Origin of the sequence: Acinetobacter sp. AND/436, from assembly GCF_049546925.1 — a bacterium.
GTDB classification, from domain to species: Bacteria; Pseudomonadota; Gammaproteobacteria; order Pseudomonadales; family Moraxellaceae; genus Acinetobacter; species Acinetobacter indicus.
The window spans coordinates 57672-115342 of sequence record NZ_JBMXBO010000004.1 but is presented as its reverse complement, the minus strand read 5'-3'; the positions used below and the strand labels follow the sequence as shown (position 1 = coordinate 115342).

The window sequence follows — 57671 nt, the reverse complement described above, 5'->3', positions numbered from 1 at the left end:
CCAATTATCATGAAAGACATTGGTAACCCGCAACTGGCCTTAGGTATGTCTGAAGCGAACAAACTGCTGACCAAGCAGGTTGAACGCAAGAAGATGAAACCGGCGCAAATGGGTGAAACCCTGGCACGTATCCGCCCGACTTTAAGCTATGACGAGTTTAAAGAAGTGGACATCGTGATTGAAGCCGTGACTGAAAATCCAAAAGTCAAAGGCATCGTACTGAAAGAAACTGAAGCCAAAGTTCGTGAAAACACGATCATTGCTTCTAATACGTCTACAATTTCAATCACGCGTCTGGCTGAAAACCTGGAACGTCCAGAAAACTTCGTGGGGATGCACTTCTTTAACCCGGTACATATGATGCCACTGGTAGAAGTGATCCGTGGTGAGAAAACTTCTGCTGAAGCCATTGCGACGACGGTTGTTCTTGCGCAGAAAATGGGTAAAACCCCAATCGTGGTCAATGACTGCCCGGGCTTCCTGGTGAACCGCGTCTTGTTCCCTTACTTCGGTGCATTTGATCTGTTACTGAAAGATGGTGCAGACTTCCAGCAAATCGACAAAGTCATGGAAAAATTCGGCTGGCCAATGGGTCCTGCTTACCTGATGGACGTGGTTGGTATCGACACTGGCGTTCACGGCGCAGAAGTGATGGCAGAAGGCTTCCCGGACCGTATGAAACCAGACTACAAAGGCTCAATCCAGGTAATGTATGAAAACCAGCGTCTGGGTCAAAAGAACGATGTCGGTTTCTATAAATACGAACTGGACAAAAAAGGCAAAAAAGCCAAGACCGTTGATTCAACTGCTTATGAGTTAATTGCAGGCGTGGTGACTGGTGAAAAACGCGAGTTTGATCCACAAGAAATCATTGACCGTATGATGCTGGCTTTCTGTAACGAAACGGTTCGTTGCCTGGAAGACAACATTGTCGCAACACCATCTGAAGCCGATATGGCGATGATCATGGGTGTAGGCTTCCCTCCATTCCGTGGTGGTCCATGCCGTTACATCGACCAGACAGGTGTGGCTGAGTATGTTGCGCTTTGCGATAAATATGCGCACTTAGGTAAAGCATATGAAGCGCCGCAAATGCTGCGTGACATGGCTGAAAACAACAAGAAATTCTACGGTTAAGGAGCGACGTGAATGGCTACTTTAAATCCACGTGACGTTGTGATTGTTGATGGCGTACGTACTGCCATGGGCAAAAGCAAAAACGGTATGTTCCGCAATGTACGTGCTGACAGCATGTCTGCGGAGCTGGTTCGCGCTTTAGTTGCTCGTAACCAATTTGATGTCAACGAAGTTGAAGATGTAATCTGGGGCTGTGTCAACCAGACTCTGGAACAGGGCATGAACATTGGCCGTAACATTGCCTTACTGGCTGAACTGCCAAAAACTGTGGCAGGTCAAACTGTGAACCGTTTATGTGGTTCATCCATGCAGGCGATTCATACTGCAGCGGCGCAAATTGCTACTAACCAGGGTGATATTTTCATTATTGGTGGTGTTGAGCATATGGGCCATGTAGGCATGATGCACGGCATCGACCTGAATCCTGAAGCCTCTAAATACTATGCCAAAGCATCTAACATGATGGGCTTAACAGCAGAAATGCTGGGTCGTATGAACGGCATTAGCCGTGAAGAACAGGATGCGTTTGGTGTGGAATCTCACCGCCGCGCCTGGGCTGCTACCCAAGAAGGCCGTTTCAAGAATGAAATCGTCGGTATTGAAGGTCATGATGCTGAAGGCAAATTGCAGCTATGCGATGTGGATGAAGTGATTCGTCCAGATGCTAACCTGGAAGCATTCAAGGCATTACGCCCAGTGTTCGATCCGAAAGGCGGTTCTGTCACAGCAGCCACTTCATCTGCCCTCTCTGATGGTGCATCTGCCATGCTGTTGATGTCTTATGAGCGTGCGCAGGCTTTGGGTCTGAAACCACGTGCCGTGATTCGTTCAATGGCGGTTGCCGGCTGTGATGCGGCAATTATGGGTTATGGTCCAGTACCAGCAACGCAAAAAGCCCTGAAGCGCGCTGGTCTGTCGATTGCTGATATTCAAACTTTTGAATTGAACGAAGCATTTGCGGCACAAGGTCTGTCTGTACTGAAAGGCTTGGGTATTTATGACCAGCAAGACCGCGTTAACCTGAACGGTGGTGCAATTGCATTGGGTCACCCATTGGGTTGTTCGGGTGCACGTATCACCACGACACTGCTTAACGTGATGGAACAGCAAGATACACAAATCGGTTTAGCGACCATGTGTATTGGTTTGGGCCAAGGCATCGCGACCATTATCGAGCGTGTTTAATCTTTAAATACCAAGATAAAAAACCCCGCTTAATACGGGGTTTTTTATATTCGCAGAAATCACTTAATAAAAACGCCCCATGTGCTACATCGGGCGTTTTTAAATTGCATCTCAATCACGACTGAAACAAGCTTCAGCTCATCGCCTTAATGTTCCGGCTTGGCCACTGTGGTTAACACTGGCTCAACCACTGTCTTTTTACCAAAATGAAGATGGTTAAACAGAATATTCAGGAAAATCGCCATCACACAGGCCGAGCTAATGCCCGAATGGAACAGGGTTTTAAACCAGGTCGGAAACTGGGCATAGAAAGAATGATCAATAATTGGAATCATCCCGGCAGCCAGAGATGTTGCGACAATAATCAGATTCTTCTGGTCGCTATAGTCCAGTTTAGATAAAGTACGAATCCCGCTGGCCGCCACTGTACCAAATAGGACCAGACCAGCGCCGCCTAATACCGGCGTAGGAATGGAAGCAATAATACGGCCCATAATCGGCAGCAAGCCCAAGATCACCAGAATCAAGCCACCGGCAGCTACCACAAAACGGCTTTTCACACCGGTAATCGCCACCAACCCCACATTCTGAGCAAAGGCACTTTGCATAAAGGTGCCAAAGAAGGGCGCTACTGCTGAGGAAATCATATCGGCGCGCAAGCCATTGGCAATACGCTTGTCATCGACTTTGGCACCGACAATATCTCCCACTGCAATAATATCGGCCGTGGTTTCAGTTAACACCACCACCATCACAATGGTCATGGCCAGAATTGCAGACAGATGAAAAGTCGGTGCGCCAAAAGCCAAAAAGTCAGGAAAGGCAAACCAGGCACCCTCACCCACTTTGGAAAAATCGCCAAAACCCAAGACATAGGCCAGAATCGAACCGATCAGAATCGCCAGTAAAATTCCGGTACGGCGAATGGTTTCAGAACCAAAACGGCTTAAAAGCAGCAAAATCCCCAGGGTCATGGCGGCCAGACCAATATTCTGCATAGAACCCCAGTCAGGTGCATTGCTATTACCACCCATAATCCAGCGCACGGCCACCGGCAATAAAGACAGGCCGATGATGGTAATCACACAGCCAGTCACCACCGGTGGAAAGAAACGGATAATCTTGGCAAAAAACGGCGTCAGCAATAACCCGATTAAGGAGGAGGCAATCACCGCGCCCAGAATGGCATTAAAACCGCCACCCGTGGTGGCAATACCGACCATGGTGGCCACGCCGGCAAAGGACACGCCTTGCACCAGTGGCAAGCGTGCCCCGAAATATTTCACCCCCAAGGTCTGTAACAAAGTCGCCAGTCCACCCATAAATAATGAAGCAGTAATCAAGATCCCGATTTGCGCAGCAGTTAAACCGGCCGCTGTGCCAACAATCAATGGCGGCGCCACAATACCGCCATACATGGTTAATACATGCTGTAAGCCATAAGTCAGGCTTTTTCCTGTCCCTAAAAATTCATCTTCGGGCGAAATATTCTGTTTGCTCGTTGTCATGTGTAGCCCCACGCCGCAGCTCAGTGATGCTTTTCTCTGAAGCCATCTTTTAAAAATATACTGGCCCTTGCCTGCATGTTGCAGACAAGCGCGCTTCCTGCGGGATTGGAGCAATTACTATGCCATTTTAAAAAATCTGTCGGATTTTGCTGGTAAATCGGCACCAACATGAGGAGGAGATGAACTAGTTAAAAACAAGAAAGAATAGAAAGATAATTTCTTAAATTTTAGAATTTTATCAATTACTTATACCAATATTTTTTCATTCATAATTTTATTCTTTTCCTCTTTTTAAATGGATCACGCACGATGCTGTCCATGTATATAACTCGTAGCCATCCACACCCTTAAAAAGCGCTAGAGGCTGTACACTCACAGTGCATTTTCACAGCCATCGCGGCCAGCAGCAGCACTAAAATATGTCCTGAGCCTGTGGCCAGGTGATCATTAAGAATGCACCTTGCATCTGCCGATACTGCCCCATGACGGTGTTGGGGCAGTATTAAGCTTTGGCTTAAAACAGGTGCAAGAAGTTGAGCTGTTACTTACAGTTTTTCAGCCAATGCCTGCTGATGCGCCTGGGTAATCTCCTGCATTTGCTGATTCAGCTTGAGCATGTCCTGATAGGCCTGATTAAACTGTTTCAGGCCTGCATCTTCATAGAACATAAACAGGTTGTTTTTCATTTCCCAGCGATTATTTTTTAGAATCCCAAGCAGCACATAGGCCTGACTCAGGCTCTGTTTTTCCAGCTCAAACAGCATCGTGCCTTCATCATTCTGGCGGCTTTCCAGCAGAGATTCACTTAACTGACGGCGCAGGTGCGATTTAATCGGTAATTCTTCAATTTGGGCCAGCGCCTGTGCTTCATGTTCAGTCAGATGCTCCTGATATAGCTCCATCATAGCCTTGACCTGTGACAGCATCGCTTCAGTTTCAGCATAGTCCTGTTTTTTATCTTCATTCAGGCGTTTAATATCCAGAAACTGATCCCATTGCAACGCTTTCAGTTCGCGTAAATAGCTATTACGCGCTTCGGCACTTTGCACCAGATGACTAATCACAAATTCAGCCATCAGGGCATAATCACCGCTTAAACGCGGATCGGACGGATCAACCTGAATCGGGGTCGACCAATCCTGCGCCTGTACATAAATCTGCTCGGCCTTGTCATACAGTACGTTCTGATATTCGTGTAATTGGGTCAGTTCTTTTTGTTGTGCCTGATATTGATAAAACATCAATCCAAACACGGCACAGGTCACGAGGACGATGATCCACACTATACGTCGCATATCCTGTCCTCTTGTTGTATTTCTCGTTATCATAACGCTTTGTTGTTGTATCGCCTGTTTTTTAGACAAAATTATTCAACAAAGCACACAAAAGATCAAACAATAAAAATGACTTAAGTGATTTATTTTATTCAGCTAATTTTTTATTGTTTAGCTCATTTTCAAAAAATATAAAGTGATGAGGATGAAAAATACGGTTTGCTGGCGGCAAAGTACCCATCTCGGCTTTAATTCAGGCAAATCATCCCCATCAATAGTTGAAAACAATGCAAAGAGAATATTCATGCGTGTAGATATCTGGTCCGATGTGGTCTGCCCTTTCTGTTATATCGGCAAAAAACGTCTTGAAGCCGCGGCAGCACAGGTCGGCGTAGAACTTGAGGTGCACTGGCACAGCTTCCAGCTTGACCCGGAGGCACCGGAACGTCAGGAAATTTCCAACTCTGAACGTCTGGCACAAAAATATGGCCGTACCTTGGCAGAAGTAGAAGACATGCAGCGCAATATTGCCAGCATGGCTGCTGAAGAAGGCATCCAGTTTAACTGGGAACAGGCCAATTCCGGCAATACCTTGAATGCCCACCGTCTGATTCATCTGGCACAAAGCAAAGGCTTGGGCAATGAAGCCAAAGAGGCTTTTTTCTACAGCTATATGACCCAAGGTCTGGCCATTGGCGAACGCGAAACGCTGGAAGATGTCGCTGCACGTATCGGTTTAAACCCGGTGGAAGTCGATGATGTGCTCGATTCCGATGCCTATGCCGATTTTGTGAAATTTGATCAGGATGTAGCACGTGATCAGCTTAAAGTGACGGGCGTACCCTTTTTTGTATTTGACCAGCGCGTTGCTTTAGCCGGTGCCCAGCCACGGGAAGTGTTTGAACAGGTGCTGAAAAAAGCTTTGGAAACACCTACAGACAACGGCGCGCAATGTCAGGATGACCAGTGCGATGTACCGGAACAATAAGCAGTTACATCCTTAAGCATCGCTGCCATAAAAAATCCCCTTACGGGGATTTTTTTCTATGTACTTTATTCCACCAGGAAACTGATTTTTAAATTAACCCGATACTCGGTAATCTTATTGTCCTTAATCACCACTTTCTGTTCATTAATCCAGGCACCCTGCAGGTTTTTGACTGTTTCACCGACTTTGGCAATGCCGCTTTGAATGGCATCTTCAAAACTTTTATTACTGCTGGCATTCACTTCTACTACTTTTGCAATCGCCATGATTGATCCCTCAGTGTTGGTATAAACGTTCATCTTAGAATAAAAAATAGACAATAAAAGAGCGCTTAACCATACCGCGTCAAAAACTTACATCTCTATACAGATCAAGGGATTTGTACAGAGATGACGCATGGATGGGGCAAAAAATCTGGAGATTTTTTCATCTTAAAACAGGATGATCTCGTTCTTGTAAAAATCATCATTAATTTAAATCTTGTAGCTAAATGATTAGAGCAATTATTCTAATTTATTGTTTTTAAATGTTATTTTTTAACAAAAAGTCTTAAACTTGCCGATATAATCATTTTCTCTCAATCACAACGCGCTATCATAGCTGTTGTTTGAATACACTCTCCCACGATGACTTTTCTCCCAAGTCATCCTTTTTTTGTGAAGGTAAGATTGATGAACGTTTTAAAAGCGCTTGGCCTGTTTATGGTCACCCTGTATGCAGCCAATGTATCAGCAGAAATGGTTTATGTACCAAGCTTCCCGACTGAAAAAGCCCACACTGAAACCGTGAGCAATGATCAGCCTGCAAGCGCTGAACAGAACAAAGAAGCTTAAGCACTTCTTTAAATACAAGCAGACCTCAGGTCTGCTTTTTTTATTGCAGTTTGGGACCATTCTGTGCCTTGCACCTGATCCGACCGGGCAGTTCCAGACTGACATTTTTTGTCAATTCGGCAGCATGATCTGTTTATTCTCTGATTTAACTGAAATTTATCTAAAAAATTTTTTAATATTTCTTATATTGAAATCCCAATTTCTGTCATAAATGCCTAAAAATCCACAAAAGCTGACATTTTTTTTCATGTAATTTTTAGTGAAATACCTATAATCAAAGTGATCCAAAACAATTATTTAAGTACAGGTTGATGAGAGAGCAATGCACGAACTTCAAGCCCTGATTCAGAGAAAAATTTCTCCACAAGAGATTAATGTAGAAAATCTGGTGGCGCTGGCGGAACATTATTCACAGCCGCATTCTGCCGAATACAAATTGGTTGAACTGGCCCTGAATATTGTCCTGGCCAGTTATCTGGAAAAAGCACAACAACTGGTTTAAGTTTCCACCATGAATACTTTAGAAAAATCCCGGCTGATTAAAGAACTGCATGACCTGACGGGCGCACTGGAGCGTCGTTCCTTGAGTCTGTATGAAACCGCCAAGGCCAAAAGCCGGATTAAAAGTATTTTTGTTGAATGCGACCAGCCGCTGTTTAAAAAACAGATTCTGGCCTATAAGGCACAGGTGCAGCCGGAACGTTCTGCCGAAGAATTTGCGCGCGACACCATTTATGCATGTTCTTTTCGGGGGGTGTTTCAGCAGGTTGAGGCGCTAGAACAAGCTTTATATACCCAGCCCGATTCAGGTTGGGCTATCTTGTATCAGCCTGCCTCCGGCTGGCAAATCTGGCTGATTCCGGCACCCGCACGTACTGCCCTGCTCAGTGACTGGGGCAATCTGGAACAGGTCTATCGCTGGATGTTGCAACAGCAGCATCAGTATCGCAGTCTGCACACCGATCTGGAATTACTTAACCAGCAAAACTATGCCGCAACGCAGGCCTTTCAGCATACCGTCGCAGTACGTACAGCTGTAGCGATAGAACCTGAAGCAGCAGCTCAGCAACTCAAGCCTACCAAAGCCGCACCTGTTCAGCCTGAACAGCAAGCAGAGTCTAGCGCCCGTCATCTGCTGCTCAATCAGCTCAGCTGCCCGATTTCCGAATTACCCCTGGACCATCTGCCGGCGGAAAAACTGTGCCGGGTATTTTTACCAGCCCGGCCTGAAGTGATGCAGTATGCCGATGTGCTGGTTCATGATGCAGAGCAAGCGGCTCTGCTCAAACGCCCCGGTTATGTGGCCGAGCAGATCAATGCCCAAGGTCGTTTTATTAAATATCTGGTCTTGTTTGGCGCCTTGGATGCTATGCAGGCCACCCGTTTTGCCCATGCCTTTAGCCAGCAGCATGAACATGAAATTGCCGCAATCCGTGAAATAGACAGCGCTGTACTGGAAAGCCAGCTGTTTGCGCTGGACAGCCTGTTTCAGTGCTATCAACATGCCAAGCAGATGATCTGGCACAAAGAAGATTATTATCCGTTTATTCCGCTACAACTGATTCATACCCAGAAATTTATCCAGTTTGAGGAAACAGCAGCCACGCTGGCCACCCCGCTGATTTTATTAAAAGAGCGACAAAAAATTCGCCTGATTCATGGCCAGCAGCGTTTACAACTGGCGCGTACCGAACAGGCCTACCCCTATATTCTGCTCGATCGTCAGCAGGGCGTGAGCTGGCAAATTATTCAAAAAGTATTGAATCACCTGCCTGCGCCAGTCGACCCTTTACGTCTGGTTCAGGCCATTCAACAGCTCACCGCCAATTAATGTTTATGTTTTTGTAGCTGCATCTTGCTTTTCGCCTGAAGATTTTCAACACTAGCAAAAAGAGCTTAAAGATCAGTAAATAATGCCAAGAAAAGTACATTTTATAGCGCCCTCATTATTATTATTTTGCCTGTTAGGCAGTGGATATACGGTTGCAGACAACAATACCAACCTGGAGACAGAACCGCAGACCGCACCACCAGGTTATGAGGTGCCGCTGGTGCCCGAAACTGAGGCGGGTAATGGTTTTTTCTATACCCTGCCGCGCCTGATTGATGCCACCCCGACCATTTTGCCGGAACAGTCGAATGAACCGACTGTGCCGCCCACGCATGAAACCGAAGAACAAAGCTGGGTAGACCGGCGCCAGAAACAGATTCGCCACTGGGCAGACAATACCGCACATAAAATTGATAACTGGTTTGGAGAAACTAGCCCGGAGGAACCGGCCTCTGCGACCTTGCGTATTCTGGTCGACAGTCGCTGGAACAAATATGATGACTACGATATTAAACCGCGGGTACGTGGCCGGATTAAACTGCCGACGCTGGAACGCAAATTAAGTCTGGTCTTTGGTGATGACTCACTGGATAACGAACTGCAAAACAGTGTTGCCATTACCAATGAAAACCCCAGCAACAGCCCGGACAAAACCCTGGATGGTCGACGGGCGCGTGAAGACAACAGCTCCCTGGCCTTACGCTGGTCTGACTTCACTGAACGCTTACCCTTTGAAACTGATGCCGACCTCGGGGTGCGTTCCGGTGATGATATTTATGCCCGTTTAAAAATTGCCAAGGACTGGGAACTGGTCAATGACTTTTCCTTTCATGCCGAGCAGATTTACCGTTACGGCCTCGACAGTGAAAACTATTTAAGAACCAACCTGGAACTCATTCATGCCCGGCCCGATCATCCGTTTTTAAGCAACCAGTTTAGCCTGACCTATGCCGATGAACAGGATGATGACCTCAGATGGGACAACTACAGCTTTAGACAGCACCAGTTCTTCCACGGCAACCGTTTTAACTACGGGCTCTACACCGGCGGTTATTATCATAATGATGATTTACGCCTGAACAGCTGGGGACCGTTTGTGTCCTGGCGTCAGCCGTTCTTGCGTGAATGGTTTTTTGTGCAGGGCGACCTGAATTACTATAATGATGACCGTGAAGACCGCAGCCATTACCCGAGTGTCTTGCTGCGTTTAGAAGCCCTGTTCTAAAACCGTCAACAATATAATCGTGCATTAAAAAAACCTCCCGCAGGAGGTTTTTTTAATGGGCTTATTTCAATAATAAGCTGTTGATGCGTTTCAGGTACTCTGCCGGATTTTCTGGCAGTCCCCCTTCTGCAATCAGCGCCTGATCAAAAATCACATTGGCCAGATCATCAAACTGAGCCGAACCTTGCAGTTTTTGCACCAGTGGATGCTGCGGGTTAATTTCCAGAATCGGCTTCATTTCTGGCACCGGCTGACCAGCATCTTTCAGCATCCGGATCAGCTGTGGCGACAATTCCCCGTCAGCCGTAACCAGACAGGCTGGAGAATCAACCAGTCGTGTGGTCACGCGCACTTCTTTGGTTTTGTCTTTCAACGATTCAGACAGCTGCTCCACCACTGGCTTAAACTGCTCTGCCGCCTGTTCCAGTGCCTTCTTCTCTTCAGCATCTTGCAGATCGCCCAAATCGACCGCACCTTTAGACACGTTTTGCAGCGGTGTACCATCAAACTCATGTACGAAGTTCATGGCCCATTCATCAACACGTTCAGTCATCAGCAGGACTTCAATGCCTTTTTTCTTGAACAGCTCCAGCTGCGGCGAGTTCTTGGCCGCGGTCAGGCTATCTGCGGTTACATAGTAAATGGCTTTCTGGCCGTCCTGCATCCGCGCTTTGTAATCTGCCAGTGAGGTGCTGACCTCATCCTGGGTGGAGGTCGCATAGCGTAATAATTTCAGGATACGCTCACGGTTACCAAAGTCTTCGCCCAGGCCTTCTTTTAAGACCGAACCAAATTCACGATAGAAAGTCTTGAAGTTGTTCTGGTCTTTTTCATCTTCAGATTTGGCCAGACCATCCAGCATGGTCAGCACACGGCGTGCGTTACCTTCACGTATGGTTTTCACATCGCGGCTTTCCTGTAGCAGTTCACGGCTGACGTTCAGCGGTAAATCGGCGCTATCCACCACACCCTGTACAAAGCGCAAATAGTTTGGAATCAGGTTGTCAGCATCATCCATAATAAACACGCGTTTGACATACAGCTTGATGCCAGCTTTGGCTTCGCGGGTAAAAATATCATGTGGTGCTTTTGGTGGAATATACAGCAACTGGGTATATTCGGTGCTGCCTTCGACACGGTTATGCGACCAGGCCAGCGGCGCTTCAAAATCATGGCTCAGGTTTTTATAAAACTCGATATACTGTTCTTCGCTAATCTCGTTTTTACTGCGGGTCCATAAAGCACTGGCCGAGTTAATCGCTTCCCATTCATCAGTTTTCACATACTGGCCGCCTTTTGGCTGTTCACCTTCCGCTACTTCCTCTTCCTGCCAGACTTCTTTTTGCATTTGAATGGGCAGGCTGATGTGATCAGAATATTTATTGATAATCTGCTTCACTTTATAGCTTTGCAGATAGTCCAACGCATCTTCACGTAAATGCAGGATGATGTCGGTGCCACGACCTTCCTTGTTGATTTGCTCGACTTCAAATTCACCGGTGCCACCGCTGATCCAGCGTACACCTTCCGATGCGTCCAGACCGGCACGGCGTGATTCTACGGTAATTTTATCGGCCACAATAAAGCCAGAGTAGAAACCCACCCCAAACTGGCCAATCAGCTGGGCATCGGCTTTTTGATCACCGGTCAGCTTGGACATAAAGTCTTTGGTGCCGGATTTGGCAATGGTCCCCAGATTATCAATCGCTTCCTGCTGGCTTAAACCAATACCGTTATCGGAAATGGTCAGGGTATTGTTCTCTGCATCCAGACGCACACGCACGCGCAGGTCCGGATCATTTTCATAATATTCAGGATGGTTGATGCCTTCAAAACGCAATTTATCGCAGGCATCAGAGGCGTTAGAAATCAGTTCACGCAGAAAAATTTCAGGGTTGGAATAAAGAGAATGCGTCACCAAATGTAAAAGCTGAGCCACTTCAGCCTGGAAACTGTGTTTTTGTGCGCTTTGTTCGCTCATTCATCACTCCTTAAATTGACAGCATTGTTGTATTGGAATGCCTTATGAATTGGAGTGAGGCGACGATTTTTCAATAGTAAAACAAAAAAATATTAAAATGGGCCCTGCTGATAGACCCGCTGCATATACTGCTCCAGCTTTTGCTGACGCATCTGGTAAACCTGGGTCAGACATTCAACCGACTGGCCACAGCGGTCACGCAGGGCCAGCCAGCGCACCTGTTCATCCCGTATAGCCGAACGTGTCCCCATCGGTACCAGACGGTTAATAATTTTATAGGTGGTGGCCATCTTCACATCGGCATCATTAACATTACGATGTTCACAAATGGCATGTTCGGTTGGGGTTTGAGCACGTTCACAATTAAAGCTGGCTGCAGCGGCAGGCAGGCTGATCAAACTGGCGAAGACCAAGGCAAAGGTTGTATTTCTATTCATATTTGATCTTCTCACTTTTTCATTTCTTTCATTTCATTCACTACAAATTAAATGAAAACGAATACTTAACTCAATATTCTGATTTTGTTCTATTGTTATCATTTTGCAATAAAAAGGCCCCATCACCAGGATGGGGCTACGCTGAATTTTATTATTGGTACTTTTTTATAATTAGAATTTGTAGCTATAACCGATGGTGTACACCATTGGATCGATATCTAAATCGAATTGGGCTGCCACATCACCACTTAAAGTAACTTCAGGGCTAAGTTGCGCATAACGTGCATCAAAGAATACGCCCCAGTTTTTGGCATCTGCAGGCTGGAAGTTAAAACCAATCTGGCCGGCAAAACCAAAATCTTCTTTTACTTTAATATCCGCATCAGCTAAGGCATTTTTACCACGCTCATCCCAAGCCACAAATGCGGTACCACCGACACCAATGTACGGTGTAAAACCGGTATTGTTTTTAAAATGGTATTTTGCCGTCAGCGTTGGTGGTAAATGTTTAATACGTACCACATCTGTACCCGCTAACTGAACATCATGGTTAATTGGTGCAGCTAAAAGCAGTTCTGTCGAAATATTGTCATTAAAGAAATATTCAACTGACGGGGTAAATGCATATTCATGATCAGCTTCAACAACACCTAACGCAGTCTGAGTATCCTGAGTAGGTGCTACAACCGAACCGCCCAGCTTGACTTGCCATTGGCCTGCCATCGCAGAAGCAGAAAGACCCATTAATGCAACGAGTGTAATTTGCTTTAACATTTTAATACCCCACTGGAAGATTATTTATTCAAAAATTAAACATTAATTAATAATAAACACGTTAGAAATTAATATGCAATACTTATCCGATATAATAATTTTATATTATTTTCAAACTATTGATTATTAAATTAATTTATTTTAACCAACCACACAACTTGGTTTTAAATACCAACCTTCTTTATCAAGATTAAATAATAATATTCAGATTAAAATACTCAGGTTTATTTTAAACGCTCTATAATATATATTTTAAATACATCTATTATTAGATTATCAGAATGATTATAAGATTTATTATAAATACATCTATGATTCAAAAAAATCCCGGGATTTTATTCCCGGGATATTTCAGGTTAAAGCACCATGGCGGCAATCCAGCCAAAAATCATCAGCGGGATATTAAAGTGAATAAAGGTCGGCACTACACTGTCTTTCATATGGTCATGCTGACCATCCATATTCAGGCCTGAGGTTGGCCCCAAGGTCGAATCCGAAGCAGGTGAACCGGCATCGCCCAGTGCAGCCGCAGTCCCAATGATCGCAATAGTTGCTGCAGGACTAAAACCAAATTGAATACAGAGCGGTACATAAATAATCGCCAGAATCGGAATGGTAGAGAATGATGAACCAATGCCCAGAGTAATCAGCAAACCAATCAACAACATTAAAAAGGCTGCAAGTGCCTGGCTATTACCAATCCAGTCAACCGAGGCTTCAACCAGCGCAGGAACCTGTCCTGTTGCCTCAATCACGGCAGCAAAACCTTGCGCAGCAATCATAATAAAGCCAACCAGTGCCATCATCCGCATACCGGTAATAATAACATCGTCCGCTTCTTTCCACTTAAAGATCCCGGCACAGCTCAGAATCGCTACACCAACCAGACCGGCCAGAATCATCGAATCTGAATACAGCTGCACGCCAAGGGTTACCAGAATCGCAATGACTGCCATCCAGATGGTGAACGTCGCCACTTCAGGTTGACCTGATTTTTGTGCCACACCCATTTCAGCCGAAATGCTTTGCTGCTCTTCAATATGCACGTCTTTATATTCACGTGGCTTACGGTATGAGAAAAACACCGCGATCAGCAAACCGACAAACATCCCGAATACCGGAATGGCCATCGCTGTTGGAATCTGGTCATAGCTGATCTCAAATCCATACGGCTTGCCAAAGGTATTAATATTATGGCCCAGAATATCATTCAGGAAGATGGCGCCAAATCCGACCGGCACCAGCATATAGGTGGCCACCAGACCAAAGGTCAATAAACAGGCCACCAGACGACGGTCCAGCTTCAGGTGGTTAAATACCATCAACAATGGCGGAATCAATACCGGAATAAAGGCAATATGTACCGGAATCACGTTCTGGGAGAATACCGCGGCAATGGCCACCACCAGGAAAATAAAGTATTTGACCCGGTTTTGCGCTTTCAGATCGGCCTCACCCTTTAAGGTGTGAATCATTTTATAGGCCAATAAATCAGGTAAACCTGAACGCGCCAGAGCCAGTGCAAAAGCACCTAAAATACCGTAGGCCAAAGCAATTTTAGCACCACCGCCCAGGCCATTATTAAACGCCTCTAAAGTACCTTGCAGGCCCAAACCAGCCAGCAAACCACCCGTAACGGCACCAATGACCAGTGCAAAAACAACAGGAACACGTGCCAACGACAGCCCGAACATGACTGCGATGGCGGCAAGAATTGCAAACATAAGAAAAGACGGATCGAGAAAAAACGCTATTTTATCAGAGATTGATCGCTATTTAGCTGCTGTTGTTGCGCTGTCCGATATTTGTCTTGACCTTGCCAGTAACAGTCAAATTAACTGCCTGATTTTGAAAATGCAAAATCCCGAAGATGTTGAGCAATCCGCTCCGGCTGGCTTAAAATTGCCCAGTGATTGGCCGCAATCTCCACTCGCTGGAAGTCTGCTGCCCAGTTCGGCACTTCATCAATCAGCTCCGGACTGACAAAGCGGTCTTCGGTCAGTACCACGGCCTGTACCGGACAAATCGCCACACGCTGACGTGGTTTGAGCAAACGTGGGATAAAATTGGCCCGATACAGGTTGACGCCATATTGACCATCTTGCTGGATATTCGGGTTTAAGGCCAGACCCGGGCTTTGCTCCAGCTGCTGTAGCATTTTGCCCCAGCGCTCTGCACTCATGTATTGCCACACCGTCGGTGCCAGTAAGGGCAATTGAAACACAGCGATATACCAGGACTTGCCCAGCTGTTTTAAGAATTTAGTCTTACCCTGCTGTAACTGGGCACGCATCCAGAATGCAGCATGGTCCAGACAAGGCCCGGAAATGCTGCTGTAAGAAAGAATCCGCTGGCGAAACCGGGCATCGGTCACCGACTCCCAGGACTGAATTGAACCCCAATCATGCGCAGCCAGATGAAATGGCCGGTTGGGCAGCACTGCATCCACCACAGTCAGTAAATCTTCAGACAGGCGTGCCAGCCGATAATCACGAATATGCTTCGGAATGGAAGACTGACCGGCCCCACGCACATCATAGGTCACAATATAAAAATCCTGAATCAGCTGGGCAATAACAGCTTCCCAGACTTCCTGATTGTCGGGATAACCATGAACCAGTACCAGCGCCGGATTGTCCGGCTTGCCCCAGCTTTTGACATACAGGCGCTGCTGGTCTGAGGTATGAATCCACTGCGTATGAGCGTGCATGATGACATCCTGTTCTGTTTATGGGTGATTTCTTGTATTGGCTGTTTATTGGCAAGCGCAGTCAATCAAATCAATGCCACCTGCCGGTTTCTGTTCTAGTATGCAGATCAGTGCAATAAAAATAATTGACCCTTATGAGCCTTTTAAAAAAACTACAGACAATTCCGACCCTGTCCAAATTCCTGATCAATCGCTATGCCCCCTATCGCGGCGCCGGTATTGCGGTCGAGAAAATGGATCTGGCCAATTACCACATTCGTGTCAAAATGCCACTGACGCGTAAAAACCAGAATATTGTTGGGGTGCATTTTGGCGGTAGCCTGTATGCCATGGTCGATCCGTTTTATATGCTGCTGTTGATGCATCATCTTGGCTCAAAATATATTGTCTGGGATAAGGCCGCGACCATCCGCTTTCTAGCGCCCGGTCGCAGTATGGTCTATGCCGATATCCGCCTCAATGCCATGGAGGTCGCTACCATTCGGGAACTGGCCGAGAATTACGCACCAGTGTATCGCAACTATCACCTGAATATTTTTGATGAAGCCGGCGTACGTATTGCCGAAGTGGAAAAGACGGTCTACATCCGCCGCAAAAAGCCGCATGCGGCCAGCTAAATAAAAAAGCGCTTATCTTTAAGCGCTTTTTTATGTGAGATCGTCTGCACCCGACTTAGCGGTTCTGCTCAATCGCGGCACCTGCACCGCCACCAATCGCACCACCAATCGCTGCACCAGTACTACCACCGAAGATGCTTTTACCTACCGCAGAACCAATTGCACCGCCGACGCCACTATAGGTCGCGTTACGGTTTGAACCATCCTGGGTTTTACTACCCACTGCTGCACCGGCACCACCACCAATGGCTGCACCCGCAGTACCGCCGACATTACCACCGACACCACCACCAATTGCACCACCTAAAGCAGCTGCACCAATACGCTGTTCATTTGGAGACATACTTTCACAGCCGGCCAGCATAAAGGTAGATAAGGTGGCGGCTGCCATAACACCGATAACTTTTTTCATGATCGCTCTTCCCCTGTTTTGGTCATAGCTTTAGCTTATTCGATATTGATGGGTCGAATCTGAGCAATATGTTACCAACTTGGTAACCAATAGAGGATTTATGTAAAAACACCCGCTTTGCAGCAGCAACCCGGCCCATCTAACGCCAAAGTACAGCGCGATACCCTTTTTCAGGCATAAAAAAAGACGCCCGAAGGCGTCTCTTGGTTGTCATTTCACCAGCTTAGAATTCCTGGTTAAATGCCTGACTTAATGCTTGGTCTACATCAGAGAAGTCATTTTGCAGTTCAAATTCTGCAGCTTCTGCTTCCTGACGACGACGCTCTAAGTGGTAAGCCAAACCTGTACCCGCTGGGATCAGACGACCAACAACGACGTTTTCTTTCAGACCACGTAGATCATCTTCTTTACCGGTTACAGCCGCTTCAGTTAACACACGTGTGGTTTCCTGGAACGATGCAGCAGAGATGAACGAATCCGTCGACAGCGATGCTTTGGTAATACCCATCAACTGGCGATCAAACTTCGCTGGGAACTTGTTCTGTGCAAGTACAGCCTGGTTTTCTTGAACCACGCGGATGTAATCCACCTGTTCGCCTTTGATGAAGCTGGTATCACCACCGTCAGTGATTTCAACTTTACGCAGCATTTGACGTACGATCACTTCAATATGCTTGTCGTTGATTTTTACACCTTGCAGACGGTATACGTCCTGAACTTCGTTCACGATGTAGTTGGTTAACGCCACTTCCCCTTTCAGACGCAAGATGTCATGCGGATTTTGTGGACCATCAGAAATGGTTTCACCACGGTTCACATGCTCGCCTTCGAACACGTTAATGGTACGCCATTTCGGAATCAGCTCTTCGTAGATCTCTGAACCATCATCCGGGGTAATCACCAGACGGTTCTTACCTTTGGTCTCTTTACCGAAGCTCACGATACCTGACACTTCTGCCAAAATCGCATGCTCTTTTGGTTTACGTGCTTCGAACAAGTCAGCAACACGTGGCAGACCACCGGTAATATCACGGGTACGTGAAGATTCTTGTGGTACACGACCAATAACGTCACCGACACCAATGGTTTCGCCATCGCGAACCGAAAGAATGGTGTTTTGTGGCAGGAAGTAGAACTGTTCACCACCATCCACGGTGTCTAATACAACAGCAGGACGCAAATCTTTACCTGATGCAGGACGTGAAGTCACTGGCAGGATTTCGATCGTTGACATACCTGTTGCATCATCAGTTTTCGACGTTACAGTCACGCCATCAGCGATCTGGCTGAAACGTACTTTACCTGCAACTTCAGTTACCAGTGGATGGGTATGCGGATCCCAAGTCGCCACGATACCACCTGCTTCTACCGCTTCGCCATCTTTCAGCAAGATTGACGCACCGTAAGGCAGTTTATAGCGCTCGCGCTCACGACCTAAGTCATCTGCAATACCAATTTCACCTGAACGAGAGGTCGATACCAGGTGACCTTTGGCATGTTGTACAGTTTTCACGTTGTGGAAACGTACGGTACCTTTGTTTCGTACTTGAACACTGTTGGCAGCCGAAGTTCGGCTTGCCGCACCACCCACGTGGAAGGTACGCATGGTTAACTGTGTACCTGGCTCACCAATTGATTGTGCCGCCATAACACCCACAGATTCACCTGGGTTCACCAAGTGACCGCGTGCAAGGTCACGACCATAACATTTCGCACACACACCGAAGGTCGATTCACATGATACTACTGAACGTACTTTCACTTCGTCGACACCTTGCTCTTCCAGGAAGTTGGCAAGTTTTTCGTCAATTAAGGTGTTACGTGGCAGGATCACTTCATCTGAACCGGCTTTCTTCACGTCTTCAGCAACCACACGACCCAGTACTCGCGTACCCAGGTTCTCGATCACGTCACCGCCCTGAATGAATGGTGTCATCACCAGACCAGCCATGGTGCCACAATCTGGCTCAGTGATCACCAAGTCTTGCGCAACGTCAACCAGACGACGCGTCAGGTAACCCGAGTTCGCAGTTTTCAGTGCAGTATCGGCCAAACCTTTACGCGCACCGTGCGTTGAAATGAAGTACTGAAGTACCGTCAAACCTTCACGGAAGTTCGCCTTAATTGGTGTTTCAATGATCGAGCCATCCGGCTTCGCCATCAGACCACGCATACCTGCAAGCTGACGAATCTGAGCTGCCGAACCACGGGCACCAGAATCCGACATCATGTAGATCGAGTTGAATGATTTCTGCTTCTCGTCTTCACCCTGTTTGTTTTTCACAGTGGTGAAAGACAAGTTGTCCATCATCGCTTTCGCTACCTGGTCATTGGTACGTGCCCAGATATCGACGACTTTGTTATAACGTTCACCGGCCGTTACGAAACCTTGTTCGAACTGTTGTTCGATTTCACGAACTTCAGCTTCTGCCTTGTCAATGATCGCCTGTTTGCTTGGTGGAATAACCATATCTTCCATACCAACCGATACACCTGAACGCGTCGCTTGACGGAAGCCCAAGTACATTAATTGGTCAGCAAAGATGACCGTGTCTTTCAGACCCAGTTTACGGTAGCAAGAGTTGATTAACTTAGAGATGTTTTTCTTGGTCATCTCAACGTTAATTTGCTCGAAGCTCAAACCTTCTGGCACAACTTCCCACAGCAGGCAGCGACCTGGTGTGGTGTCTACAACAATAGTTTGTTGCTCACGCTCACCGTTGTCATTGATGACAGTTTGGTATACACGCGCTTTTACGCGAGCGTGCAGATCAACCTGACCGGTTGCAAGGGCACGGTTAACTTCATGCGTATCTGCGAACACCATGCCTTCACCTTTGGCATTTACCGCATCACGGGTGATGTAGTAAAGACCCAAGACCACGTCCTGAGACGGTACGATGATTGGCTCACCGTTGGCTGGAGACAGAATGTTGTTGGTCGACATCATTAACGCACGCGCTTCTAATTGCGCTTCAAGTGTTAATGGTACGTGTACCGCCATCTGGTCACCGTCGAAGTCGGCGTTGAACGCAGCACAAACGAGCGGGTGCAGACGGATCGCTTTACCTTCAATCAGGATCGGTTCAAACGCTTGCAGACCCAAACGGTGAAGGGTTGGCGCACGGTTCAACATCACTGGATGCTGACGAATCACAGATGCAAGAACGTCCCAAACTTCTGGCGTCTCGCGCTCAACCATTTTCTTCGCAGCTTTAATGGTAGTGGCTTGACCAGACGCTTGCAGTTTCGCAAAGATGAACGGCTTGAACAGTTCCAGCGCCATTTTCTTCGGAAGACCACATTGGTGCAAACGTAAAGTAGGACCTACGGTAATCACCGAACGGCCTGAATAGTCAACACGTTTACCCAACAAGTTCTGACGGAAACGACCTTGCTTACCTTTGATCATATCGGCCAAAGATTTCAGCGGACGTTTGTTCGAACCGGTAATCGCACGACCACGACGACCGTTATCAAGCAATGCATCTACAGACTCTTGTAACATACGTTTTTCGTTACGTACGATGATGTCTGGCGCTGCAAGGTCAAGAAGACGCTTCAAACGGTTGTTACGGTTAATCACACGACGGTAAAGGTCGTTCAGGTCAGACGTTGCGAAACGGCCACCTTCAAGCGGAACCAGCGGACGAAGGTCTGGCGGAAGTACTGGCAGTACATTCATCACCATCCATTCTGGCTTGTTGTTCGACTCTTTGAACGCTTCCATCAATTTCAAACGCTTAGACGCTTTTTTCAGTTTCGTCTCAGAGGTTGTTTGTGGAATTTCTTCACGCAGGCGTGAGATTTCGTTTTCAAGATCGATGTCTTTTAACAGGTCCTGAACTGCTTCTGCACCCATTTTCGCTGTGAATTCATCACCGTGCTCTTCCAACGCATTGAAGTATTCTTCATCGTTCAGAAGCTGGTATTTCTCAAATGGAGTCATACCTGGGTCAGTCACTACATAAGATTCGAAATACAGAACACGTTCGATATCACGTAAGGTCATGTCTAATAACAGACCGATACGGCTCGGCAGTGATTTTAAGAACCAGATGTGTGCTACTGGAGAAGCAAGCTCAATGTGACCCATACGTTCACGACGAACTTTTGCAGTTGTTACTTCAACGCCACATTTTTCACAGATGACGCCTTTGTATTTCATACGCTTGTATTTACCACACAAGCATTCGTAATCTTTGACTGGACCAAAGATTTTGGCACAGAACAAACCGTCACGTTCTGGTTTGAAGGTACGGTAGTTAATGGTTTCAGGCTTTTTAACTTCACCATGAGACCACGACTTAATCATTTCTGGTGACGCAAGACCAATACGGATGCGGTCAAACTCTACAGGAGCATGACCGTCTGAGTCCGTCTTTTTGCGCATGATATCGAGCAAGTCTTTCAATTTTTTTCTCCGTGTGCCGGTAAGATTTTCACTTTCCGACTGGGTCACAAATATTGTTTTTTAACTGAATTTTAATCTCCCTCAGTCCCCCTTTGTTAAGGGGGAAGCCCCTCTTTTATAAAGAGGGGTTTGGGGAGATTTAATGGAGATTCTTAGTCACCATTTTTCAGTTCAATGTTGATACCTAAAGAACGGATCTCTTTGGTCAATACGTTGAACGATTCAGGCATGCCCGGATCCATATAATGGTTGCCATCTACAATATTCTTATAGATGCGGGTACGGCCTTCAACGTCATCCGACTTCACAGTGAGCATTTCTTGAAGCGTATAAGCTGCACCGTATGCTTCCAGTGCCCAGACTTCCATCTCACCGAAACGCTGACCACCGAATTGTGCCTTACCACCCAGCGGCTGCTGTGTTACTAATGAGTAAGAACCAGTTGAACGCGCATGCATCTTGTCATCAACCAAGTGGTTCAGTTTCAGCATGTACATGTAACCAACAGTGACAGGACGGTCGAAACGCTCACCCGTACGGCCATCATACAATACGGTTTGACCGGTACGTGACAGACCCGCAAGTTCAAGCAAGTCTTTGATCTGACCTTCTTCAGCACCGTCAAATACAGGTGTTGCCAATGGAACACCAGCACGCAGGTTGCCAGAAAGCGCCAAGATTTCATCATCCGTCAGGCTGTCAAGATCTTCTTGCTCGCCGCCCACCTTGTTGTAAATCTTGTCCAAGAATTCACGCAGTTCAAGAATGGTGCGCTGTTCTTTCAGCATCTTGTCGATCTGATCACCCAGACCTTTGGCTGCCATACCTAAGTGCGTTTCTAGAATCTGACCCACGTTCATACGCGATGGTACACCAAGCGGGTTCAGTACCACGTCTACCGGCACACCGTTGGCATCGTGTGGCATGTCTTCAACCGGCAGAATGTTGGATACAACACCCTTGTTACCGTGACGACCCGCCATCTTATCACCTGGCTGGATACGACGTTTCACCGCAAGGTAAACCTTAACCACTTTCAGTACGCCAGTGGTCAGTTCATCACCTGTAGACAGTTTGCGTTTCTTCTCGGCGAATTTCTCGTCAATTTCAAAGCTCTTCTCTTTCAGGAAGGTTTGAATTTGCGTTAAACGTTCCGCAATCGCTTCGTCACTTGGCTGGATTTCAAGCAGATCAACCAGTTCAAGACCAGGCAGCATATCTTCAGACAGTTTGTCGCCACGTTTGGTGCCGCCACCGCCATTTGATTCCTGACCTTTTAACAGACGGACAATACGTTCACGTGCTGCTTCTTCGAAGATTTTGTATTCTTCTTTCAAGTCTTTACGGTATGCATCAAGCTGCGCTTTCTCAATCGCCAGTGCACGTTCGTCTTTTTCCAGACCATCACGGGTAAAGACTTGAACGTCGATGACTGTACCTTTTGTGCCCGATGGAACACGTAAAGAGGAGTCTTTCACATCCGCTGCTTTTTCACCGAAGATGGCACGAAGCAGTTTTTCTTCAGGCGTCAACTGAGTTTCACCTTTTGGTGTTACTTTACCCACCAGGATGTCACCGGCAGTCACTTCTGCACCGATGTAAACGATACCTGATTCGTCCAGTTTAGACAGCGCAGCTTCACCGACGTTTGGAATATCAGCCGTGATTTCTTCAGCACCCAGTTTGGTATCACGTGCAACACATGACAGTTCCTGAATGTGAATCGACGTTAAACGGTCTTCTTGAAGCACACGCTCAGAAAGCAAGATCGAGTCTTCGTAGTTGTAACCATTCCAGGTCATGAACGCCACGCGCATGTTTTGACCCAGGGCCAGTTCACCGCCATCTGTCGATGGACCATCCGCCAGGATGTCACCACGTGCAACTTTATCGCCTAAACGTACGACAACGTTCTGGTTGATACAGGTGTTCTGGTTTGAACGCGTGTATTTGATTAGGTTGTAGATATCTACACCTGCTTCACCCGCGATCATTTCATCTTCATTGACGCGAATTACGATACGTGATGCATCAACAAACTCGATCACACCACCACGGCCTGCAACCACACACACACCTGAGTCACGTGCCACGTTGGCTTCCATACCGGTACCAACCAGCGGTTTGTCCGCGATTAGTGTAGGTACCGCCTGACGTTGCATGTTGGAACCCATCAATGCACGGTTGGCGTCATCGTGTTCAAGGAATGGAATCAGTGATGCTGCAACAGAAACCACCTGCTGAGCAGATACGTCCATATGGGTCACTTTTTCAGGTGACATACGTACGAATTCACCGTGGTGACGTACAGAGACGAATTCCTCAGTCAGGTTACCGTCCTGATCTACAACCGAGTCGGCCTGTGCAATCACGGTACCCACTTCTTCAATCGCAGACAGATATTCAACTTCGTCTGTTACACGACCATCAACCACTTTACGGTATGGCGTTTCCAAGAAACCGAAGCTGTTGGCTTTCGCGTAAACAGACAGCGAGTTGATCAAACCAATGTTTGGACCTTCAGGTGTTTCAATTGGACACACACGACCATAGTGAGTCTGGTGTACGTCACGCACTTCGAAGCCTGCGCGTTCACGGGTCAAACCACCAGGACCAAGCGCCGATACACGACGTTTGTGGGTGATTTCAGACAACGGGTTGTTCTGGTCCATAAACTGAGACAACTGGCTCGAACCAAAGAATTCTTTGATTGCAGCCGCCACTGGCTTCGCATTGATCAGATCTTGCGGAGACAGGTTGTCAGTTTCAGCTTGTGATAGACGCTCTTTTACAGCACGCTCAACACGTACCAGACCCACACGGAACTGGTTCTCGGTCATCTCGCCCACTGAACGAACACGACGGTTACCCAAGTGGTCGATATCGTCGACTTCACCTTTACCGTTACGGATTTCAACCAATGTTTTCAGTACATCCGTGATGTCTTCGTTCGACAGGATGCCTTCAACTTCGCGCGACTTCTGGTCAGTACCCACTTCATAAGGACGACCCAGACGACGGTTGAACTTCATACGGCCGACTGGTGACAGGTCATAACGCTCAGAAGAGAAGAACAGGTTGTTAAACAGGTTCTCAGCTGCTTCTTTAGTTGGTGGCTCGCCTGGACGCATGACTTTGTAGATTTCAACCAGTGCTTCTTCACGACCTGTAGTCGTATCGGCACGTAGCGTATCTGCAATGAATGAACCGCGGTCGATGTCGTTGGTGAACAGGGTATTGAACTGCTTCACGCCGCCTTCAGCCAGTTTCACCATCACTTCATGGCTTAACAGTGTGTTGGCCGGAATCACATCGCCATCTTTCAGCACGATGTCTTCGGCAGTAATGCGCTCATACAGGTATTCATCCGGCACTGACAGTTTGGTCAGACCAGAGGCTTCCATTTGACGAACATGACGTGCGTTGATACGCTTACCTTGTTCAACAATGACTTTACCATCGGCATCAGTGATATCGAATTGTGCCATTTCGCCACGCAGACGTTCTGGAATCAAGTCGATCTGATAGCTACCCATATCCAGGTAAACAGGAACTTTTTCGTAGAACAGGTCAAGAATCTGTTCGTTGTTATAGTTCAGGGCACGCAGAACCACAGTCGCCAGTAATTTACGACGACGGTCGATACGTACATAGACTAAATCTTTGGCATCAAATTCAAAGTCTAACCATGAACCACGGTAAGGAATAATACGCGCTGAATACAGCACTTTACCGCTTGAGTGAGTCTTACCTTTGTCATGGTCAAAGAATACGCCTGGTGAACGGTGTAATTGCGATACGATTACACGCTCGGTACCGTTGATCACAAAAGTACCGTTATCCGTCATCAATGGCATTTCGCCCATATAGACTTCTTGTTCACGTACGTCTTTGATTGATTTCGTTTCACGATCTTTCAAGATCAAACGAATTTTAACGCGCATTGGTGCCGCATAAGTTGAGCCGCGAAGAATACATTCGCGCACATCAAACTCTGGTTTACCAAGACTATACTCAACAAATTCTAAAGCAGCATTGCCAGAATAACTTTCTATAGGAAAAACTGAACGAAATGCGGCTTGGAGACCGATATCTTCGCGGTTTTTTGGAGATTTGCCATCTTGCAAGAAAGTACGGTACGAGTCGACTTGAATCGCCAACAGGTACGGTGCTTCCATGACTTGGGGCAATTTACCAAAATTCTTACGGATCCGTTTCTTTTCGGTATATGAGTATGCCATCTGGAGTCCTCGGAAAGTAAACCAAGCCCGCCTGCAGAACGGGCTCAGAAGGAATTACGCAGGCCGATATGGCCACCACTCTTTACAAATGCTGCAATTTTTAGTGGTATTAAAACGCTTAACAATATTTTTTAACATTGAAAAATATTGGTAAGCGTTTGATTGTTATCTTTATTTTTAATTTGTATGAAATTTATATCATGCAAACAAAAATCGAGCCGATTATTGTAACGCAAAAAGGCTGATGACCCAAGAGCCATCAGCCATTTTTTGGAGTCGATTTTAAAAAAATAGACTCCGCATAAGCTATTACTTAAGTGTAAATGTAGCACCAGCGTCTTAAAGTTTGGTCTTAATCTCTTCGCCTTCTTCTTTAGAAACGCCTTCTTTAAGTACTGCTGGAGCACCTTCAACCATGTCTTTCGCTTCTTTAAGACCAAGGCCAGTCGCTTCACGAACTGCTTTAATTACTGCAACTTTGTTTGCACCGAAAGAAGTCAACTCAACGTTGAATTCAGTTTGCTCTTCAGCAGCAGCAGCGCCAGCGCCTGGAGCAGCAGCAACTGCAACAGCAGCAGCAGATACGTTGAATTTCTCTTCGAAAGCAGAGATCAGTTCAACAAGTTCAAGAACAGTTTTTTCAGCAACTGCGTTTAAAATTTCTTCGTTAGTTAAAGCCATGAGAATAACTCCAAATGGAAATTGAATGGTGTGTAAATTGATTTAAGCTTAAGCTGCTTCTGACTCGTTTTTCTCTTTGAGTGCTGTAATAAGGCGACCCAATTTCGAAATAGGAGCTTGAAGAACGTTTGCAAGCATAGTAAGCGCTTTTTCTTGGTTCGGAAGATTTGCAATCACGCCAACTTCAGCACCTTCATAAACCTTGCCGTCAAATGCAGCAGCTTTAAGTTCAAATGCTTTGTTTGTTTTAGCGAAATCTTCGAACAAGCGTGCAGCTGCACCCATGTCGTCTTCAGAAGTCGAGAAAGCTAAGATTGTTGGACCAACAAGAGTTGCATTCAAGATATCGAATTGAGTACCTTCGAATGCACGCTTAGCCAAAGTATTACGCACGATACGAGTCGTAACACCAAGCTTACGCGCTTCAACACGTAAAGCAGTTAATTGCTCAACGGTTAAACCTTGATAGTCAGCAACAACAGCAGAGAACGCGCGAGAAGCAACTTCGTTTACTTCTGCTACGATCTGTTTTTTGTCTTCGATAAGAAGAGCCATTGTAAAACCTCCTAACGGTGATTTATGTACCCACAAGGGATACACTCCCAATTCGTGAATTCATCACTGAACTCACACGCGGAGGAGGAATAAATCACACCACCGCGTCTACGCAGGCTGGGATTTTAAGAGAAGAGCATAAAACTCCCCTCGCCTGAGGTCTTTGACGCTGATAAATTCTCATTTACCAATTCAAAGTCCGCCTGAATGTCCCCTCTCCTTTCAGGAGAGGGCTAGGGAGAGGTTTAACCCTCATCCCAACCTTCTCCCAGAGGGAGAAGGAGACCTTTCAGGACTTTAAAATTCTGTCTAAGTTAAACTTAGTTAGAAACGTTGTTTACATCAACAGTCAGACCAGGACCCATAGTTGAGCTTAGAGTGATCTTTTTGATGTATACACCTTTAGAAGTCGCAGGTTTTGCTTTCTTCAGGTCAGCTACAAGAGCTTCAACGTTTTGACGAACAGCTTCAGCAGTGAAACCTACTTGACCGATCGCAGCGTGGATGATACCCGCTTTGTCTACACGGTAACGTGCTTGACCAGCTTTTGCATTTTTAACTGCAGTTGCTACGTCAGGAGTAACCGTACCCACTTTAGGGTTTGGCATTAAGCCACGTGGACCAAGGATTGTACCTAATTTACCTACAACGCGCATTGCATCTGGAGCAGCAATTACTACGTCAAAGTCAAGGTTACCCGCTTGGATGCTTTCAGCCAGGTCATCAAAACCAACTACGTCCGCGCCTTCAGCTTTAGCAGCTTCAGCAGCAGCGCCTTGAGCAAACACAGCTACACGTACAGTTTTACCTGTACCTGCAGGAAGTGTAGTCGCGCCACGAACAACCTGGTCAGATTTACGAGGGTCAACACCTAGGTTTACAGATACATCCAAAGATTCTTTGAATTTAGCTGCAGGAAGGCTGTTAAGAACTTGTACTGCTTCTTCCAAAGTATAAACTTTGTTTGCTTCTACAGCAGCAGCAATGGCTTTTTGACGTTTAGTTAACTTTGCCATGTCTTATAGCTCCACTTCCAAGCCCATAGAACGTGCAGAACCAGCGATGGTACGTACACGCGCGTCTAAGTCAGCACCAGTTAAGTCTGGTTCTTTCGTAGTCGCGATCTCTTCTAACTGAGCACGAGTCAACTTACCAACTTTAGTTTTGTTTGGTACAGCTGAACCCTTCTGGATACCAGCAGCTTTCTTAAGCAGAATAGCAGCAGGTGGAGTTTTCATGATGAATGTGAACGACTTGTCGTTGTACACAGTGATCACTACTGGAATTGGAAGACCAGCTTCAACTTTTTGTGTCGCAGCATTGAATTCTTTACAGAATGCCATGATGTTAACACCACGTTGACCCAGTGCAGGACCAATTGGTGGAGATGGATTTGCTTTACCAGCTGGAACTTGCAGCTTGATATAGCCGTCAATCTTCTTAGCCATTTTCAATTACCTCTGGGTACAAACGCCGCTAGGCTCCCCAATGATTTCTAAGTAACGATACCGTTACAACAACAATGCCCGATCCATAACAAATCGGGCGTTTTCAACCAGCAGTGAATTAAACTGATTTTTCGACTTGGCGAAATTCCAGCTCAACCTGTGTTGGTCGATTGAATACATTAATCGTCAACGTTAAACGTGACTTGTCGTAAAGGACTTCTTCCACCACGCCTTTAAAGTCGGTGAATGGACCGTCAATTACCAGTAATTCTTCGCCTGGTTCAAACATCGTCTTCGGACGAGGTGCTTCACCAGTATTGCGTACACGTGCAAGAATTGCATCAGCTTCACGCTGCGTAATTGGCGCAGGTTTTTCCGGTGTACCACCAATAAAACCTAATACTTTTGGACATTCTTTTACAATGTGCCAAGTATCATCATTCATTTCCATTTCGACTAGCACATAGCCCGGAAAGAATTTACGCTCAGATTTACGTTTCTTACCATCCTTCATTTCTACCACTTCTTCGGTAGGAACCAGGACTTCACCAAAGCTATCGGCAACAGCGCTACGCTGGATTCGATCATTAAGCGAACGCATCACTTGTTTTTCATAACCAGAATAGGCATGAATAATGTACCAACGTTTCATAGCTCTCTTACCCGATAATAAATTTAATTGCCCAACCTAAAACGTAGTCAAAACACCACAATAAAATGGATGCTACAACTACAACTGCAAGTACGTGCCAAGATGTGGTCACTGTCTCTTGCTTGGTTGGCCAAGTCACTCGACGCAGCTCGATTCGTGAATCTTTCAATAAACGAACAAAGCCTTTGCCTTGATGGGTGGCGTATAATAAACCTAAAGCCACTACGATACAAGCCAAAATTACCCCAACGCGCACCCAAATATCATTTGCCGGTGCCCAGTACGCTGGTAGATGCTGATTCACCATGGTTGCCGCAATGAATAAAATCAAGGCGATAATCCACAACACGTAGTCTAATGGAGAACCCGAATTTACAACTTCAGCAGGATTATTTCTTTGAGGAATTGGCGCTTCGCTTAATGCGTCACGCGATTTATCATTCGACATTTTTGTACTCGTCGTAGGATTCGCGACTTATTATATGACCAGTTTTGCCAGCATCAAGCTTTTTTTGAAAAATGGCAGGCCAGGAGGGACTCGAACCCCCAACATTCGGTTTTGGAGACCGACGCTCTACCAATTGAACTACTGGCCTGTAGAACAAGCCGAAATCCGCAAACTTCGGCTTGTGAAACTTATTTTATAATTATGCAGTTACTTTAGCAACTACACCCGCACCTACAGTACGGCCACCTTCACGGATCGCGAAGCGTAAACCAGCGTCCATTGCGATTGGGTGGATTAATTCTACTGACATTTCAACGTTGTCGCCTGGCATAACCATTTCAACGCCTTCTTTCAGCTGGATCGCACCAGTTACGTCCGTAGTACGGAAGTAGAACTGTGGACGGTAACCATTTAAGAATGGAGTGTGACGGCCACCTTCGTCTTTAGAAAGTACGTATACTTCTGCATCGAATTTAGTGTGCGGCTTGATTGAACCTGGTTTAGCAAGTACTTGACCACGTTGAACTTCTTCACGCTTAGTACCACGTAGAAGAACACCACAGTTCTCGCCAGCACGACCTTCGTCAAGAAGCTTACGGAACATTTCAACGCCAGTAACAGTTGTTTTCGCTGTATCTTTGATACCAACGATTTCAACTTCTTCACCAACTTTAACGATACCAGTTTCTACACGGCCAGTTACAACTGTACCACGACCAGAAATAGAGAATACGTCTTCGATTGGCATCAAGAATGCTTGATCGATTGCACGTACTGGCTCTGGAATGTAAGAGTCAAGTGCTTCAACAAGAGCAACAACAGCGTCTTCGCCATATTGACCTGATTCACCGTTAAGTGCTGCAAGAGCAGAACCACGGATTACTGGAGTGTCATCGCCTGGGAAGTCGTAAGTAGAAAGAAGTTCACGAACTTCCATTTCAACTAATTCGATTAACTCTTCGTCGTCTACGATATCGCATTTGTTTAAGAATACGATGATGTAAGGTACACCTACCTGACGAGAAAGAAGGATGTGTTCACGAGTTTGTGGCATTGGACCATCAGTCGCTGAACAAACAAGGATCGCACCGTCCATCTGAGCAGCACCAGTGATCATGTTTTTAACATAGTCGGCGTGACCTGGGCAGTCAACGTGAGCGTAGTGACGAGTTGGAGAATCGTATTCTACGTGAGAAGTGTTAATTGTAATACCACGTGCTTTTTCTTCTGGAGCAGAGTCGATTGCAGCGTAATCTTTCGCTTCACCACCGAATTTCTTCGCACATACAGTTGCAATTGCAGCTGTTAAAGTTGTTTTACCATGGTCAACGTGACCGATTGTGCCCACGTTAACGTGTGGCTTATTACGTTCAAACTTAGCCTTAGCCATGTTTATTTTCCTCGTTTACGTCGAACACAATCTGAGTAATACCCAGCCTCGACATATCGCCTAAAAAACTAGACACCTAATACTTAAAAAGCAGACTAAATAGCCTGCTTTCTTTAAATCTCATGCAACCAAGTTGCCAAACTGTATCTGGAGCTCTTATCGAGATTTGAACTCGAGACCTCTCCCTTACCAAGGGAGTGCTCTACCACTGAGCTATAAGAGCGATCATCTTCGATGATGGAGCGGGAGACGAGGATCGAACTCGCGACATGCAGCTTGGAAGGCTGCCGCTCTACCAACTGAGCTACTCCCGCACATTGTTGGTAATGTACCACTTCATTCGAAGTTAATGGTGGTGGGAGAAGGATTCGAACCTTCGAAGCTTACGCGGCAGAGTTACAGTCTGCTCCCTTTGACCGCTCGGGAATCCCACCAATATCACACTTATTGCAGTGCTCGTTCTTTACTTCACATCTCGAATTCTCTAAGATGGTGCCGGCACACGGATTCGAACTGTGGACCTACTGATTACAAGTCAGTTGCTCTACCAACTGAGCTATGCCGGCGTTTCTTAGTGTTTCGTACGTTTCGTATCGGAACGGTGTGCAGTTTAGCAAAACTTGAAATCCGTGCAAGTGTTTTTTTTAAAAAAACCGTCAAAAACTCACAAAATCAATCCGTTTGACGATAATTCAACCGCTTTGATCACTGCGCGAGCTTTTATTTGGGTTTCATTCCACTCAGATTCAGGATTTGAGTCGGCAACAAGGCCTGCGCCAGCCTGCACATAGACCTTATTTTCACGAATAACACAGGTCCGAATCGCAATCGACATGTCCATTTCGCCATGCCAGCCTAAATAACCAACAGCACCACCAAAAATTCCACGTTTTACTGGCTCAACTTCGTCAATAATTTCCATGGCACGGATTTTTGGTGCCCCAGAAAGTGTGCCTGCCGGGAAAGTTGCCTTAAAAACATCCAAGGCATCAACATCATCACGCACTTCACCCTGCACATTGGACACAATATGCATGACATGCGAATAACGTTCGATCACCATTTGATCAGTCACCTGCACTTTGCCAATTTTTGAGACGCGACCAACATCATTACGACCCAAGTCAATCAGCATTAAATGCTCGGCAATCTCTTTTTCATCAGAAAGTAAATCTTTTTCCAGGGCCAGATCTTCTTCTTTGGTTTTACCACGTGGACGTGTGCCAGCGAGTGGACGCACGGTAGCAATACCATTTTCCAGACGCGACAGGATTTCCGGCGATGAACCGACAATATGAAACGGGGTGTTATTGTCCAAGGTTCGCCCTTGCACCAGGAACAGATATGGTGATGGATTAAGGTGACGTAAAGCGCGATAGACCTGTAACGGCTCACCATCAAAGTCAGACACCATACGATGTCCCGGCACCACTTGCATGACATCACCAGCACGGATGTATTCTTTAACCTTCTCAACCGAAGCAATAAAGTTGTCATGCCCAGTTAAAGATTCAAAATGCGGTGCCATATGAGTCTGTGCTTGCAGATTCACCGGTGTCGCCAGCAACTGCTCCAGCGCATCCAGTTGTGCCTGTGCTTTCTGATAGGCATCAGCATCATTACTATCGGCGTGCACAATCAGGAATAAGGTATCTTTTAAGTTGTCAAACACGATCACGGTTTTAGACAGCATCATCCAGATATCTGGCAGGCCCACCGGATCGGCGTCTGGAATATTGTTCAGGCGCGGTTCGATATAACGCACGGCGTCATAGCCAAAGTAACCGACCAGTCCACCAGTAAAGCTTGGCAACGCCGGTAAATCGGCCTGTGTTGGCACTTTAAACTGGGCCTGGAAATCACGGATAAACTGGAAAGGATCACTACACGGCTGCTGTAGCAGTTCGCCATTGGCCTGCTGAATGGTCAACCGCCCTTCATTGCAGGAAAACACGGTTGACTCGCCCAGGCCAATAATCGAATAGCGCGCCCAGTTTTCACCACCTTCAACAGATTCAAACAGATAAGCCTGTTCATGCTCTTTTAAACGCGCAAACACAGACAATGGGGTTTCGGTATCGGCCAGACGCTGACGGTAGACAGGAATCAGGTTATAGCCGGCAGCTTGCAGTTGTTGATATTGGGCTTGAGTGGTCATGTTGAATCTCTTTCATTTTCGCGGGGTCATAGGAAGGTTGCTGGTAGGTGCTGACTTAGTGACGCCATCGAAAAACTACACAATCACTCATTGCGGTGTCCTTTTACATCTATTCTTACATTAGGAAGCTAATAATTCTGTCAGATTATCCACCACTTGCTGCGGCTGACAATCATAAATACTCTCGCCATGATTATAGCCATAGCTGACTACAATACAATCAATACCGGCACGACGTGCGGCTTCCACATCATTGGAAGAGTCGCCAATCATCAACACTTGGGATTTTTCTACCCCAAAGGTCTCAACACAGTGCAATAACTGGCGTGGATGCGGTTTACGTTCGCTAAACCGATCACCACCAATCACATCAACAAAATAATGGCTCATGTCCAGTGCATCTAAAATGGCGCGTGATGGCAGCTCGGGCTTGTTGGTGACACAGATCATTTTTTTCTGCTGCTGTTTGCCCCATTCCAGAAACTCCAGAATTCCGGCAAAAGGCTGGGTATCCAGACAAGGATCGGCATTGTAAATTCCTAGGAAAGTTTCCAGCAGCTGCTGATGCTGATCGGGATGCACCTCTCCGGTTAAATGCAGCAAGGTGCTGTGACAAAATACCGAGGTGCCTTTGCCAATCCAGGTGCGTACCTGTGCTTCGGTGACCATGGGCAGCTGCAAGGCATTCAGGCTCATATTCATGGCACGATACAGATCGGTGGCTGAATCGACCAGCGTACCGTCCAGGTCAAATAAAATCAGCTCACGGGTGTCAAGTTTGGCCACAGACATTTTGGTCCTCTCAAAAAAATAAAGGCATGCCAAAGCATGCCTCGATTGTATGCTGTGTCGCGGTTTATTTAAACAACAGCCAGGCAATAATTGCCAGGATCACCAGCACAATAATGGTCATCAGGCCGACAGAGGCATTTTTCTGCTGCTCTTTTTCCTGCTCAACCCGTGATACAGGCTGCTCAACCGGTACCGGTTGTGGCTCTGGGGTGGCCGCGCTTAAATCGGTCCCTTCAGGAATTGGGGCTGGTTTTGGTACACCGACATTGGTTGGCATGCCATCACGTGTCAATTGTACCGATGCATCACGCTCTTTCAGCTCAGGCATACCCTGATCATTCATCTGCTGTGCCGGCGTTTTCACTGCTACAGTTTCTGTCGGCTCGGCTGCAGTAGCGGTTTCCACCACATCCAGCTCAGGAATCTGTTCTACTTCGGTGCCTGCAGGCGCAAGCGGCTCATCTGCCAACAGTTCCGGTTTGGCTGGTGCCAGGACTGAAAATTTAAAGCTGGCAAACTGGACAATATCACCTTCATGCAACGGAGTTTCCTGATCAATCCGCAGGTCATTCACAAAGGTGCCATTGGATGAATTTAAGTCTTGTACCCACAGGTCTTCAGCTTTCAGTAACAACGCAGCATGTTTGCGTGATACTTCAGCCGACTGCAGCACCACATCAGCTTCCTGATGACGCCCCACCAGCATGTCACGATCAACACTAATTTCCTGCCCGGTAAATTCACCCGTAATTGCTTGTAATTTCCAAGTCATAGCGAACTTCTCTTTAAATTTTTGCCCATCATAACATGCTCAAAACCAGATTCCATGTCCGCTCTGTTAAGAGCGCGGTCTTAAGGTGGTCGTGGTGGTGGTATTGGTGGTTTTGCTGACTTGCGGGCTTAAGGTCTGACGCTGCAGCGCCGGTTCTACCGCAACGGGTGTGGTCACCACAGCCGCCCCCGACTGTGCCGCAGGGGTCGCGGATGGCACCTGCTGATAACGGGTTTGATTTAGTGGAGTTTTAGACACTGGCACCCGCTGCTGATAGATATCTTCCACCCGCTCCGGCAGTTTGGCAAAATTACCATCCTGATCCAGTGCCAGTTGCAAGCTATACAGCTGACTATAACGCTGCTGCGAAATCCGGCGGATATCATTCTGATCTCCAACAATGGTCGGGTGAATAAAGATCAGCAGATTACGCTTCTGATTGGACTTACCATCGGAACGGAATAAACGTCCCAGTCCTGGAATGGCACCCAACCCCGGCACGGCCTGGCGAGAATAGGCAGTGTTATCTGAAATAAGACCACCCAAGACAATAGTCTGACCATGCTCGGCCAGAATTGAGGTTTTAATTGCGCGTTTGCTGGTGACCAAGTCCTGCGCCTGACCTTTGCTGGATTTAACCCCAGAAACTTCCTGTTCCACTTCCAGACGCACTGTGCCATTTTCGCCAATGTGCGGCACCACTTTTAGGGTGACCCCGACGTCCTTACGCTCAATGGTGGTATAGGGATTGACGGTACCATTTCCGGTACTGACCGAACCAGTGACAAACGGCACGTTCTCACCAACCACGATATAGGCTTCTTCATTGTCCATGGTGACAATAGATGGGGTCGACAACAGATTGGATTTGGTGGTTTCTTTTAAAGCTTGAATCAGCGCGCCATACAAACGGCGTGAACCATCACTGCCTTCCTGATAATCCCCCAACACCAGTGAGGTACCCGCGCCAATCGTGCCACCCGCACCCGCTGCACCTCCAGTTAAATAACCGGCGGCAATATTTTTCAGGCTAGACCCCAAGTTATCAAAATTGATCAGGCCAATGCCACTGCTTAAATCACCCAGGGCCCATTGCACGCCAAGCTGATCGGCATCGGTGCCTTCTACTTCAATAATCGCGGCTTCAATGAGAACCTGTTGACGGCGTGTATCCAGCTGCTGAATCGCAGATTCAATTTCACGCATCAGCTGTGGATCGGCTTTGACCACCAGGGCGTTCTGGCTACTATCGGCAATAATACTGACGCCATTGCCATTAAAGCTGGTGATCTGGCTCTGCTGATCAAAACCGTTATTCAGGGTAATACTTGGCGAGGTACTGCCCGTGCTATTGCTGGATGTGCTGTTACTGCTGTTATTGACCAGATTGCTAACGCTATTATTACTGCTGTTTTTCGTATTGGAAGATGAACTGCTGACCGCCTGCCCCGATACCAGCCCTTGCAGAATTTCCGCCAGGCTTTGCGCACTGGCATATTTTAAGCGAAAGACTTTTAAGCCGCCGAGACGGTCGGCCGCCGGCACATCCATCATTTCAATCATCTGGCGGATACGCTTGCGGGTGGCGGTATCACCTTTAATGATAATGCGATTGGTCCGGTTATCCGCCACAATTCGCACCCGTGAACCTTTGAGATCTTTGGCATTGCCAGTCGAACTCATTGACTCCAATAGCCCGATCACTTCTTCGGCCTGACTGGACTGTAGCGAGATGGCTTCAATATCATTTTGGCCGGTGCCATCCAAATTACGGATAATATTTTCCAGCTGATAGATATTGCTGGCCCGGTCCGAAACAATCAGGGCATTGGTGCCGGCCACCGCAGACAGGTGGGCAAATTGCGGCATTAAAGGCCGTAAAGCCGGAATCATGTCATTGGCATTGGTATTTTCCAGCCAGATGACCCGGGTCACAATCTGGTCGCCGCGCGCATTCTGGCGTGCATCAAACGGAATTCCGGAGCTTTTGACATTGTTATCTGGCACCAGCTTGATGGTATTGCCCGAGGGAATAGCCACTACCCCATTAACATTAAGCACGCCCAGAAACAGGTCATAGACTTCATTGCGGTTCAACGGCTTGTTGGAAATGACCGTAACATTGCCGCGCACCCGCGGATCAACCGCGAAGTTTTTACCGGTAATATCGGCCACTTCATTAATAAATGCAGTCAGGTCAGCATCACGTAAATTAATTTTCCAGGTTTGTGCATAGCTCGCCGTACTTACCATAGCCACCAGAGGTGCACCGACCATCAATGCCCAAAGCGGACGCTCATGATTTAATAAAGCCATAATCTACCGTGTTTCCTAACCCTATAAGGTGACAAATCCGTCACTTAAAATCTTGTTGTACCGTGATGACCTGGTCACCACGCTGAACTTCCAGTCTGACCTGACCCTCCTGTCTTGCCTGTTCCAGCAATTGGGCTTCATTTTGCCCTTGTCCGACAGTCTGACCATTTAAGGATAAAATCCGGTCGCCTGGTTGTAATCCCAATCTGCTTCTGAGTGCCGCCGGTGTCCGTGCGGTAATTTCATAGCCCTGACCATTGCCACTATTCACGCCCATATCCTGTAAATAGCGTTCCCGGTCTTGCTGAATCTTTTGCACTGCCTGACCAATCGCATTTTGCGCAGTTGTTGCCGGTGCCGGATTTCTGTTGGGTGCAGCTGGGCTTTGTGTCGGCACAATCGGCTGATTCAGCCCGTTTTCAATGCCTTTAAACTCTATCTCACGGGTGGCGCCACTGCTATGACGCAAAACCACCCGATCCCAGTACACTTCAGCCAACTGATAGCCACTGCCTTCAATCACATCACCGACACGATAGCGTTCTGCCACTTCATTGACTTTGAGCACGGCAGAAGAAAACTGGTTGGGATAACCGACCATCACGCCTTGTAATTGAAGGTTCAGATTGTCTTCGGCCTGCGTACGCTGGCTCGCTTCATGAAACAAGGCAAAGCTGCTGATATTCGGTACACGCAGCTGCTGCGAACCCAGTTCGACCCGATCCAGTTGCATCGCTTGAGGCGGCGCCAGTAATAGCCAGAACAGACTGGCCAGCTTCCAGCATAAATACAGAATCAGCAGCGCCAGCAATAACGGTGCGACACGATCGGCCTGTTTCAGCTGGAGAGTCTGCAGCTGTTCCCAGATTTTCTGCATCAGAAGCCTCCCTTGAATAGCGGCTGGCGGGTACTGATTACATAGGTATCAGCACCAGCCTTGCCTTCATAAGAAGGAACATGCATCAATAAACGCTGGGTCAGCTGCACATCCAGCATCATCTCCTGATCCAGACTCAGATTTATCATTTTCTGGTCACGTGCATCACGCACATCAATTTTCAGTTTTCCGCTTTCATCCGACAGTGTGCCTTTCAGCGTGGGCACGGTCATGCGCTCTTGACGCTGGGCAAACTGATACACCAGCTCCCCGCCGGCCCAGTTGAGCTGGCCCTGTGCCTGGGCAAACCCTTGCTGCTTGCTATAGTTCAGATCGATATTTTGTAATTGAATCGGATTGGTCGGCCATTGCCAGTCGACCAGGGTTTTTAGAGTTTCTGGCGCAACACGGCCGTGTACCGCGTTCAGCATGAAGGTCCCAAAACGGTAACCCATCACGCCTTTTAGTTCGGTATGACCACTATGGATTTCAACATCGGCTGCCACTTTCAGCAATAACAGGTCTAAAGGACGCGTATTCCAGCTTAAGCTGCCACGCAACTGTCCCTTGTGCCAATCTGCCTGCCCCTGCCAGATGTTGCCACTGACATTATGTAAACTCTGATTGTTTTTATAAAACTTTGAAATTAACCAAGCTGCAGGAATCTGTAATAACACAAAAATTAAAAAAGCAATGATGGCGAAAATCCACCACGTGATGTATCTCGGTTTCTTTATCATTCCACCACGACCAACCTATCTAATGCATTCATGAACAAATTGTTATTTTCATGCACACATTATGCACACTTTTTTTACAACACCAACGGATACACATAAAAAAACCAAGCAGTTCTGCTTGGTTTCGACACTCTAGTGCGCTTAGATGACAATCTGATGAAGTTTAGATCAAGAAGTCTTCAAGCTTGGCACCTTTTTCCAGTTCTGCCACTAACCAGCGCGGTTGCTTACCACGACCTGTCCAGGTTTCATTGGCATTGGCTTTATTACGATAACGCGGCTCTACCGATTTACGTACATTCTTTTTACGTTTAGACGCACCAAACTCAAGAATCTGTTCAATGCTTAAACCCGCATTTTCAGCAATTGCCAAAATCTGATTATATGCATCTTCAACTGCCTGGTCCTTTTTCGATGCAATTAATGCTTCCGCTTCTTCCTGCAAGCGCTTTAATTGTTCTACAGACAAATTACTAATATCGGGCATCATATTTACTCCACAAGTATGCTTTTATATTAATTTACTTCAATTGCATTAATACATCATATTTTTATCTGAATTAAGTTTCAATCATTATTTGAAATGAAAAACAATTATTAACAGAGATAAATAATCTATTTATTCGGGATTAGAATTAATCCAGATAATGCCCCACACTATTTTCCAAAGCCAAAATATGCTGCCGAATCGACTCGGGTAATGGCATTTTCTGCATACTTTCAGAATTCACACAAACCATGATGGCTTCTGCACTCGCGACTACAGCCTGTTGCTGCTCGCTCCATAATATATAATGCATGCGAAAAGCACTATTTCGGATTTCCTCAACCCGTACACCTATTTTTAAGGTATCCGGATAAAATACCGGACGCATATATTTGCACTGATTTGATGCCACTACCGTCGAAAAGGATTGCTGCATCATTCTGATCTGATCCATATAATGAATGCGGGCACTTTCAATATAGCGGTAATACATCACATTATTGACATGACCGAGCGCATCCATATCGCCCCATGCCACCACTTGTTGATGAATTACTGGATAATCGGTTAATTGCATGCGACTTTACCTAGATTTTAATTTTCATGAAATGACTATTATTTTCAAACACCAGATTTAACTGCTGCTGTAAATGCGGTTGATCTTTTAATGCCGATCTAATTCTTAAATAGTTCATTAAAATATGTTCCGGATATAAATCCAGAAGCTGTGCTGCATCGTCATGACGACCGGTAGCTTCCAATATATGCCATTTGGCAAAACTCAATACCGGTAAAGCAGGATATTGCTGTTCCCACTGATTCAGATAATCTTCAATCTTGAGATAATCCGGTACCGGTTTTAACAGCTGCTGCTGGAACCATAAATAGAACACATCCTGATGAAACTGTTCAGACAGTAAATGCACCGCCAGATGCTCCTGCTGCTCTCCCATATCGCTTAAGCGTACCAGCACTTTTAACCACAGCACTTTAATCGCATACGGCTGGGTAAATATCTGCCCTGACAGATTGCAATAACGCTGTTTTAAATCCTGCAATGCTTCCGGTGTGGCCTGCTCAAAATGCTGCAAGATTTGCTCAAGCCATAACTGCTTGCTGTCCAGCCCTAAATGCCCATATTGGGTCGCACGCAAATATAACCATGGATACTGCAGCGCAAACTCTCCCCACAGTGCGGTTAAGCGCTGTTCATAGGCTTGTTTAACATCTTTGAGCCACGGCGACAGTTGATGGCCATTTAAAAATTCCAGATGGGTCAGGGCTTTTTCCGGTTGCTGCTGCGCCAGATAAATTTCAATACGCTGCAACTCGGCCAGCTCAAAGGCCATGGCCTTGCTCTGGTTTAACATCTGCAAAGCCACCGGATAATCCTGCTGCATCAGCGATAGGCGTGAATGAATCACGGCTTTTAATAAACCAGACTGGTTAAATACCTGACGGATAAAGGCGTCCTGCTCACGCGCGGCATCCAGCAGCCAGATTACTGCCATTTGCTCATAAGGATGTAAATGCTGGAAATCAAACACCGCTGCCTGCTTACGCTGTTCACGGCTTAAATAACGCTTTAGCATCGCCCAGATCAGCTGCACCACCAGACTGATCAGCATCAATAAAATTAAAAGCACCCAGATATTGGTCTGTAGCTGCCAGTCACGCCAATACAGGTAAACATAGCCCGCGCCATAGCCATAACTGAATACACTGAGCAAGGCCACCAGCACTAACGTGACCAAAACATAGGCCAGAACAATCTGCTTCATGATCATTCATCCAATAAGGTGCGGCTGGTCAGCACCGGCACAGGAATCACGGTCAGGCTCTGAATTTCCGCCAATTCAGCGCTTAACTGCTGCGCCCCCCGATCCGGCAGTGGCTGTAACAAATGAAGAATTTCAGTCAGCTCCTGCTGATAATTCAGATATTGGCCTTGTCCTAATAACTGACGTGCCAGTAATAAACGCAACTGCGCTTCTTTTAACAGCAATTGACGCTGACTAAGTACAGTCGCTGGCTGCTCGGCGGCTTCCAGTTTCAACCACTTATGCCAGAAGGCCGGATTGGCCTCTTGCGCCGGCTGCAGTTGTGGCTGCTGGATTTCCTGACGCAACAGCTGATCCAGCTGCTGTAGAGCCTGAGTGACCTGCTGCTGCTGGGCACTGCGCTGTGCCGCAAATTGCTGGATCAGCTGCCGGTCTTTGCTCAGGGTTTGATGCAGACTTTCGGCCAAGGCCGGTGACAAAGCCCACTGATTCAGCTGAACATCCAGTACTGCCAACTTTTCCAGTGCATACGGATATTGCGCCTGCTTTAAGGCAAATTCGATCAGTTCCAGCTGCTGTTGAAGCATCTGCTGCGGCGTGATCGTGGTCTGGCTGATCTGCACTGTAGTATTAGTTGCAGGCGCACTTGAAGATGCTGACGGTGAAGGATTGCTACTCTGGCGCTGCAAAGCCACTAGCTGGTCATTGAGATTGGCGCGGCTTTTTTCCGCCTGATGCATACTCTGAGACAATTCGGACTGCTGCGCCGTTATTTTAAATACGTCATAGCTCAGCTTTAACATCCAGGCCAAGCCGATGATCAATAATAAAATAAGTAGCTTCTTCATGCGTGTCCTGATTTAAGCTCAATCTGCTGCAGTATTGTTTCTGTTTTTAAATTCGTCAACTTGATCAGTTGAAAACGGGTGTGATGCTGTTGTTGATAATCCATCAACAGCGCTTCCAGGCGGTCACCCAGCACCAGATAACGTCCCCGGTTCAATAATTCTTTTTGCGCTTGACTCAGCCGCAACCAGTTTAACCAGCTGGCCTCACTGCTAATCAGCATCCAATAGTCCCGGTGCTGCTGCAGTTGTGGCAATAGCGCGGGCATCTGCTGAATGGACGCGGCCGGACACTGACGCTGATATAAAATAAAATTCAGAATCTGCATTCCGACCTGTTGCAGGCTGTCCATCATAAACTGACGACCGCCTTCACCGCGCCAGAAGGCAATACACGAACCGGCCGCCAGGGATTTTAATAAAGGCAGTTCCAGCATGCCTTCCGAGGTTTCAACCTCCGGCACGGCGCTCGAAATTCCGTATTCTGCCAGTACCTGCGCCGTTTTTTCACCAACCGCAATCCACTGTAAATGTTGTAATTGATCGAGATGAATACCGCTTTTCGCCAGATACTCCATCCCGATGTGTACTGCGGTCGGGCTGACCACCACAATCCGCTGCGCCTGCAGTAATTGCTGGTACAGCTGTGCCAATGCATCGGACCAGGGACAGGCCTGTAATTCCAGCAGAGGCAGCTCAATCACCGACCAGGCCTGTTGCCTTAAAGCCTGTGACAAGGTACAGGCACGATCGGCCGGGCGGGTATTAATAAACAGCATCTTAATATAAGGCTTTTAGCAGCTCACCTGCCCCTTGTGCCAACAGGTTCTGTGCCAGTTGTTCACCCAGCTGTTCGGCCTGCTCGGGTGCGGCACTGAGCTGTGCGCTTAACAAGGTCTGGCCATCGACACTGCCCACCCGGCCTTCCATCGACAGCTGGCCATCTTTTAAAGTGGCATAACCGGCAATCGGCACCTGACAGCCACCTTCCAGATAAGCATTAAACGCACGTTCTGCGCGTACACAGACATTGGTTTCATCATCCATCAACGGCAAAATCAGCTCGAGTACGGCCTGATCATTAGTCCGGCATTCCAGCCCCAAAGCGCCCTGACCCACGGCCGGCAAACTCACTTCAGGCGCGAGCGTATGACGAATCCGCTCACTAAGGCCCAAACGCTTCAGGCCGGCACTGGCCAGAATAATCGCATCATATTGACCTGCATCCAGCTTGGACAGACGGGTACCAACGTTACCGCGCAAATCAATAATCTCCAGGTCAGGGCGTGCTTTTAAAATCTGGCATTTACGGCGCAAACTGGACGTTCCGACTTTGGCACCCTGCGGCAAGTCCTGAAAGCTGGCATAAGTATTGGACACAAAGGCATCCAGCGGATCTTCACGCTCGCAAATCACCGCCAGGCTTAAGCCTTCTGGTAGCGCCATTGGCACATCTTTCATGGAATGCACAGCAAGGTCAGCACGACCATCCAGCAAAGCTGCTTCTAATTCTTTGACAAACAGTCCCTTGCCCCCAATTTTGGCTAAGGGGGTATCGAGAATTTTATCACCCTGGGTCACGAAGGTGACCAACTCCACGTTTAGACCGGCATGCAAGGCTTCTAAACGCGCACGAATGTGTTCCGCCTGCCATAATGCCAGCGGGCTTTGTCGAGTTGCAATTTTCAGGGTGTTCATCATGTCAGTGAAAGCAAATAAAAGGATTCCCTTAAACTTAACCTGATCGCTTGAAAATGCAAGTCAATTTGCACCCTGAGATGGCGAAAAAGCCATTTCAGCCGGTGCTTACAGTTTCTGAATACGTTCTCTTAAGGTCGGTAAATGACGACGGCTTACTGCCAGACGTTCTTCCAGTTCACGACAACGCACCTGATATTGACCGGTATTAATCACTTCCAGTCCTTCAAGATAATGAATCGAGACCAGTGCATTGCGATGAATCCGAATAAACTGGTCGGCAAATTCATGCTCCAGGTCTTTTAAGGTTTCGTCAATCAGCACGCTGCCATTTTTATGGCGCACGGTGACATATTTTTGATCTGCTAAAAAATAATAAATATTTTCTACAGGCACCAGTTCAACACCACGATAAGTTTTCGCCGTGATCTGGTGGCGTTTTATATTCAATTCTTCCATATTTTCTTTTTGTTTTATGTGACTCAGCTGGGCTTGCGTGAGTTTGGTTAAGTGATCTAAAACCTGCTGCAATTCCTGTTGCATGACCGGTTTTAATAAATACCCTTCTGCCTGCGATTTAAATGCATCAAGTGCATGCTCATCATAGGCGGTACAAAAGACAATTGCCGGCATGGGGTCAAGCTCGCGCAAATGCTGGGCGCAGCTTAGTCCATCCATTTCTGGCATCTGAATATCTAATAACACGACATCTGGCTGATGTTCATCTGCTAGCTCAATGGCCTGCTCACCATGACTGGCGGTTGCCACCACCTGATGTCCAAGTTGAGTCACCAAGCGGGCCAAACGCTCAGTTGCAAGAGGTTCATCATCACAGATCAGAACATCCATTTATCCCTCCTTTACGTTAAATCATTTATTTTTATAGCTTAACGTGAATTTTTTTTTATTTATATGGATACTGTACCACGGTGGTATACATGCCCTCCCCTGCATACGTTTGAAAGACCACCTTTCTTCCATAAAAGGCGCGTAGACGCTGTTGCACATTTTGAATTGCAATACCATGTCCTTGTCGTAAATTCATTTTAGCGTTTACGTAAGGGTTTGTAATGACGATATTGACTTGATTTTCCAAAATTTCTACCAATACGCTAATGGTACTCGGTCTGGATATTTTTTCAACACCATGAAAAATACTATTTTCCAGTAAAGGTTGTAAAGTTAATAAGGGAATTTGTACCTGACTGAGCAGTTGCGGCTGTTCAATTTTCCATTCCACCTGCAAGCGTTCACCCAGACGAATCTGCTCAATCTCCAGATAACGCTGGCATAATTCAACTTCTTCCTGCAGCTTGACCAGCTTGACTTCCTGTAAACTGGCACGAAACAGACGTGACAGATTGAGCAGCATCTGCTCGGCTTTTTCAGGATCAATCGCAATCAGGCTAATGACATTATTTAAACTGTTGAATAAAAAATGCGGATGGATACGCGCTTGCAAGGCATGCACCTTGGCCTTTAGAGCACTTTGCTCGCGCAGATAATTCTGTTCGCGCAAATATAAATAGCGAAAACAGAATGCTCCCAGCAAGATGCCATAACTTAAATGCAAATCCAGCCCGCCCCCCAGCTCGGCTGCAGTCAAGTCACGCAGATGAAAATTCTGGCCAAAATGCGTCAGCAGATTCAGGCTTAAAGTGGTCACCAGTACAATTAGCTGTAGCAATAAAAAACCAAAACCGAGCGAAAAGCCCAGACTCATCCGGCCCAAACGTCTTTGAAAATATTCAATAAAGGCAGTAAAGGCCAGCAGCACCCAGTTAATATACAGCACATATTGCAGCAGCCTTGAGCCGGTTAATGCCTGCCAGCCCTGCGCTTCAGCCAGTGCCAGCACCATGGCCAATACATTGCTGGCAATAAATAATTCAATTAGATGTTGCCAACGCCCTATTTTCGTAAAAAAATAACTGTAATTTTTTTCATCAGCCGTATCTGCAAAAGATGATCTCACCTGCCCTTCGGCAAGTGATTCCGAATTTGTTATACTCGTTTTCAAATTACTGCTTTTTATTCTATTGAGCCGATATGACCACATCTTCTAATTCCTCAAATCCGTCACAAACCCAGACTTCGGGTATGTGGGGCGGTCGTTTCTCTGAAGCTACTGACGCATTTGTTGCTGAATTTACAGCATCTGTCCAATTTGACCAACGCTTTTATAAACAAGATATTGCCGGTTCAATCGCCCATGCAACCATGTTGGCCAAAGTTGGCGTGCTGACTGCACAGGAACGTGACGACATCATCAACGGCTTAAACACCATTAAAGCCGAAATTGAAGCGGGTCAGTTTGAATGGCGTATTGACCTTGAAGATGTGCACATGAACATCGAATCACGCCTGACCCAGCGTATTGGCATTACCGGTAAAAAACTGCACACCGGCCGTAGCCGTAACGACCAGGTGGCGACTGATATCCGTCTGTATGTGCGTGATGAAATTGATGCCATTTTAGAATTATTGAAAAAACTACAAACTGGTATTCTAAGCCTGGCGGCAAAAAACACTGACACGATTATGCCGGGCTTCACCCATTTACAAACTGCTCAACCTGTGACTTTTGGTCACCACCTTATGGCCTGGTTTGAAATGCTGGTACGTGACTCTGAGCGCTTAATTGACTGCCGTAAACGTGTGAACCGTATGCCACTCGGTTCAGCTGCACTGGCAGGTACAACCTATCCAATCGACCGCGCCTATACCGCAGAATTACTGGGCTTTGATGCCGTGGCTGAAAACTCTTTAGATGCAGTATCTGACCGTGATTTCGGGATTGAATTTAACGCTGCGGCATCGTTAATCATGATGCACCTGTCACGTATGTCGGAAGAACTGATTCTGTGGACCTCAGCCCAGTTTAAATTTGTGAATATTCCTGACCGTTTCTGTACCGGTTCATCGATCATGCCGCAAAAGAAAAACCCGGATGTCCCTGAACTGGTTCGCGGTAAAACCGGCCGTGTTTATGGTGATTTAATGAGCCTGTTGACCCTGATGAAAGGTCAACCACTGGCCTATAACAAAGACAACCAGGAAGACAAAGAGCCTCTGTTTGATGCAATTGATACTGTACGTGGTTCACTGATGGCGTTTGCTGACATGATTCCGGCATTGGTGCCTAACATTGCAGAAATGCGTGAAGCGGCGCTGCGTGGTTTCTCTACTGCAACCGACCTTGCGGATTACCTGGTGAAAAATGGCGTTGCTTTCCGTGATGCCCATGAAATTGTTGGTAAAGCGGTCGCACTGGGCGTACAGGAAGGCAAAGACCTGTCTGAACTGACCCTGGAACAGCTGCAGCAGTTCTCTGACCTGATTCAGGCCGATGTATTTGAAAAAGCCCTGACTCTGGAAGCTTCAGTGAATGCACGTAACCATATTGGGGGGACTGCTCCGGCACAAGTCGCTGCTGCGATTGAACGCGCCCACGCCCGTTTAGAGCAACTTTACGCTTAATCTTAAATTCGGAGTATGGATATGTCTCGACAAGTATTTTGCCGTAAGTATCAACAAGAAATGGAAGGCTTGGACTTTGCCCCGTTCCCGGGTGCCAAAGGTCAGGAATTATTTGATACCGTGTCTAAACAGGCCTGGAACGAATGGCTGAAACATCAGACCACGCTGATCAATGAAAAGCGTTTAAATGTGTTTGAAGCAGATGCGAAAAAGTTTCTGGAAGAACAGCGCGAAAAATTCTTCAATAATGACGAAACCTTAGAAAAAGCCGAAGGGCTAAAGCCTGAGTAAAACTTAAAGCGCTGCTTTAAGTTTTACGCAAGACAAGGACGAAGTCCGCGTAGGCTTTCATGCAAAAAGAATCTCCATTTTTGGGGATTCTTTTTTATGCACGGTTGTAAAAATTACGTAAGACAAGCGAAGCGCGTGGGCTTAAATTTGAAAGGCTCCAGAAATGGAGCTTTTCTTTTACTCTATCCAAACCCAAGATCAACCACTGCACATAGGGTTTTATCTCGGAAGATGCTTTTAGCCTTTAATCCAAAAAAATTTCATCGATAAAAAATGAATTCCTCTTCATTCACCCATTTCAGGCTTGGCACAGAAAAAGTAGATGAACTTTGTTGTTTTCCAGCCGCAAGCTCCCTGTTTATAGTGAGCTTAAGGTGATTGGTTTTTATTGAATTGACAGGTATATCTGGACAACTATAAAGTTTTACTTCACCAAAATCAGGGGTTTATAATTTAGATTAAAATTAACCTATTTAACCGATTAGTATTGTAACTGGCCGATACATTTGTTCATAAAACTCAACATTAGACTACAATAAGCTTAAAGATTTCCGCGCATCATCTTCCTATAATAACAATCAAGGAGATGGAAGCATCTCTTATAATAGATATAAATATCCCCGATTTCGATCTCAGATTTCCCCCAAAATCTGGGATTTTTTTTATCCATTTTATGCGTAATCCATAAAAAAAAGCCTGAAATTATTTCAGGCTGTTTCTGGTATTCAAACTTAGCGTTCTTGAACTTTCTGTTCAATTTCTTCCATGCTGGTATGACGCACATCCAGACCTTTGACCATATAAATCACTTGCTCGGAAATATTACGCGCATGGTCACCAATCCGCTCTAGGGAACGCAGTACCCACATTACATTGATGACGCGGGAAATATGACGTGGATCTTCAATCATATAGGTCATTAAGGTCCGGGTGGCCGACTGGTATTCACGGTCGATATCGGCATCGGCCAGCAGTACACGTAAAGCCTGATCGACATCCAAACGGGCAAAAGCATCCAGCGCATCATGAATCATGACTCGCACCTGGTTACCAATATGACGGGTCTCCATATAACCGCGCGGCGAGCCCCCTTCTTCACATAGGCTTTGTGCAATCCGGGCAATTTTGGCCGCTTCATCGCCAATACGTTCCAGGTCGGTATTGGCCTTGCTCATGGCAATCACCATGCGCAGGTCAATTGCAGCGGGATGACGGCGTGCCAAAATCAGGGTTAATGCTTCATCAATTTCAGTTTCCAGACGGTTCACTGCATTGTCCTGAAATTGCACCTCTATTGCCATCGCGGCATCTGTGTCCAGCAATGCATGAATCGCATTGGCCACCTGCTGCTCTACCAAGCCACCCATGGTCATGAATTTTGTATTGACATCCTGTAGATCTTCATTAAATTGAGAAGAAATATGGTGATTTAACACAGGATTATTTGGACTCAAGAGATGTACTCCAATGCAATAATAACGGACTTATTTTATCATTGATTATTAAATCACATTAAACATTAAGCTTTTATGACAATTTAAACAAGTGCCCGATTGCATCATTTTATTTTATTGAAATTTAAGGTTTTTCTATTAACCACAAGTTCATCTCGGCCAGATCTTTTTCACTGAGTTGCCCCACCGATGCCCGGAGGCGCAGCACATTAATCAGATAATCATATTTGGCATTCAAATAGTCCTGCTTGGCCGAAAAAGCATTACGCTGGGCCAGCAGGACATCGACCATGGTTTTTAGGCCTTCATGATATTGGGCACGGGAGGCGCGCGATACCAGTTGCGCCGATTGCATGGCCGCCTGTCGTGCCTGTAACTTGGATTGATCGGTTTCCACCTGCAAATAGGCACTTTTTACATCGGTATTGGCTTTACGGATGGCCGCATCCAGCTCGGCTTCGGCTTTATCGACATTCACTGCTGCTTTCTGGATATTGCGCTGGGTACGGCCGCCGGTAAACACATTCCAGTTCATTTCAATGCCGACCTGATCAAACTGACCATCCTGAGAAATCAGGCTTTGTGGCGTCTGCTTGTTATAGCCATAAGTACCGACCGCTTCAATTTGCGGATAACGCGCGGCCTGCTCGACCCGTTTCTGGTCTTCAGCATAACGCTGCTGCAAGCGGGCCTGCAAAATGGATAGGTTCTGACTTTGCGCCAACTCGGTCCATGCCTCTAAACTGGCCGGATAAGGTTTTTGGAACTGAAAGTCATCTCGCAGTACCGCCAGATTTTCACGATATGGCCCGATCAGCTGTGCCAGTTGTTCCTGTGCCAGCACCAGCTGCACATGGGTAGCAATCCGGTTGGCCTTGGCATTTTGATATTGCGCCTCGGCTTCGCTGACATCACTGCGCGCGACCAGTCCCTCGCGCAGCTTGGCATTCATCATGTTCAGCTGTTCCAGCAGTGCCTGCTCTTCCTGCAAATAGGCCGTCGTTAAAGACTGCTGGCGCAGCACATTAAAATAGGCTTCGGCCACATTTAAAATATGCTCCTGCTTTTGCAGTCTTAAGGTGACTTCACTGAGACTGAGTGAGGTTTTGACCTGTTTTAGGCCTTCCCAGGCATCCCAGCGGAATAAAGGCTGGCGTGCAGTGACACTCACCTGACGGGTGGTGGTTGCTGAAGGCGACAGGCTTTCAGAGCTGACTGGAAAACCTGGAATTGTCGCAGCATTGGCGTCCTGACTGCGCCGGGTGATATTGCCAGACACAGTCACGGTCGGCAGCAAATTGCCTTTGGCAATGCCTAAATTCAGTTGATCGGCTTCATATTGCAACAGATTGGCCTGCCAGTTCGGGTCGGTGGCTTTGGCACGCTCATAGGCCTCGACCAGATCCAAGGCTTGCGCCCAAGGGCTAAACAACAGCAGGCCCAATACACATATTTTTTTCTTCATTTTATTCGTTTAACTCATCTCGCCAAAATGGCCATGTCTCAGTCAAGCATTGACTCAATTTGCTCCATAGTAGCGATTTATCGCATTTTTTTCGTATGTTTTTGATTATTTTTTTATATTTTACCGCTTTAACTCAAGCAGCAAGCTGTCCAGTTGAGTTGAGCCAGGAGCGCACTCACAGCCATGTAACCAAACTTCAGCACAACGCTACAATTCACCGGCCCGAAGCTGGTTACAATAGCGCCATACATTCCGCACTTGTTATTTTTTTGCTGCTTTTTTAATTGGGTTATCGTGAAGCTTATTTCTCCCCGCTGGCGTACTTTACTGCTCAGTTTATGTTCTGCAATGGTTTTGACCGCGTGTCAAAGGCCAGAACCTCCTGTGGTCATTGAACAGAAGCCGAAGCAGGCTGTGGCTGAACAGGCGGTCGATTTAAAGTCGATCTGCCGCGGCATTGAACAGGAAATGCGCGAGATTAACCAGCAGCGCACCACCTTTGCCCTGGAACAGATTAACCAGGATTTAAAAGTCTGTTTGCCACTAATGGATTTCCCCGACCAGCAGCATCTGCTGGAACTGTCTGCCCAGATGTACCAGAATTTTCTGAAAGTCGAACGTACCGCCCAGCAGCAGACCGCTTTTGATCAGTATGCCTTTGATCTGGCCCAGCATCCCACCATTCAGCAAAGCCATTTCGAACAGTTTGCCTTACGCGACCAGTATCTGCTGAAACACAAAGGTCAGGCCTATGTCGACCTGTATGATGCCGGTGAAGGGCAACTGGTCTATCGGCGTAATCCGCAGTACCTGGCTCGTATTTTTGCGCCTTATCTGCCCGATGCCGAACGGATTTTTATTGAAAATCTGGCCGAACAGAATATGCAGCGTCCGATTCGTGATGGCGGCCTGACCATTGATGCCCAGGAAGTGGTGCGTCGCGCCCTGTTCTGGGAAGATTATGTCAAAAACTATCCTGACAGCAGTTATATCCGCGATGCGCGTTATCTGGATCAGGTCTATCGTATGTTCCTGTTTAAAGGCACCTTAAATACCCCGGTTTCAGACAGCTATGAAGCAGAATATGCGATTCAGCCCAGTGTCTGGTATCAAATTGAAAAGCTGGCCAAGCTGGAGCAGTCACGACTGGCAGATCAGGCGCGTAAATTCCGCAGCTTTGTACAGATGTCGCCACAGGAACGGCGTAACCGTATTCCAGTCAGCCTGACCGCACAGGAACAAAACAATGAACGTACCAACACCCTGGCGCTAAAGCAGCTGTCCCATTATCTGGATTTACCGCTAAACGGCTTAAGTCCGACCCGTGACTGTTTTAGCGATGCGGTCTGTATGCCTTATCAGAATAACTAAGCCCCCACCAATTTGGCAGTTTTATCACTGGCCTTTTTAAGCCAACCTGTTAAGATTTAAGCAGCTTGACGGAGCGCGAGTAAATCCTCGCTGAGATTGTGTAATTGTCTAACCGTATAGATGATTAAGCACAAGTACCGTTGAACCTGATCAGGTTAACACCTGCGTAGGAATCAAGCGCAACTAAACCTTAAGTTTCGATTTATTATTCAGGATAAATCCGTTTCGTTTTGGTCGTGCTTGATTCGTTGATGCTCTTCATAAGGATCATGGTATGAACCAATTAACGAATCTTTCTTCCGAGGCTATTTCTGCTCAACACGAGCAAGATGCCAAAGACCTCACCCGTATTTTACCCGCTTCGAGCAAAGTCTATATCCAGGGCTCACGTGAGGATATCCGTGTCCCGATGCGCCAGATTGAACTGACCGAGACCCCAACCAGTTTAGGCGGTGAACACAATCCGCCGGTAATGGTCTATGACACCTCTGGCGTTTACACCGACCCGGAAGTCAATATTGATCTGAACCAGGGTTTACCGAATGTGCGTGAACGCTGGATTGAAGAGCGTAACGATACTGAAATTCTGGATCAGCTCAGTTCTAAATTCGGTCAGGAACGCCTGCGTGACATCCGCACTGCCGACATCCGTTTTGCCCATATCCAGAAACCGCGCCGGGCCAAACGCGGGCATAACGTGACCCAAATGCATTATGCCAAACAGGGCATTATTACTCCGGAAATGGAATACATCGCCATCCGTGAAAACCTGCGCCAGCAGCAAGGCGTCGATATGCGCCAGCATCCGGGACAAAACTTTGGCGCACAAAACCTGCGTGAAATTACCCCGGAATTTGTACGTCAGGAAGTCGCTGCCGGCCGCGCCATTATTCCCGCCAACATTAACCACCCTGAAATTGAGCCAATGATTATTGGCCGTAATTTCCTGGTGAAAATTAATGCCAATATTGGTAACTCGGCACTGGGTTCCGACATTGCCGAAGAAGTGGCAAAAATGACCTGGGCCACCCGCTGGGGCGCCGACACCATCATGGATTTATCGACCGGGAAAAATATTCATGAAACCCGCGAATGGATTATCCGTAACTCACCCGTGCCAATTGGTACCGTGCCCATTTATCAGGCGCTGGAAAAAGTTAACGGCGTAGCAGAAGACCTGACCTGGGAAATCTTTAAAGACACCCTGATTGAACAGGCCGAACAAGGTGTGGACTACTTCACCATTCATGCTGGGGTACTGCTGCGTTATGTACCGCTGACCGCCAACCGCCTCACCGGTATTGTGTCACGTGGTGGTTCAATCATGGCGCAGTGGTGTCTGGCGCATCATGAAGAAAACTTCCTGTATACCCACTTCGATGAAATCTGCGAAATCATGAAAGCCTATGACGTGTCGTTCAGTCTGGGCGATGGTCTGCGTCCGGGCTGTATCCAGGATGCCAATGATGAAGCACAATTCAGCGAACTTCGCACCTTGGGCGAGTTAACGCATCGCGCCTGGGAACATGATGTGCAGGTGATGATTGAAGGCCCGGGCCATGTGCCAATGCATATGATCAAGGAAAATATGGATCTGCAACTGGAAGTCTGCAAAGAGGCGCCGTTCTATACCCTTGGTCCGCTAACCACCGATATTGCACCGGGCTATGACCATATTACCTCGGCCATTGGGGCCGCTATGATTGGCTGGTATGGCACGGCCATGCTGTGCTACGTGACGCCAAAAGAGCATTTAGGTCTGCCGAACAAGAAAGATGTTAAAGACGGTATTATCACCTACAAGATTGCTGCACATGCCGCCGATCTGGCCAAAGGTCATCCGGGTGCGCAGGCGCGTGACAATGCCCTGTCCAAAGCCCGCTTTGAATTCCGCTGGGAAGATCAGTTTAACCTGAGTCTGGACCCGGATACGGCGCGCAGTATGCATGATGAAACCTTGCCGAAAGAAGCACACAAATCAGCGCACTTCTGTTCGATGTGTGGACCGAAATTCTGCTCCATGAAAATCACCCAAAATGTGAGAGATTATGCGCAAAATCAGAATCTTGCTAAAGAAGCCATGCAAAGTGATACAGAGGTTGCGGAAGGTCTCAAAGCCATGAAGGAGACCTATCAGCAGACTGGTCAAAAATTGTACCACGACGTCTAAACTATCGAAAAAGAGTTTGTGTTCCATTTAATCTCAGTTAGGATGAAAACTGATGTTCTTCATCCGTATGATGTTTTATGGAAATACTTAAACAGGCGACCTATGGTCGAAATGAACTGCGCATTCAACAGCGTGAATTCTTGTTTCGTGGCTTTATTCAGGTTGAAAAAGTCAGTCTGAGCCATCGCCTGTTTAATCAAAACCACTATACACCGGTCATTCATCGGGAGTTGATTCAACGCCCGGAGGCAGCCGGTGTATTGTTATATGATGAAAAAAAACATAAATTTGCATTAATAGAACAATTTCGTATTGGGGCAATGGATGATCAGGATTCTCCCTGGCAACTCGAAGTCATTGCGGGCGTACTCGATGGTGATGAATCACCGGAAAGCTGCATTCGCCGTGAAACCCTAGAAGAATCAGGCTGCGAAGTTGAAGAACTGCAGCATCTGTTTACCTTCTATCCTTCTGCAGGAGCTTGTGCGGAAATCTTTCATTTATATAGTGCGAAAGTAAATTTGCCTGAACAAGGCGGTGTGTTTGGTCTTAGTGAGGAAGGCGAAAATATTCAATTGCATATTTTTGAGTATGAGCACTTACCGATCTTATTGGCCAATGGTCGGCTCAGGAATGCGCCACTGATCATCGCCCTGCAATGGTTACAACAACAAATCAAACCATAAGGAATGTCTAAGGGGTCAGGCATGACTTTTATAAGCAAAAATACACAAAGCTGGACCATCGTCCAGATTTCAGACACACATTTAATGGATCAGGAAGACCTTAAATTTGTGCAGATGAATCCGGAACACAGCTTTCATGGCATCATGCGTGATATTCAGCAACGTTATCCTGAGCTGGATGCCATTGTTCATACCGGGGATCTGGCACAGGTGCCAGTGCCGGCGACCTATGCGCGCTATCTGGCATTTATGCACCGCCTGAATATTCCGTTTTATCAGATTCCGGGCAATCATGATGAGGTGGAGTATTTTCCGTTTCACCAGCAGCAAAACCGGGTACATGCCATTCATTTGGGTCGCTGGACCATCATGCTGCTGAACAGTGCGGTCAAGAATCAGATTGATGGCCGGATTGAACCCTCCCAGCTCGCGCAACTGGACCAGCTGTTAACCGAACATGCCGGCCAGCATGTGATTCTGGCCTGTCATCATCATCCTTTTGCCATGCAGTCGCATTGGGTCGATCAGCATAAACTGAAAAATACCGCCGATCTGACTGAAGTGATGGTCAAGCACCAGAATATTAAAGCGGTTTTATTTGGCCACGTGCATCAGGATTCACTGAACATCTGGAACAATATTCCTTTTTATTCAACGCCTTCGACTTCAGTGCAGTTTAAACCACACAGTGATGATTTTGCCCTGGGACAGGAAGCACCGGGCTATCGGGTCTTGCATTTAAAGGACAATGGCGAGTTCGACACACAGGTGCATCGTGTTGAAAATTTGGTCGGTCAAATAAATAATGAAATTTCAGGTTATTAACTTTTCATTTTATTCTTTTTGCTTTAAGTTATGGCTGCGAAGGAAAACGTGATACGACGAAATCCAAACATCAAAGACTATCAATATACATAAAAAGTCTATATGATGACGACCCCCGAAGGGATAATCTTCTCCTTGGGAGTGGATAAAAACACTTGCATATCACCATATTTTTTGCGTATAGATGATACGTATATGATGAGGAATGCCCTACATGGCGAATGACAACCAAAATCAAGTCTTGGACGAACAAACAGATGTTGTAGAGGAAAAATCTACAAAGCGCGTGCGTAAGACAAAGCCAAAGGCGTCAGAAGGTGGTTCTACTGCTAGCTTATTTGGTATTGAGCCTTATCAGCCGAAAAAAAATGAAGAATATATGTCTGAGGGCCAGCTTGAGCACTTCCGTCAGATTCTCTTGGCCTGGAAAGCCGAGCTGATGTCTGAAGTTGATCGTACGCTAAACACAATGCAAGATGAAAATACTGCATTGCCTGACGTAAACGACCGCGCCACTCAGGAAGAAGAGTTTGCTATCGAGTTACGTACCCGTGACCGTGAACGCAAACTGATCCGTAAAATTGAACAATCCATTGAAGCCATTAAAAACGATGACTACGGTTTCTGTGAAACCTGCGGAATCGAAATTGGTTTACGCCGTTTAGAAGCGCGTCCAACTGCGACTTTGTGTATTGACTGCAAAACTTTGGCAGAAATCAAAGAGAAGCAAAATAACGGTTAAGCATGTCTATTCGTAATCCCTCCCTGCCCCTCCCTTTGATAAAGGGAGGGAAAGCTGAAGAGAATTACGTGGGCCGGTTTGCGCCATCGCCAACCGGCCCTTTGCATTTTGGTTCCCTCATTACCGCGGTGGCCAGTTATTGCGATGCCAAGGCCCAGCATGGGCGCTGGCTGGTCCGTATTGAAGACACTGACATTCCCCGTATTTATCCCGGCAGTGAAGCGCATATCCTGCGTTCTTTAGATGCCTTTCAGTTCGAGCCGGATGGCGAGATTCTGTTTCAAAAAGACCGTTTGGCCATTTACGAAGACATTCTTGAGCAACTCGCCGAGCAAGGCTGGGTCTATGCCTGTCAGTGCACGCGTAAAATGCTCGGTTCCAATCATATTTATGCTGGCACCTGTCGCAATCTGCAACTCCCCTTTGCACAGCAGGCCATCCGCCTGAAAGTGACCGATACAGACATCTGCTTTGAAGACCGCTTGCAGGGCCGGCATTGCTCCAACCTGCAACAAGATCTGGGGGATTTTGTCTTAAAACGCCGTGACGGGATTATTAACTATCAGCTGGCCGTGGTGGTCGATGACTATCTGCAAGGCATTACCGATGTCGTCCGCGGCGCAGACCTCTTGGACAATACCGAACGACAGATCTGGCTTGGGCGGGTGCTGGGCTATCCGGAACTGCGCTATCTGCATTTGCCGCTGGCCATGAATGATCAGGGGCAAAAACTCTCCAAGCAGAACCTGGCCCAGCCGCTGGATTTAAATCAGGCTCCTCTGCTATTACAACAGGCGCTCACGGCTTTGCACCAACCCCCGGTAGTTTTAGACACCCCGGCACGTATGCTGCAGCAAGCCATTGCCCAGTGGTCAATTGACGCCATTCCACATACAACTCAGCTACAGGGCAGCTACGCATAACTACACAATTTGCGCTAATCTAGAAAAAAATAACTGCAAGATGGGATTACTATGTTTTTTATTTTCGGGATTGGTCCAAAAACCAAAGTGCTGGAGAAAAACCAGTTTGTCTGTCCGGTCTGTCGCACCCGCACCAGCTATGAACTGAAGCAGCAGCGCAATTATTTTTCCTTATTTTTTATTCCTTTAATTCCGCTATCCAAAGCCAAAGGCAGCTTTGTCAAATGTCTTAACTGTAAAACGGAAATGCCAAGCACAGTGTTGCACCATGCTCAGCCAGATCCATTTCAGCAGAGCAATCTAGAAGCTTGATTCCTCACGGCTTGGATTGGTCTGCTGGGTAGTACTTTCAATTTTCAGAATCAGACTGACCATCACCGCACACATAATTAGCGATGAACCACCATAACTGATAAATGGCAGGGTCAGCCCTTTAGTCGGCAACATGCCCATATTCATGCCGGCATTCACCAGAATCTGTAACAGGAAGATGATGCTGATGCCATAGGCCAGATAACCAGCACGTAAATACTGATGTCGCAAGGCACGATGACCAATGCGAATACAGCAGACCAGCATGGTGAAAGACAGGCTCAGCACCACCAGGATACCAAAAAAGCCAAATTCTTCGCCTAAAACGGCCAGCATAAAGTCGGTATGCGCTTCCGGCAGATAGGACATTTTCTGGATACTATGCCCCAAACCCACCCCGGCCCATTCACCACGGCCAAAAGCCATTAAGGCATTTGACAGCTGATAACCGGCCCCGAGCGGATCATTCCACGGGTTAGAGAAAGACATTAAACGTTCAAAACGGTAGGGCTCAAACACCACCAGGAAGGTAAACGCACCCAGCATCGCACCCAAGGCAATCCCGAACTGAATCAGTGGTGCACCGGCCAGGAAGAACACCCCGAGCATGGTCAACGCAATCACCACAGTCGCACCCAAATCCGGTTCTGCCGTAATCAGGCCCACAGTCGCCGCCATAATCACTGCCAGCCGCACCAGACCTTTAATATTATTACGCACTTCTTCGGCACGACGTACCACGTAG

Annotated in this window: 51 protein-coding genes, 5 tRNA genes, 1 pseudogene and 1 riboswitch (2 of these 58 cut by a window edge); of the genes and pseudogenes, 17 read left to right on the top strand and 40 right to left on the bottom strand. The window is 46.9% G+C overall.

What is annotated here, in order from left to right; translation table 11 throughout:
- Positions 1-1137, top strand: partial view of a fatty acid oxidation complex subunit alpha FadB gene (gene fadB, locus ACPEPR_RS05105; RefSeq protein ID WP_104489917.1) — the 3' portion only. Its footprint begins 1017 nt before the window's first position; the window shows 1137 of its 2154 coding nt (coding positions 1018-2154); the start codon falls outside the window, past its left edge; it ends in the stop codon at positions 1135-1137.
- 12 nt (positions 1138-1149) lie between these two features.
- On the top strand, positions 1150-2322 hold the full coding sequence (gene fadA, locus ACPEPR_RS05100) for an acetyl-CoA C-acyltransferase FadA (protein WP_075175015.1): 1173 nt from the start codon (positions 1150-1152) through the stop codon (positions 2320-2322).
- 146 nt (positions 2323-2468) lie between these two features.
- Here the strand turns inward: fadA and ACPEPR_RS05095 are convergent, their stop codons facing one another.
- Together ACPEPR_RS05095 and ACPEPR_RS05090 are read right to left on the bottom strand one after the other, a co-directional pair.
- Positions 2469-3830, bottom strand: a complete 1362-nt coding sequence (locus tag ACPEPR_RS05095; protein ID WP_160243595.1) for a nucleobase:cation symporter-2 family protein — start codon at positions 3828-3830, stop codon at positions 2469-2471.
- Between the two features lie 545 nt (positions 3831-4375).
- Positions 4376-5125 carry a hypothetical protein gene (locus ACPEPR_RS05090; protein WP_168399022.1) on the bottom strand — a complete coding sequence of 250 codons (750 nt, stop codon included), beginning with the start codon at positions 5123-5125 and terminating at the stop codon, positions 4376-4378.
- 283 nt (positions 5126-5408) lie between these two features.
- Here ACPEPR_RS05090 and ACPEPR_RS05085 point away from each other — a divergent pair, with 283 nt between their 5' ends.
- Positions 5409-6092: a DsbA family oxidoreductase gene (locus tag ACPEPR_RS05085; protein ID WP_160241685.1), complete on the top strand. Its 684-nt coding sequence runs from the start codon at positions 5409-5411 to the stop codon at positions 6090-6092.
- 65 nt (positions 6093-6157) lie between these two features.
- Here the strand turns inward: ACPEPR_RS05085 and ACPEPR_RS05080 are convergent, their stop codons facing one another.
- Positions 6158-6358, bottom strand: coding sequence for a dodecin family protein (locus tag ACPEPR_RS05080; protein ID WP_005181715.1), 201 nt, complete (start codon positions 6356-6358; stop codon positions 6158-6160).
- A gap of 405 nt (positions 6359-6763) precedes the next feature.
- Between ACPEPR_RS05080 and ACPEPR_RS05075 the strand changes: the two genes are divergently transcribed.
- From ACPEPR_RS05075 to ACPEPR_RS05060, 4 genes and pseudogenes are all read left to right on the top strand, one after another.
- Complete coding sequence (locus tag ACPEPR_RS05075; RefSeq protein WP_168369786.1) at positions 6764-6925, top strand: hypothetical protein; 162 nt, start codon at positions 6764-6766, stop codon at positions 6923-6925.
- A 322-nt stretch (positions 6926-7247) separates the two neighbouring features.
- Positions 7248-7427: a hypothetical protein gene (locus tag ACPEPR_RS05070; protein ID WP_005181710.1), complete on the top strand. Its 180-nt coding sequence runs from the start codon at positions 7248-7250 to the stop codon at positions 7425-7427.
- A gap of 9 nt (positions 7428-7436) precedes the next feature.
- Positions 7437-8756, top strand: a complete 1320-nt coding sequence (locus ACPEPR_RS05065) for a hypothetical protein (protein ID WP_423562035.1) — start codon at positions 7437-7439, stop codon at positions 8754-8756.
- A 262-nt stretch (positions 8757-9018) separates the two neighbouring features.
- A pseudogene (locus ACPEPR_RS05060) lies at positions 9019-9981 on the top strand (hypothetical protein); the annotation flags it as partial.
- A gap of 61 nt (positions 9982-10042) precedes the next feature.
- Here ACPEPR_RS05060 and htpG read toward each other — a convergent pair.
- The 5 genes from htpG to ACPEPR_RS05035 all read right to left on the bottom strand — a co-directional run bounded on the left by htpG (position 10043) and on the right by ACPEPR_RS05035 (position 15883).
- Entirely contained in the window at positions 10043-11962 is a 1920-nt protein-coding gene (gene htpG, locus ACPEPR_RS05055; protein ID WP_005181707.1) for a molecular chaperone HtpG, read from the bottom strand.
- Between the two features lie 92 nt (positions 11963-12054).
- On the bottom strand, positions 12055-12399 hold the full coding sequence (locus tag ACPEPR_RS05050) for a lysozyme inhibitor LprI family protein (RefSeq protein ID WP_016659674.1): 345 nt from the start codon (positions 12397-12399) through the stop codon (positions 12055-12057).
- A gap of 171 nt (positions 12400-12570) precedes the next feature.
- Positions 12571-13173 carry an OmpW/AlkL family protein gene (locus tag ACPEPR_RS05045; RefSeq protein WP_104500484.1) on the bottom strand — a complete coding sequence of 201 codons (603 nt, stop codon included), beginning with the start codon at positions 13171-13173 and terminating at the stop codon, positions 12571-12573.
- Between the two features lie 356 nt (positions 13174-13529).
- Positions 13530-14897, bottom strand: coding sequence for a Na+/H+ antiporter family protein (locus ACPEPR_RS05040; protein WP_016659676.1), 1368 nt, complete (start codon positions 14895-14897; stop codon positions 13530-13532).
- Between the two features lie 110 nt (positions 14898-15007).
- Entirely contained in the window at positions 15008-15883 is an 876-nt protein-coding gene (locus ACPEPR_RS05035; RefSeq protein WP_168399026.1) for an alpha/beta fold hydrolase, read from the bottom strand.
- Positions 15884-16017: 134 nt separating this feature from the next.
- Here ACPEPR_RS05035 and ACPEPR_RS05030 point away from each other — a divergent pair, with 134 nt between their 5' ends.
- Positions 16018-16500: a DUF4442 domain-containing protein gene (locus tag ACPEPR_RS05030; RefSeq protein ID WP_168370321.1), complete on the top strand. Its 483-nt coding sequence runs from the start codon at positions 16018-16020 to the stop codon at positions 16498-16500.
- Positions 16501-16555: 55 nt separating this feature from the next.
- Here ACPEPR_RS05030 and ACPEPR_RS05025 read toward each other — a convergent pair whose 3' ends face one another.
- The 29 genes from ACPEPR_RS05025 to ACPEPR_RS04885 all read right to left on the bottom strand — a co-directional run bounded on the left by ACPEPR_RS05025 (position 16556) and on the right by ACPEPR_RS04885 (position 45266).
- On the bottom strand, positions 16556-16912 hold the full coding sequence (locus ACPEPR_RS05025) for a hypothetical protein (protein ID WP_005181692.1): 357 nt from the start codon (positions 16910-16912) through the stop codon (positions 16556-16558).
- Positions 16913-17135: 223 nt separating this feature from the next.
- Positions 17136-21326: a DNA-directed RNA polymerase subunit beta' gene (rpoC, locus tag ACPEPR_RS05020; protein ID WP_075167624.1), complete on the bottom strand. Its 4191-nt coding sequence runs from the start codon at positions 21324-21326 to the stop codon at positions 17136-17138.
- 152 nt (positions 21327-21478) lie between these two features.
- Positions 21479-25567 (bottom strand): DNA-directed RNA polymerase subunit beta, encoded by a 4089-nt coding sequence (gene rpoB / locus ACPEPR_RS05015; protein ID WP_423562034.1) that lies wholly within the window; start codon positions 25565-25567, stop codon positions 21479-21481.
- 339 nt (positions 25568-25906) lie between these two features.
- Positions 25907-26248 (bottom strand): 50S ribosomal protein L7/L12, encoded by a 342-nt coding sequence (rplL, locus tag ACPEPR_RS05010; protein ID WP_423562033.1) that lies wholly within the window; start codon positions 26246-26248, stop codon positions 25907-25909.
- Between the two features lie 48 nt (positions 26249-26296).
- Positions 26297-26803 (bottom strand): 50S ribosomal protein L10, encoded by a 507-nt coding sequence (gene rplJ, locus ACPEPR_RS05005; RefSeq protein ID WP_160243602.1) that lies wholly within the window; start codon positions 26801-26803, stop codon positions 26297-26299.
- Between the two features lie 320 nt (positions 26804-27123).
- Entirely contained in the window at positions 27124-27819 is a 696-nt protein-coding gene (gene rplA, locus ACPEPR_RS05000; RefSeq protein ID WP_005181684.1) for a 50S ribosomal protein L1, read from the bottom strand.
- A 3-nt stretch (positions 27820-27822) separates the two neighbouring features.
- Positions 27823-28251 (bottom strand): 50S ribosomal protein L11, encoded by a 429-nt coding sequence (gene rplK, locus ACPEPR_RS04995; protein WP_004868049.1) that lies wholly within the window; start codon positions 28249-28251, stop codon positions 27823-27825.
- Positions 28252-28369: 118 nt separating this feature from the next.
- A complete protein-coding gene (gene nusG / locus ACPEPR_RS04990; RefSeq protein WP_005181681.1) occupies positions 28370-28903 on the bottom strand; it encodes a transcription termination/antitermination protein NusG in 534 nt (177 codons plus the stop codon).
- A 7-nt stretch (positions 28904-28910) separates the two neighbouring features.
- A complete protein-coding gene (gene secE / locus ACPEPR_RS04985; RefSeq protein ID WP_005181678.1) occupies positions 28911-29351 on the bottom strand; it encodes a preprotein translocase subunit SecE in 441 nt (146 codons plus the stop codon).
- Positions 29352-29423: 72 nt separating this feature from the next.
- A tRNA-Trp gene (locus ACPEPR_RS04980) sits at positions 29424-29499 on the bottom strand.
- Positions 29500-29550: 51 nt separating this feature from the next.
- On the bottom strand, positions 29551-30741 hold the full coding sequence (gene tuf, locus ACPEPR_RS04975; RefSeq protein ID WP_104513317.1) for an elongation factor Tu: 1191 nt from the start codon (positions 30739-30741) through the stop codon (positions 29551-29553).
- 148 nt (positions 30742-30889) lie between these two features.
- Positions 30890-30964, bottom strand: a tRNA-Thr gene (locus ACPEPR_RS04970).
- Between the two features lie 15 nt (positions 30965-30979).
- A tRNA-Gly gene (locus ACPEPR_RS04965) sits at positions 30980-31055 on the bottom strand.
- A 36-nt stretch (positions 31056-31091) separates the two neighbouring features.
- Positions 31092-31175 (bottom strand) — tRNA-Tyr (locus ACPEPR_RS04960).
- Positions 31176-31231: 56 nt separating this feature from the next.
- A tRNA-Thr gene (locus ACPEPR_RS04955) sits at positions 31232-31307 on the bottom strand.
- A 98-nt stretch (positions 31308-31405) separates the two neighbouring features.
- On the bottom strand, positions 31406-32899 hold the full coding sequence (gene trpE / locus ACPEPR_RS04950) for an anthranilate synthase component I (protein WP_005181673.1): 1494 nt from the start codon (positions 32897-32899) through the stop codon (positions 31406-31408).
- Positions 32900-33019: 120 nt separating this feature from the next.
- Positions 33020-33691: a phosphoglycolate phosphatase gene (gene gph, locus ACPEPR_RS04945; RefSeq protein ID WP_005181670.1), complete on the bottom strand. Its 672-nt coding sequence runs from the start codon at positions 33689-33691 to the stop codon at positions 33020-33022.
- A 64-nt stretch (positions 33692-33755) separates the two neighbouring features.
- Entirely contained in the window at positions 33756-34463 is a 708-nt protein-coding gene (locus ACPEPR_RS04940; RefSeq protein ID WP_168370320.1) for an FHA domain-containing protein, read from the bottom strand.
- Between the two features lie 66 nt (positions 34464-34529).
- A complete protein-coding gene (gene gspD / locus ACPEPR_RS04935) occupies positions 34530-36779 on the bottom strand; it encodes a type II secretion system secretin GspD (RefSeq protein WP_423562032.1) in 2250 nt (749 codons plus the stop codon).
- 40 nt (positions 36780-36819) lie between these two features.
- Positions 36820-37656, bottom strand: coding sequence for a type II secretion system protein N (locus ACPEPR_RS04930; RefSeq protein WP_160241692.1), 837 nt, complete (start codon positions 37654-37656; stop codon positions 36820-36822).
- Positions 37656-38396 (bottom strand): type II secretion system protein N, encoded by a 741-nt coding sequence (gspN, locus tag ACPEPR_RS04925; RefSeq protein WP_104473370.1) that lies wholly within the window; start codon positions 38394-38396, stop codon positions 37656-37658. Before gspN ends, ACPEPR_RS04930 begins: the two co-directional genes overlap by 1 nt.
- Positions 38397-38559: 163 nt before the next feature.
- Positions 38560-38886, bottom strand: coding sequence for an H-NS family nucleoid-associated regulatory protein (locus ACPEPR_RS04920; RefSeq protein WP_005181647.1), 327 nt, complete (start codon positions 38884-38886; stop codon positions 38560-38562).
- A gap of 145 nt (positions 38887-39031) precedes the next feature.
- Positions 39032-39460: an acyl-CoA thioesterase gene (locus ACPEPR_RS04915; protein WP_005181644.1), complete on the bottom strand. Its 429-nt coding sequence runs from the start codon at positions 39458-39460 to the stop codon at positions 39032-39034.
- Positions 39461-39470: 10 nt separating this feature from the next.
- Positions 39471-40664, bottom strand: coding sequence for a heme biosynthesis protein HemY (locus ACPEPR_RS04910; protein ID WP_168407433.1), 1194 nt, complete (start codon positions 40662-40664; stop codon positions 39471-39473).
- 2 nt (positions 40665-40666) lie between these two features.
- Positions 40667-41512, bottom strand: a complete 846-nt coding sequence (locus tag ACPEPR_RS04905; RefSeq protein WP_168398238.1) for a hypothetical protein — start codon at positions 41510-41512, stop codon at positions 40667-40669.
- The gene (locus ACPEPR_RS04900) at positions 41509-42288 is read right to left on the bottom strand and encodes a uroporphyrinogen-III synthase (RefSeq protein ID WP_423562031.1); all 780 of its coding nucleotides are present in this window, start codon (positions 42286-42288) and stop codon (positions 41509-41511) included. The genes ACPEPR_RS04905 and ACPEPR_RS04900 overlap by 4 nt, the downstream gene beginning before the upstream one ends.
- A gap of 1 nt (position 42289) precedes the next feature.
- Positions 42290-43207 (bottom strand): hydroxymethylbilane synthase, encoded by a 918-nt coding sequence (gene hemC, locus ACPEPR_RS04895; protein ID WP_034598116.1) that lies wholly within the window; start codon positions 43205-43207, stop codon positions 42290-42292.
- A 108-nt stretch (positions 43208-43315) separates the two neighbouring features.
- Entirely contained in the window at positions 43316-44056 is a 741-nt protein-coding gene (locus ACPEPR_RS04890) for a LytR/AlgR family response regulator transcription factor (protein ID WP_005181633.1), read from the bottom strand.
- Between the two features lie 55 nt (positions 44057-44111).
- Complete coding sequence (locus ACPEPR_RS04885; protein WP_423562030.1) at positions 44112-45266, bottom strand: sensor histidine kinase; 1155 nt, start codon at positions 45264-45266, stop codon at positions 44112-44114.
- On the opposite strand from ACPEPR_RS04885, the gene argH reads away from it, so the two are divergent.
- Both argH and ACPEPR_RS04875 read left to right on the top strand, forming a co-directional pair.
- Complete coding sequence (argH, locus tag ACPEPR_RS04880; protein WP_171065096.1) at positions 45257-46687, top strand: argininosuccinate lyase; 1431 nt, start codon at positions 45257-45259, stop codon at positions 46685-46687. The genes ACPEPR_RS04885 and argH overlap by 10 nt on opposite strands.
- 21 nt (positions 46688-46708) lie before the next feature.
- On the top strand, positions 46709-46978 hold the full coding sequence (locus ACPEPR_RS04875) for an oxidative damage protection protein (protein WP_005181625.1): 270 nt from the start codon (positions 46709-46711) through the stop codon (positions 46976-46978).
- Positions 46979-47709: 731 nt separating this feature from the next.
- Here the strand turns inward: ACPEPR_RS04875 and phoU are convergent.
- Together phoU and ACPEPR_RS04865 are read right to left on the bottom strand one after the other, a co-directional pair.
- Positions 47710-48432 carry a phosphate signaling complex protein PhoU gene (phoU, locus tag ACPEPR_RS04870; protein ID WP_005181619.1) on the bottom strand — a complete coding sequence of 241 codons (723 nt, stop codon included), beginning with the start codon at positions 48430-48432 and terminating at the stop codon, positions 47710-47712.
- A gap of 124 nt (positions 48433-48556) precedes the next feature.
- Positions 48557-49897 (bottom strand): TolC family outer membrane protein, encoded by a 1341-nt coding sequence (locus ACPEPR_RS04865; protein ID WP_075174910.1) that lies wholly within the window; start codon positions 49895-49897, stop codon positions 48557-48559.
- A gap of 348 nt (positions 49898-50245) precedes the next feature.
- On the opposite strand from ACPEPR_RS04865, the gene ACPEPR_RS04860 reads away from it, so the two are divergent.
- The 7 genes from ACPEPR_RS04860 (at position 50246) to ACPEPR_RS04830 (ending at position 56926) form a co-directional block, all read left to right on the top strand.
- Positions 50246-51268 carry a hypothetical protein gene (locus ACPEPR_RS04860; protein WP_423562036.1) on the top strand — a complete coding sequence of 341 codons (1023 nt, stop codon included), beginning with the start codon at positions 50246-50248 and terminating at the stop codon, positions 51266-51268.
- A gap of 59 nt (positions 51269-51327) precedes the next feature.
- A riboswitch (TPP riboswitch) is annotated at positions 51328-51458 on the top strand.
- Between the two features lie 84 nt (positions 51459-51542).
- Positions 51543-53438 carry a phosphomethylpyrimidine synthase ThiC gene (gene thiC, locus ACPEPR_RS04855; protein ID WP_005181616.1) on the top strand — a complete coding sequence of 632 codons (1896 nt, stop codon included), beginning with the start codon at positions 51543-51545 and terminating at the stop codon, positions 53436-53438.
- Between the two features lie 77 nt (positions 53439-53515).
- Positions 53516-54124, top strand: a complete 609-nt coding sequence (locus tag ACPEPR_RS04850; RefSeq protein WP_005181612.1) for an NUDIX domain-containing protein — start codon at positions 53516-53518, stop codon at positions 54122-54124.
- 21 nt (positions 54125-54145) lie between these two features.
- A complete protein-coding gene (locus ACPEPR_RS04845; protein ID WP_104989208.1) occupies positions 54146-54949 on the top strand; it encodes a metallophosphoesterase in 804 nt (267 codons plus the stop codon).
- Between the two features lie 214 nt (positions 54950-55163).
- Positions 55164-55691 carry an RNA polymerase-binding protein DksA gene (gene dksA, locus ACPEPR_RS04840; RefSeq protein ID WP_016659695.1) on the top strand — a complete coding sequence of 176 codons (528 nt, stop codon included), beginning with the start codon at positions 55164-55166 and terminating at the stop codon, positions 55689-55691.
- Positions 55692-55693: 2 nt separating this feature from the next.
- Positions 55694-56614, top strand: a complete 921-nt coding sequence (gene gluQRS, locus ACPEPR_RS04835; protein ID WP_104489114.1) for a tRNA glutamyl-Q(34) synthetase GluQRS — start codon at positions 55694-55696, stop codon at positions 56612-56614.
- Positions 56615-56665: 51 nt separating this feature from the next.
- The gene (locus ACPEPR_RS04830) at positions 56666-56926 is read left to right on the top strand and encodes a zinc-ribbon domain-containing protein (protein WP_005181597.1); all 261 of its coding nucleotides are present in this window, start codon (positions 56666-56668) and stop codon (positions 56924-56926) included.
- Here ACPEPR_RS04830 and ftsW read toward each other — a convergent pair.
- On the bottom strand, positions 56915-57671 hold the 3' portion of the coding sequence (gene ftsW / locus ACPEPR_RS04825; protein ID WP_160241699.1) for a putative lipid II flippase FtsW. The gene runs 440 nt beyond the window's last position; only the last 757 of its 1197 coding nucleotides appear in the window; its start codon lies beyond the right edge, outside the window; its stop codon occupies positions 56915-56917. The genes ACPEPR_RS04830 and ftsW overlap by 12 nt on opposite strands.

Bases quoted from the DNA above. Each gene is read 5' to 3' on its own strand.
- ACPEPR_RS04930 (WP_160241692.1), bottom strand. From the start codon at position 37,656: ATGCAGAAAATCTGGGAACAGCTGCAGACTCTCCAGCTGAAACAGGCC.
- ACPEPR_RS05035 (WP_168399026.1), bottom strand. From the start codon at position 15,883: ATGCACGCTCATACGCAGTGGATTCATACCTCAGACCAGCAGCGCCTG.
- secE (WP_005181678.1), bottom strand. From the start codon at position 29,351: ATGTCGAATGATAAATCGCGTGACGCATTAAGCGAAGCGCCAATTCCT.
- ACPEPR_RS04910 (WP_168407433.1), bottom strand. From the start codon at position 40,664: ATGAAGCAGATTGTTCTGGCCTATGTTTTGGTCACGTTAGTGCTGGTG.
- gspD (WP_423562032.1), bottom strand. From the start codon at position 36,779: ATGGCTTTATTAAATCATGAGCGTCCGCTTTGGGCATTGATGGTCGGT.
- gspN (WP_104473370.1), bottom strand. From the start codon at position 38,396: ATGATAAAGAAACCGAGATACATCACGTGGTGGATTTTCGCCATCATT.
- ACPEPR_RS05045 (WP_104500484.1), bottom strand. From the start codon at position 13,173: ATGTTAAAGCAAATTACACTCGTTGCATTAATGGGTCTTTCTGCTTCT.
- ACPEPR_RS04865 (WP_075174910.1), bottom strand. From the start codon at position 49,897: ATGAAGAAAAAAATATGTGTATTGGGCCTGCTGTTGTTTAGCCCTTGG.
- rplK (WP_004868049.1), bottom strand. From the start codon at position 28,251: ATGGCTAAGAAGATTGACGGCTATATCAAGCTGCAAGTTCCAGCTGGT.
- ACPEPR_RS05085 (WP_160241685.1), top strand. From the start codon at position 5,409: ATGCGTGTAGATATCTGGTCCGATGTGGTCTGCCCTTTCTGTTATATC.
- ACPEPR_RS05065 (WP_423562035.1), top strand. From the start codon at position 7,437: ATGAATACTTTAGAAAAATCCCGGCTGATTAAAGAACTGCATGACCTG.
- ACPEPR_RS04885 (WP_423562030.1), bottom strand. From the start codon at position 45,266: ATGTGGTCATATCGGCTCAATAGAATAAAAAGCAGTAATTTGAAAACG.
- ACPEPR_RS05090 (WP_168399022.1), bottom strand. From the start codon at position 5,125: ATGCGACGTATAGTGTGGATCATCGTCCTCGTGACCTGTGCCGTGTTT.
- rplL (WP_423562033.1), bottom strand. From the start codon at position 26,248: ATGGCTTTAACTAACGAAGAAATTTTAAACGCAGTTGCTGAAAAAACT.
- rplA (WP_005181684.1), bottom strand. From the start codon at position 27,819: ATGGCAAAGTTAACTAAACGTCAAAAAGCCATTGCTGCTGCTGTAGAA.
- tuf (WP_104513317.1), bottom strand. From the start codon at position 30,741: ATGGCTAAGGCTAAGTTTGAACGTAATAAGCCACACGTTAACGTGGGC.
- ACPEPR_RS04940 (WP_168370320.1), bottom strand. From the start codon at position 34,463: ATGACTTGGAAATTACAAGCAATTACGGGTGAATTTACCGGGCAGGAA.
- argH (WP_171065096.1), top strand. From the start codon at position 45,257: ATGACCACATCTTCTAATTCCTCAAATCCGTCACAAACCCAGACTTCG.
- ACPEPR_RS04905 (WP_168398238.1), bottom strand. From the start codon at position 41,512: ATGAAGAAGCTACTTATTTTATTATTGATCATCGGCTTGGCCTGGATG.
- rpoB (WP_423562034.1), bottom strand. From the start codon at position 25,567: ATGGCATACTCATATACCGAAAAGAAACGGATCCGTAAGAATTTTGGT.
- ACPEPR_RS05050 (WP_016659674.1), bottom strand. From the start codon at position 12,399: ATGAATAGAAATACAACCTTTGCCTTGGTCTTCGCCAGTTTGATCAGC.
- ACPEPR_RS04915 (WP_005181644.1), bottom strand. From the start codon at position 39,460: ATGCAATTAACCGATTATCCAGTAATTCATCAACAAGTGGTGGCATGG.
- ACPEPR_RS04890 (WP_005181633.1), bottom strand. From the start codon at position 44,056: ATGGATGTTCTGATCTGTGATGATGAACCTCTTGCAACTGAGCGTTTG.
- ACPEPR_RS04845 (WP_104989208.1), top strand. From the start codon at position 54,146: ATGACTTTTATAAGCAAAAATACACAAAGCTGGACCATCGTCCAGATT.
- dksA (WP_016659695.1), top strand. From the start codon at position 55,164: ATGGCGAATGACAACCAAAATCAAGTCTTGGACGAACAAACAGATGTT.
- ACPEPR_RS04860 (WP_423562036.1), top strand. From the start codon at position 50,246: ATGGTTTTGACCGCGTGTCAAAGGCCAGAACCTCCTGTGGTCATTGAA.
- ACPEPR_RS05070 (WP_005181710.1), top strand. From the start codon at position 7,248: ATGCACGAACTTCAAGCCCTGATTCAGAGAAAAATTTCTCCACAAGAG.
- ACPEPR_RS05025 (WP_005181692.1), bottom strand. From the start codon at position 16,912: ATGAAAAAAGTTATCGGTGTTATGGCAGCCGCCACCTTATCTACCTTT.
- rplJ (WP_160243602.1), bottom strand. From the start codon at position 26,803: ATGGCTCTTCTTATCGAAGACAAAAAACAGATCGTAGCAGAAGTAAAC.
- ACPEPR_RS04850 (WP_005181612.1), top strand. From the start codon at position 53,516: ATGGAAATACTTAAACAGGCGACCTATGGTCGAAATGAACTGCGCATT.
- ACPEPR_RS05080 (WP_005181715.1), bottom strand. From the start codon at position 6,358: ATGGCGATTGCAAAAGTAGTAGAAGTGAATGCCAGCAGTAATAAAAGT.
- gluQRS (WP_104489114.1), top strand. From the start codon at position 55,694: ATGTCTATTCGTAATCCCTCCCTGCCCCTCCCTTTGATAAAGGGAGGG.
- thiC (WP_005181616.1), top strand. From the start codon at position 51,543: ATGAACCAATTAACGAATCTTTCTTCCGAGGCTATTTCTGCTCAACAC.
- ACPEPR_RS04875 (WP_005181625.1), top strand. From the start codon at position 46,709: ATGTCTCGACAAGTATTTTGCCGTAAGTATCAACAAGAAATGGAAGGC.
- fadA (WP_075175015.1), top strand. From the start codon at position 1,150: ATGGCTACTTTAAATCCACGTGACGTTGTGATTGTTGATGGCGTACGT.
- ACPEPR_RS05075 (WP_168369786.1), top strand. From the start codon at position 6,764: ATGAACGTTTTAAAAGCGCTTGGCCTGTTTATGGTCACCCTGTATGCA.
- ACPEPR_RS04900 (WP_423562031.1), bottom strand. From the start codon at position 42,288: ATGCTGTTTATTAATACCCGCCCGGCCGATCGTGCCTGTACCTTGTCA.
- gph (WP_005181670.1), bottom strand. From the start codon at position 33,691: ATGTCTGTGGCCAAACTTGACACCCGTGAGCTGATTTTATTTGACCTG.
- hemC (WP_034598116.1), bottom strand. From the start codon at position 43,207: ATGAACACCCTGAAAATTGCAACTCGACAAAGCCCGCTGGCATTATGG.
- trpE (WP_005181673.1), bottom strand. From the start codon at position 32,899: ATGACCACTCAAGCCCAATATCAACAACTGCAAGCTGCCGGCTATAAC.
- ACPEPR_RS05030 (WP_168370321.1), top strand. From the start codon at position 16,018: ATGAGCCTTTTAAAAAAACTACAGACAATTCCGACCCTGTCCAAATTC.
- htpG (WP_005181707.1), bottom strand. From the start codon at position 11,962: ATGAGCGAACAAAGCGCACAAAAACACAGTTTCCAGGCTGAAGTGGCT.
- nusG (WP_005181681.1), bottom strand. From the start codon at position 28,903: ATGAAACGTTGGTACATTATTCATGCCTATTCTGGTTATGAAAAACAA.
- ACPEPR_RS04920 (WP_005181647.1), bottom strand. From the start codon at position 38,886: ATGATGCCCGATATTAGTAATTTGTCTGTAGAACAATTAAAGCGCTTG.
- ACPEPR_RS04830 (WP_005181597.1), top strand. From the start codon at position 56,666: ATGTTTTTTATTTTCGGGATTGGTCCAAAAACCAAAGTGCTGGAGAAA.
- ACPEPR_RS05095 (WP_160243595.1), bottom strand. From the start codon at position 3,830: ATGACAACGAGCAAACAGAATATTTCGCCCGAAGATGAATTTTTAGGG.
- ACPEPR_RS05040 (WP_016659676.1), bottom strand. From the start codon at position 14,897: ATGTTTGCAATTCTTGCCGCCATCGCAGTCATGTTCGGGCTGTCGTTG.